Here is a 56,651-nt window from a genome sequence, read left to right as displayed (position 1 = left end):
CGTGCGAGCAGATGGTCCCGAGCCGATGGGCGGGGGGAGCGCTTGACTCAGCTTACTGTGCGTGGATCTTGAGATGAGGGTGGGGGCGGGGGGTGGTGACCAGGAGTGAGCGCCGTCTCGTCGGTGCGCACGTCAAGAACGGGATCACCGCAGGCGATCGGGACTTTGTGTCCGATGTGACTTGGGGACCCCTCATTTGAGCCTTTGATCGGGACGAGGTGCGGCCCTGAATGCCTGCCCGATCATCAATTTGAAGGCTCAAATCCCCCAGTGAAATCGGCCACGCGGTCCGGAACCCCACAGCGAGCGGTCACTCAGCACCACAGACCACAAGCAGCGACAAGGGCCTATTGACCTGGGAAAATGAGGCGGGCGCCCTGGACCGTGGCCGATTTTACCCAGGGGATTCGATCCTTACCCTTGTTGATCGGGCAGGTTGCCACCACCTGCCCCTCAGCCCGATCAAAGGGTCAAGTCCAGGGGCCCCAGGTCACATCGGCCACACCCGGCTGGAAGCCGCGGCCACCCCGGAACGTGTCAACGCGACAAATCGCGCAAAGCGGACGCCAGGCCGGCCAGGTGGTCGGTCGCGTCCACCAGGGCGTGCCGGTTGTCCACCGCCGTGCTCGCGGCCAAGGCCCGGCCCGCGGTCGCGACCAGCGCGCAGTACCCGTCCACGCCCTCGTCCAACTGCCCGCGCAGCCGTCGCACGCCCTCGATCAGGGGTGCGCGGTCCAGAGGCGGTGCCGTGTCCCTGGCCCTCTCGACGGCCTGCAACTGAGCCGACACCGCGCGGATCGCCGCCGCGGCCTCCACGCTGGTCGCCCTGGCCTGGTCCACCGACTCCGACGGCACGGAGGTCAGCGACACCGAGTCCAGCTGGCGCAGCAGCTCCTGCAACGTCTCCTCGGCGTCCTCCAGCCGCTGCATGGGCTGCCTGGCCGCCGAGGAGTGCGAGGGCAGCGGCACGCGCGGTGGCGGTGCCGTCAGCGCCAGCTTCTGCTTCGCGGCGGACAGCTGTCGCATCTTGGACCCGGTTCGGAACGCCAGCACGGCGACCACCGCCCCGCCGACGGCCGCCCCGACGCCCACTCCGACCTCGAACACGCCGAGGAACGTGAACAACCCGATGACGCTCAGCACGGCCAGCAGGCTGAACCAGACGGTCATCGCCCGCCCGGCCCGCCGGTGACGGCGGTCGAGCTTGGCCACCGGGTTGTTCCAGGCGTCCAGACGTCGGCGAACCTGGTCCGCGACGGGGCCCTGAAGTTGACCGCCGACCATCTGCGCGATCTCTCCCGCGGTCTTCTTGCGGGGCCCCATCCCGTGGTTCATCTACGCCCCCGGTCAGCCCTGGCTAGCGGGCGGGTTCTGCTGCGGCATCTGCTGGGTCTGCTGCGACTGCTGCACGCGCGCGGCGATCTCCTGCTGGATGCTCGCGGCACTGCCTGCCGACGAACCGCTGGTGACCTCGCCCGCGACCTTGCCGCCGCCCATCGAGGCGCGGATCTGCTCCAGGCGGGACGAGCCCGCCATCTGCGTGGTCGACTGCTGGACCTCCAGCATCCGGCCCTGCACGGAGTTCTGCGCCAGCTCCGCGGACCCGAGGGCGGTGGTGTACCGCTTCTCGATCTTGTCGCGGACCTCTTCGAGGGAGGGGGTGTTGCCCGGTGCGGCGAGCTCGGTCATCTGGCGCAGCGACGAGGAGACCTGCTCCTGCATCTTCGCCTGCTCCAGCTGGCTGAGCAGCTTCGTGCGCTCGGCGAGCTTGGACTGGAGGACCATCGCGTTGCGCTCGACGGCCTGCTTCGCCTGGGCCGCGGCCTGGAGCGACTGGTCGTGCAGCGTCTTCAGGTCCTCGATGCCCTGCTCCGCGGTGACGAGCTGGGTGGCGAACGAGGTGGCCGCGTTCTCGAACTCCCCGGCCTTCTTCTCGTCGCCCTTCGCCCTGGCCTCGTCGGCGAGCACCAACGCCTGGCGGGCGGAGGATTGCAGCTTCTCGACCTCGCCGAGCTGGCGGTTGAGCTTCATTTCGAGCTGGCGCTGGTTGCCGATGACCGCGGCCGCCTGCTGGGACAGCGCCTGGTGCTGCCGCTGTGCCTCCTCGATGGCCTGCTGGATCTGCACCTTCGGGTCGGCGTGCTCATCGATCTTCGACGAGAACGCCGCCATGAAGTACTTCCACGCCTTCACGAAAGGGTTGGCCATCTCCTACGCCTGCCTTCTCCGTACTTCCTGGCTCGCGCTCGTGATTGGCAACGACCCGGTGCCGGTGTTGGTTCCATCGTGTCAGTTGTGCCGCGCTGCTTCCACCGACCTGGGGAGATATCCGGGATCACCCTGAGACCGCCCCGCGACTTTCGTCGTCGGCGTGGTCAATCCTGCCCCGTCGCGTGCGGGGATGGTCGGCAACCCCCACCCGGCGTGGCCAACTCGTTGTATGCGACAGCGCCGAGACGGGGTGTCCCCCGCTCGGCGCTGTGATCGCGTGTGTGGATCAGGCCGCCACCACGGCACCGCGTGGTGGACTGATCGAGGTGGACAGCCTGTGGCTGAGAACGGGCTGCAGCCGCAGGTCGGACAGGTCGTTTCCGACCACCGCCGGCACCAGGGTGCCGGGGTCGAGACTCGGTTCCAGCCCCGCCTTGGCGGGTTCGGGACGCTTCGTGAGCGCCGCCGGGCTGGTGACCGGCTCCAGGGCGCCCATGTCGCTGGCGACCCGGTTCAGTAGTTCGGACAGGGGCAGGTCCAACGCCTCGCAGATCGCCGCCAGCAGTTCGCTGGACGCCTCCTTGCGGCCACGCTCCACCTCGGACAGGTACCCCAAGCTGACACGGGCGGTCCTGGAGACCTCGCGCAGCGTGCGGCGTTGGGTGGTGCGGGCATGGCGGAGCCGATCACCGATCGCCTCGCGTAGCAGCACGGTCATCGCGCGCCTCCTTCCGGCCGGCCGTGCCCCCACGTTACCGATACACCCGGACAACGGGCAGTTACTTCGGGACACGTCCGCCAAGGGCGAACGAGCGGCGAGGCCGTCGAGTTCCCGGCCCGTTCACCGTTCGGCAACGGAATCCACCGGGCACGTCACCCGGAAGCGCTGGTCAGCCGGTTCAGCAGGAGGGTGAGCACGCCGTCGACGGACGCGGAGCGCACTTCGTGACGATCGCCACCCAGAGTCATCGTCTCCACCGAGGTCCCGGTCGCGTCCGACACGGCGACGTGCACGGTGCCCGGTTCGACGCCGTCCTGCGGGTCCGGTCCGGCCACACCGGTCAGTCCGAGGCCCCAGGTGGCCCCGCAGCGCGTCCGGGCGCCCTCGGCGAGTTGACGGGCCACCTCGGGGTGCACGGCGCCGTGGTCGGCCAGCAGGGCCTCGTCCACGCCCGCGAGCGCGTGCTTGAGGTCGGTCGCGTAGACGACGAGGCCGCCGCGCACGACGGCGCTGGAGCCCGGCACGGACGTCAGGGCGGCCGTCACGAGACCGGCGGTCAACGACTCGGCCGTCGCCACGGTCTCGCCGCGGGCGCGCAGCAGCGCGACGACGGCGGCCGGGTCGGTCACGCGCCCGCCACGGCGCGGCGCCCTCGGGCGCGCAGCCGCACGGCGCGGATGACGTAGTCGACGCCCGTCACGACGGTCAGGACCACCGCGGCGCCCATGAGCACCTCGGCCACCGGGACCAGCAGCGAGGGCAGCGGCAGCACGTAGAGGCCGATGGCGAGGACCTGCACGAGCGTCTTGGCCTTGCCGCCCCGGCTGGCCGGGATCACGCCGTGCCGGATCACCCAGAACCGCAGCAGCGTCACGCCGACCTCGCGGACGGCGATGACCACGGTCACCCACCACGGCAGTTCGCCGAGCAGGCTCAACCCGACCAGCGCGGCGCCCGTGAGGGCCTTGTCCGCGATCGGGTCCGCGATCTTGCCGAAGTCCGTGATCAGGCCGTGCTTGCGGGCCAGGTTGCCGTCCACGTGGTCGGTGAACGACGCGACGGCGAACACCGCGAACGCGGCCAGCCGCCACGTGGTCTGCTGGCCGTCCGCGGCGAACAGGGCCGCCAGGAACACCGGCACCAGCACGAGCCGGGACATCGTGAGGATGTTCGCGATGTTCAGCAGCGGGACCGGTGTCGCTGTGGGCGGGTCCCCGCCCACGTCCGTCACCGGGGACCGCCCCTCGGCAGGACCTCGATCGGGGTGCAGACCAGGTCGACGCCCTCGGAGGAGTCGACGACGCAGCGCACGAGGTCGCCGACCTTGAGGCCCTCGGCGTCCACGACCACGCACTCGCCGTCGACCTCGGGGGCCTGGTGGGCGGCGCGGCCGACGCAGTCGGACTCGTCGTCCTCCTCGTGCTCGACCAGGACGACCACCTCCTGCCCGACCCTGTCCTCGGCGCGCTGGGAGGTCAGCTCCTCGACCAGCGCGGTCAGCCGGGTCACGCGGGCGGTGATGGTGTCCTGGTCCAGCTTGTCCGGCAGGTCCTCGGCCTCGGTGCCGTCCTCGTCGGAGTAGCCGAAGACGCCGACGGCGTCGAGCATGCCCTCGGTGAGGAAGCGCTCCAGCTCGGCCACGTCCTCCTCGGTCTCACCGGGGAAGCCGACGATCACGTTGCTGCGGATGCCCGCCTCGGGCGCCAGCTCGCGGATCTGCCTGATCAGGCCGAGGAACGAGTCCGTGGAGCCGAACCGGCGCATCCGGCGCAGCACCGACTCGCTGGAGTGCTGGAACGACATGTCGAAGTACTGGGCGACGCCCGGCGTGGTCGCGATGGCCTTGACCAGGCCCGGCTTCGTCTCGGCGGGCTGGAGGTAGGACACGCGGACGCGGTCGACGCCCTCGATCTCGGCGAGCCGGGGCAGCAGCAGGTCCAGCGCGCTGCCCCCGCCCAGGTCGCGCGGCAGGTCCTTGCCGTAGGACGTCGAGTTCTCGCTCACCAGGAACAGCTCGCGCACGCCCTGCTCGGCCAGCCAGCGGGCCTCGGCCACGACCTCGTCGGGGTGGCGCGACACGAACGAGCCCCGGAACGACGGGATGGCGCAGAACGAGCAGCGGCGGTCGCAGCCGGACGCGATCTTCAGCGGCGCCACGGGAGCGGTGTCCAGGCGCTTGCGCATGACCTTCGTGGGGCCCCAGCCGTGGCCGGGCACCTGCACGTCGTCCTTGGTGACCGCGGCGGGCCGCTGCACGGGCGTGAGCGGCAGCAGCGTGCGGCGGTCGACCGGCTTGTGCGACTCGATCGAGCGGCCCGCGGCCACGTCGTCCAGCCGCGCGGCGAGGTCCGCGTAGTGGTCGAAGCCGAGCACCGCGTCGGCCTCGGGCAGGCTCGACGCCAGCTCCGCGCCGTACCGCTCGGCCATGCAGCCGACCGCGACGACCTTCGCGCCGCTGTCCGACGCCGCCAGCAGCGTGTCGATGGAGTCCTTCTTCGCGGACTCGACGAAACCGCAGGTGTTGACCACCACGACGTCGGCGGCGCCGTCGTCGGTGTCGACCAGTTCCCACCCGCCGCTCGTCAGCCGCCCGGCGAGCTCCTCCGAGTCGACCTCGTTGCGGGCGCACCCGAGAGTGAGCATGGCTACGCGCTTGGACGTGGTGGGAGTGGACACGCGCCCAGGGTAACCGGCCAGGGCTCGTTGACTGGAATTCACTCCCTCCACGCCAGTGGGACACGTGACACCGGCGAAGTTCGGGCGCGGCACTAAATTCAGCGGTCGTGAGCGGTGGCGTAGTCGTGCGAAGGGCCCGCACCAGCGATGTGCGGGCGATGAAGGCGCTGGTCGACCAGTACGTCGGCAAGGTCCTGCTGGAGAAACCCCTGGTCACCCTGTACGAGGACGTGCAGGAGTTCTGGGTGGCCGAGGTCGACGGGGTCGTCAGGGGCTGCGGCGCGCTGCACGTGCTGTGGGAGGACCTGGCCGAGATCAGGACGGTCGCGGTCGACCCGGCGGCGCTCGGCAGGGGCCTGGGTCACCGGATCGTGGCGCAGCTCGTGACCGTCGCGCGGGAGCTGGAGCTGTCGCGGATCTTCGTGCTGACCTTCGAGACGGAGTTCTTCGGCAAGCACGGCTTCGTCGAGATCGACGGGACGCCGGTGTCGCCGGAGGTGTACGAGGAGATCCGGCGCTCGGTGGACGAGGGCGTCGCCGAGTTCCTCGACCTGTCCTACGTGAAGCCGAACACGCTGGGGAACTCGCGGATGCTGCTCCACCTCGACCGTTCTAACGAACACTAGAAGAGTCTTGACTGTGCGAGTGCCACGCACCCAGGATGGCTGACGTGTCCCCACCCAGCGGCGAGCAGTTGACGGTCGACGAACTCGCCGCGCGGGCGGGGCTGCCGAGCAGCACGATCCGCATGTACCAGACCAAGGGCGTGCTGCACCCGCCGCGCAGGCAGGGTCGCGTCGCGCACTACGACGCGTCGCACCTGGAACGCCTCACGCTCGTGCAGCGGCTCCAGGCCAGGGGCTTCTCGCTGCCCGCCATCGCGGAACTCGTGGCGGCGCGGGAGAAGGGCGCGAGCGTCGCCGCCGTCCTCGGCGTCGGCGACGCGGAGGGCCCCGACGACTGGGTGCGCATCCGCGTCCGGGACATCAGCAGGCTCGTCCCCACCGGCAGCCTCCGGCCGCGGCTGCTGCGCCGCGCGCTGCAACTGGGTCTCGTCCGGTGGCGCCACGGCTGGCCGCACTGCCGCCGCTGGGCGCTCGACGCGGGCAACCGGTTGACGGGCCTCGGGCTGCCGAGCGACGACGTGCTGGACAAGTTCACCGTCCTGCGCGACGAGACGGACCGGATCGCCGGCGAGTTCGTCGAGATCTTCGAGCGCAGGCTCTGGCCGCACCTGGCCGCCACCACCGGCGAGGAGGACCAGCTCGACCGCGTCCGCGCCCTGCTCGTGGAACTGACCTACACGGCCGAAACCGTCGTCATCGGCACGCTGCGGGAGTCCATCCGCGATTCCGCCGAGGAGTTCGCCCGCAGGCACGGCCTCCTCCCCGGAGAGGGTTTCCAGCCCGCGTGGGCGGACGAGGCGGTCCCGATCGCCGAGCGGCTGGTCGACCCCGAACCTCGCGAGGAGATCCCCGACGAGCCGGAGATCCGCCGGTTCCTGGACCGGGGCGACGACCACGACGAGACGATCTCGTAGCTCCTCCGAACGGCGTCGCGCGGTGATCTTCAATTCGTTTTCCCGAACCCCCGCGGGGCGCCGCACAATGCGGTCGCGGGTCAAGAACTTTTACCCCTGGGGCAAGGCTCTCGACGATTCACCCATTGTTGTCGATTTTTACGCCGTATAGGGGTGACATAGGTGCCACGAGTAGATGTATGAACCACATCACAACTACTCACGAGGGGGCACAACTTGCTCGCGAATTCCCTGCGCCGCATGTCCCGCACCACCGTCGCCGCGTTCGTCGCCGTGCTGGCGCTGGTGCTCGGGGCCGGTACGGCCCAAGCCATCGACGCCCCGGCGGTCACGGACAACTACCTGTTCAGCAAGACGCTGGCGCAGTTCAGCGCGCTCAAGGCCCAGCGGCCCAACGCGGACCAGCTCGACTGGTCGGACGACGGCTGTTCGTGGTCGCCGGACAACCCGTTCGGCTTCAAGTTCCTGCCCGCGTGCCACCGCCACGACTTCGGCTACCGCAACTACAAGCGGCAGAACCGGTTCAACGAGACGAGCCGGTTGAGGATCGACAACAACTTCAAGTCCGACATGTACTTCCAGTGCGCGGGCAACTGGGCGTGCAACCGCACGGCCGACCTGTACTACGCGGCCGTCCGCGAGTTCGGCGCGAGTTCGGTGAGCACCGCCGACGCGGTCGCCAAGTTCAACGTCCAGGCGAAGGCCGCGGCGTACGCGAAGTAGTCCGGCCGTCGGGGCGGGCCTTCTCCCGGCCCGCCCCGGCACCGGTCAGTCGTCGTCGGGCTCCGGCCCGCCACCACCGCGCATCAGGTACAGCACGGAGTCCAGCTCGTCCGGCTTGATCAGCACCTCGCGGGCCTTCGAGCCCTCCGACGGGCCGACCACGCCGCGCGTCTCCAGCAGGTCCATCAGCCTGCCCGCCTTGGCGAAGCCGACGCGCAGCTTGCGCTGGAGCATCGACGTCGACCCGAACTGGGACGTGACGATCAGCTCGGTGGCCTGCACCAGCAGGTCGAGGTCGTCGCCGATGTCGGCGTCGATCTCCTTCTTCTCCCCCGCCTTCGCCGCCGTGACGCCGTCCGTGTACTCCGGCTGCGCCTGGTTCTTGACGAAGTCGACGATCTCGGTGATCTCCTCGTCGCCGACGAACGCGCCCTGCACGCGCACCGACTTCGAGGCGCCCATCGGCAGGTACAGCGCGTCGCCCATGCCGATCAGCTTCTCCGCGCCTGGCTGGTCGAGGATGACCCGCGAGTCGGTCAGCGACGACGTGGCGAACGCCAGCCGCGACGGCACGTTGGTCTTGATCAGGCCGGTCACCACGTCCACCGACGGCCGCTGCGTCGCCAGCACCAGGTGGATGCCCGCGGCGCGGGCCTTCTGGGTGATGCGGACGATCGCGTCCTCGACGTCGCGCGGGGCCGTCATCATCAGGTCGGCCAGCTCGTCGACGATCGCCATGATGTAGGGGTACGGCCGGTACTCGCGCTCGCTGCCGGGCGGCGCGGTGATCTCGCCGGACTTCACCTTCCGGTTGAAGTCGTCGATGTGCCGCACCCGGTTGACCTGCATGTCCTGGTAGCGCTGCTCCATCTCCTCCACCAGCCAGGCCAGCGCGGCGGCGGCCTTCTTCGGCTGGGTGATGATGGGCGTGATCAGGTGCGGGATGCCCTCGTACGGCGTCAGCTCGACCATCTTCGGGTCGATCAGGATCATCCGGACCTCGTCCGGGGTGGCCCGCGCCAGCAGCGACACGAGCATCGAGTTCACGAAGCTCGACTTGCCGGAACCGGTCGAACCGGCCACCAGGAGGTGGGGCATCTTCGTGAGGTTCGCCGTGACGAAGTTGCCCTCGATGTCCTTGCCCAGCCCGATGAGCATCGGGTGGTTGTCGCTGATCGTGGACGGCGCGCGCAGGACGTCACCGAGCCGCACCATCTCGCGGTCGCTGTTGGGCACCTCGATGCCGACGGCGGACTTGCCGGGGATCGGCGCGAGCAGCCGCACGTTGTCCGTCGCGACGGCGTACGCGATGTTCTTGGTCAGCGCGGTGATCTTCTCGACCTTCACGCCGGGCCCGAGCTCCACCTCGTAGCGCGTGACGGTCGGGCCGCGGGTGAAACCGGTGACCTGGGCGTCGATCGAGAACTGGTCGAGGACGCCGGAGATGGCCTCGATCATCAGGTCGTTGGCCTTGCTGCGGGTCTTCGGCGCGTCGCCGTCCTTCAGGACCGTCGGCGGCGGCAGCTTGTAGTCGCCCTCGACGGCCCGCGAGACGAGCGGCTCCTTGCTCGGCCTCTCGACGGCCTCGGCCGCCACCGCCGCGGGCACCTTCTCCCTCGGCCTGCGGCGCGGCGGCGGGACGGGGGTCTCGTCCTCCTCCTCGTCCAGCGGCAGCTCGGGCTGGACGGTGTCCTTGGCCGCGGCCTGGCGGCGGTTGCGCGACGGCCTGCGCAGCTTGACCGTCTTGCCCTCCTCCGGGAGGTCGTCGAGGTCCTCGTCGGCGTCGAAGTCCTCGACGTCGCCGGGCTTGAGCGCCTCCAGCACCTGGCGCACGGACCTGCCGGTGAACACGAGCACGCCGTAGAGGCCGACCAGGATCAGCAGCGGTGCCGCGACCCACGTGGTGAGGCCCTGGGCCAGGAACCCGCCGGAGAGGTAGCCGAGCGCGCCACCGGCCGTGCGGCGGGCGACCGGCTCGGCCGGGAGACCGCCCAGCATGTGCAGCAGGCCGAGCACGGCGACGCCGACGAGCAGGCCGCCGACCACCAGGCGCGGCCGGGTGTCCGGGTTCGGCTCGGTGCGCATGAGGATGACGCCGACCGCCAGCAGCACGGCGGGCAGCACGATGGCCGCGTTGCCGACGGAGCTGCGCACGGCCACGTCGACCCACGCGCCGACCGGGCCGCCCGACCGCCACCACACGCCCGCGGCGGTGATCACGGCCAGCGAGATGAGCAGCAGCCCCAACCCGTCACGGCGGTGCGCCGGGTCGAGGTCCTTGGTGCGGCCGACAGCGCGGACCGCGCCGCCGACGCCGCGGCCCAGCAGACCCCAAGCCCTTCCGACGGTCGCGCCGCCGGACGACCTGCGCGCGGGCGCCTTGCGGGCGGGCGCCTTCCGCGCCGGAGCCTTGGCCCGTGTCCCGGACGTGCTGGACCGGGGCTTCGACCCGGTCTTGCCGCGTGTCGTGCCCTTGCGCGAGGTCCCCGTTCGGCCCGCCATAGCGTCCTACCGTATTCCTTTTCGTCACTCCGGTCATTCCAGTCACACCGGCACCAGAGAGATCACCGGCGGCCGCACACCCGAGCGGGCATGAGAAGGTCCAGCCTCATGGTTGCCCGGAACGCCCAGAGCGAACCTCCGACACGCCGTAATCTGCCCGCCGTGTCCACCCCTCTTCTGTGGCGTGTGCTGATCGCGGTCGACCGCGTCGTCATCGGCGTGACCGGACGGCTCCACGTCACCGGCGACATCCCCGCGTCCCTGCGCGGTCGCCCCCTGCTGCTGGCCTCCAACCACATCGGCAACCTCGACCCGCTCGTGCTGGTCGCCGCGTGCCGCCGGATCCGCGTCGCGCCGAGGTTCATGCTGGCGGGGGGCCTGCTCGACGCCCCCGTCATCGGTCCGCTGCTCAAGGCGTCCGGTCACCTGCGGGTCGACCGGCGCTCGGCGAACGTCGGCGAGGCCATGCAGCGCAGCGTCGACGCGCTGCGCGAGGGCGGCGACCCGATCGCCGTCTACCCCGAGGGCCGCATCAGCCTCGACCCCGGCCTGTGGCCAGAACGCGCCAAGACCGGTGTGGCGCGGATCGCCCTGACGAGCGGCGCGGTCGTCGTGCCGATCAGCCAGTGGGGCGCGCACGAGGCCATGTACTGGGGCAACCTGCACCCGGAGGGCTGGCGCGACCTCCTGCCCTACGCGACCTCGTGGTGGCGCTCGATCCGCACCCGGCCCGCGCTGAAGGTCCACTTCGGCGCCCCGGTCGACCTGTCGGACCTGTCGGCGGGCCGGGCGGGCGACGCGCGGCGGGCCCACGAGCGGATCATGCGCGCCATCACGGCGGGCCTGGTGCCGCTGCGAGCTGACGAGCCGGACCTGCCGAGGTTCCAGGACCCGACCAGGCCGACGACGGGCAGCAGCCCGTGGCGCCCTGTCGACGACGCGGGGCACGGCTTGTCGGACAGCGGCTGACCGGGAAACCGCGTCACGCCGGGAATCGGGGTGACGCACGTCGGCGCGTGGAGGCCCTGGGGCTCCACGCGCCGACGGCGACTAGCTGTGCACCAGTTCGCGTTCCGGCTCGTCCGCCTCGGCGGGCTTGCGGCGGAAGCGCTCCTTGGTGTTCTCCACCACGGTGTAGAGCGTCGGCACCAGGACGAGGGTCAGCAGGGTCGAGCTGACCAGGCCGCCGATGACGACGATGGCGAGCGGCTGCGAGATGAACCCGCCGCTGCCGGTGATGCCCAGCGCCATGGGGGCCAGGGCGAAGATGGTCGCCGCGGCGGTCATCAGGATCGGGCGGAGCCTGCGCCTGCCGCCCTCGACCACCGCCTCCTGGATGCCCATCCCCTGTGCCCGGTACTGGTTGATCAGGTCCATCAGCACGATCGCGTTGGTCACGACGATGCCGACGAGCATCAGCACGCCGATCAGCGCGGGGACGCCCAGCGCGGTGTCCGTCGCGAGCAGCAGCGCGATGGCGCCGGTGGCCGCGAACGGGATGGACACCAGCAGGATCAGCGGCTGGACGAGGCTGCGGAACGTGACCACCATGATCAGGAACACGATCGCGATGGCCACGAGCAGCGCGAGGCCGAGGTCGCCGAAGGCCGCCTGCTGGTCCGCGCTGACGCCGCCGATGGAGAACGCGGCGCCCGCGGGCAGGGTGAGGCCGTCGAGCTTCTTCTGGAGCTCCGCCGTGACCGCGCCGATGTTCTGGTCGGTAGCGGTGGCCGACACCGTCGCGCTGCGGTCGCCGTCGACCCGCTTGATCTGCACCGGGCCGTCGACCTGCGTCACCGAGGCGATGTCGCCGAGCCTGAGCCCACCGGCCAGCGGCAGCGCCTTGACCTGCTCCAGGTCCGTCGGAGCGGGGGCGCCGCGCAGCACCACGTCCTGCTGCTCGCCGTCGATCGTGAGCTGCGCGATCGTCGCACCGCGGAACGCCTGCGCGACGAGCTGGCCGACCGCGGCGTCGGTGAGACCGGTCGGGGCCGCCGCCGCGCGGTCGAGCGTGATCTGGACGCGCGGCGCGCTGTCGCCGAGGTCGCTGGTCACGTCGGTGAGGCCCGCCGTGCCCTGCACCGCGTCGCGGACCTGGTCGGACGCCCGGCGCAGCACGTCGGTGTCGGCCGCCGTGACGGACACGGCCACGGTGTTGGCGTTGAACCCGCCGCCACCGCCGCCCGCGCCGACGGTGATGTCACCGGCGTCGGCGAGGGACCTGGTGCGCTCGCGGAGGTCCGCCTCGACGGCGGGCGTGTCGGTGCCCTCCCGCAAGGTGATCGAGAACGACGCGGTGGCCGAGTTCCCTCCGCCGCCGAAGGCCGCGAAGCCCTGCTGCGAGCCGATGGTGACCTGGTAGGTCTCGACGGCTTCGACCTCGCCGAGCACGTCCTCGACCTTCTTGGCCGCCGCGTCGGTGGCCGCGAGGCTGGTGCCGACGGGCATCTCCTGCTTGAGGCTCAGGGTGTTCTGGCCGGAGGAGTCGATGAAGTTGGTCTGGAGCAGCGGAACCAGGCCGAGCGTGCCGACGAACACGACCACGGCGATGAGCACCGTGGTCAGGCGCCTGCGCGTGGCGAACCTCAGGATCGGGACGTAGATCCGCTGGAGGACGTTCTTCCGCTCGCGCTCGGCGGCCTCGGGGCCGTCGTCCTTGCCCGGCTTGAGGAACCAGAACGCCAGCACGGGGATCACGGTCAGCGACACCAGCAGCGAGGCGACCAGCGCGACCGTGACGGTGATGGCGAACGCGGAGAACAGCTGGCCGATCAGACCGCCGACGACGGCGATCGGCAGGAACACCGCGACCGTCGTCAACGTCGACGCGGTCACCGCCCCCGCGACCTCGCGGACGCCGTCGAGCACGGCCCTGCGCTTGTCCTCGCCGTAGGACAGGTGTCGTTTGATGTTCTCCAGCACCACGATCGAGTCGTCGACGACGCGGCCGATGGCGATGGTCAGGCCGCCGAGCGTGAGGACGTTCAGCGAGTAGTCGCCGATCCACAGGGCGATCAGCGCGACCAGCACGGACAGCGGGATGGAGACCGCCGTGACGAGCGTGGAGCGGACGGAGAACAGGAAGACCAGGATCACCAGGACGGCGAACAGCAGTCCCAGCGCGCCCTCGGAGGTGAGGCCCTCGATGGACTTCTCCACGAACGGCGCCTGGTCGAACACGATCGTCAGCGCCGCGCCACCGCCGAGCGCGGAGGCGAGCTGCGGCAGCCTGTCGCGCACCTCGTGGGAGAGCGCGACGGCGTTGCCGTCCGGCGCCAGCGTCATCGAGATGCCGAGGCTGTCCTTGCCGTTGGTGCGGGTGATGGACGTGGCGGGCGCCGGCGTCCGCTCGATCGTCGCGACGTCGCCGAGGCGGGCACCGGACACGCGCAGCTCGCGCACCTGGTCCACAGTGGACAGCTTGCCGCCGACCTGGACGCTCAGGCTCTTGTCGCCCTCGGTCAGCGTGCCCGCCGGGATGGAGACACCGTTGGCGCGCAACGCTTCCGGGATGGCCGTGGGCGCGATCTTCGCCGCCGCCAGCTTGGCCGGGTCCGGGGTGATGGACAGGTTCTGCTTGCGGGCACCGGTCACGGCGGCTTCGCGGACACCGGTCAGCGCCTGGAGTTCCGGGAGGACGGTCTTGGAGACCTCGTCCGCCAGCTCGCGCTGGTCGGTGTCGGCGCTGACCGCGAGGACGACGGCCGGGAGGTTGTCGGTGCTGCCCGCGACGACCTGCGGGTCGACACCTTCGGGGAGCTGGGTGCGGATGCGGGTCAACGCCTGCTGGAGGTCGTTCACCACGTCCGCCACGGGCAGGCCGAAGTCGAACTGCACCTGGACGGTGGCGGCGCCGTCGCGGGACGTGGACGTCACGTCGGTGACGCCCGCCACGCCGCGGACGGCGGTCTCGATCGGCTTCGCGACCTGTTCCTCGACCAGCTCCGGGTTGGCGCCCTGGAAGGGGGCGATGACCACGGCGGCCGGGAACTCCAGCGAGGGCAGCAGTTCCTGCTTGAGGGACGGGATCGCGTAGATCCCGAACGCGGTGGCGATGATCGCCACCAGCGCTACCAGGGCGCGGTTGGCGAGGCTCAGTCTGGCCAACGAGGTCATGCGGCGACTCCAGCTAGACGTTTAGCCTGGGACAGATATTTAGCGCGAGGCGAAATATTATCCGACGTTGGTCGAGCTGTTACCTTCAGGTGGTGCGGGACGCGGCGAAGGCTCAACTGGTTGACCGGGTGGTACTGGCCCAGCAGCGGTTGCAGAGACTCGTCGCCTCTACCCACACGAACCCGTTGTTGCAGGTCAACCTGACCATGCAGCAGTTGAAGGTGCTGTTGATGCTGTCGATGGGCGGGGCTCGGTCGAGCCAGGAACTGGTGCGGGGACTCGGCGTCGGGTCCGCGACGGTGACCGGGTTGGTCGACCGGTTGGTCGCGCAGGGCCTCGTCGGCCGGCGGGAGGATCCGAGCGATCGACGGGTTCGGCTGGTTGAGCCTACCGAGGACGGGCGGGCTCTGGTGGCTCGGTTGGAAGCTGCCGGGACTGAGCACTTCCGGGGGTTGCTGGGGACGTTGGAGGGGGAGGACCTGCTGGCCCTGGAGCGGATCGTGAATCGGCTGGCTGAGGCTGCCGCCGATGAAGCTGCTCGGTGTGGGTGAGGTTGCTTCTGGCGTGCAGGGCTGGGCGGGACCCTTGTTTTGGGTATTCGACTGGGACGGGCCCAAAGGGCAGGAACGGGGCCTCGGGCCCGACCAATTTCAAGGGTCGAATCCCCCGAGCAAAATCGGCCACTGCTTCAGGACACTCGTCCCGCCCAGGTTGGCGAATGGCATCCGTTCAGCCGGAAAATGCCACTGGGGCCACCCTCAGGTGGCCCCAGTTTTGGCTTGTCTTGGTTTGTTTTCTCAGACCGGGATGATCGTGGGGACGATCATCGGCCTGCGCCTGTAGGTTTCCGCTACCCAGCGGCCCACCACGCGGCGCACCGCCTGGGCGATGCGGTGGGTGTCCGTGATGCCTTCCGCCTCTGTCCTCGACAGTTCCATTTCGACCAAGGACACCGCCTGGTCCAGTGCTTTCGGGTCGTCGGAGAAGCCTCGGCCGGAGACGGTGGGAGGGCTTACCGCGCGACCGTTGTTGCTGTCGATCGCGACGCTGATGGAGATGAAGCCGCCCTCGCCCAGGACCAGCCTGTCCGACAACGTCGACTCGCCCACGTCGCCCACCGAGAGGCCGTCGACGTAGACGTGGCCCACCACCACTCGACCCGCCACCGACGCTTTGCCGTCGATGAGGTCCACCACCACGCCGTCCTCGGCGATGACCACGTGTTCCGGGTCCACGCCGGTGCTGACGGCCAGTGCCGCGTTGGCGCGGAGGTGGCGCCATTCGCCGTGGACCGGCATGACGTTGCTCGGGCGGACCGCGTTGTAGAGGAACAGCAGTTCGCCCGCGGGCGAGTGGCCGGAGACGTGGACCTTGGCGTTGCCCTGGTGCACGACCGTGGCACCGAGCCTGGCCAGGCCGTTGACGACTCCGAAAACGGCGTTCTCGTTGCCGGGGATGAGGGAGCTGGCCAGGACGATGGTGTCGCCCGCCTGGATGGAGATCTGGCGGTGCTCGCCCCTGGCCATCCTCGACAGCGCCGACAGGGGCTCGCCCTGGGAGCCGGTGGAGACGAAGAGGACCTCGTTCTCCGGGAGGCGCATGGCCTCGTCCAGGTCGACGAAGAGGCCGTTGGGGACCTTGAGCAGGCCCAGCTCCGCCGCGATGCCCATGTTGCGGACCATCGAGCGGCCCACCAGGGCGACGCGGCGGCCGTGGGCGACCGCCACGTCCAGGACCTGCTGGACGCGGTGCACGTGGCTGGCGAAGCAGGCGACTATGACGCGCTGGCTCGCCTTGCGGATGACGTTGTCGAGGACCGGGCCGATCTCCCGTTCCGGGACCACGAAGCCGGGGACCTCGGCGTTCGTGGAGTCCACCAGGAACAGGTCGACGCCCTCGTCGCCCAGGCGGGAGAAGCCCGCGAGGTCGGTGAGCCTGCCGTCGAGCGGGAGCTGGTCGAGCTTGATGTCGCCGGTGTGCAGGACCAGGCCTGCCGGGGTGCGGATGGCCACTGCCAGTGCGTCCGGGATGGAGTGGTTGACAGCGAAGAACTCCAGGTCGAACGGGCCGTAGGAGCGGAGTTCGCCCTCCTTGACCTCGACGACCTTGGGGACCTGGCGGTGTTCGCGGCACTTGGCGGTGAGCAGCGCGAGGGTGAAGCGGGAGCCGACGACCGGGAGGTCGGGGCGGAGCTTCAGCAGGAACGGGACCGCGCCGATGTGGTCCTCGTGACCGTGGGTGAGGACGAGGGCGTCGATGTCCTCCAGGCGGTCCTCGATGGCGCGGAAGTCCGGGAGGATCAGGTCGACGCCCGGCTGGTCGTCCTCCGGGAAGAGCACGCCGCAGTCCACGATGAGCAGCCGTCCGGCGTGCTCGAACACGGTCATGTTGCGGCCGACCTCGCCGATGCCACCGAGGGCGACGATGCGGAGACCGCCCTCGGGCAGCACGGGCGGAGGCTGGGTGGGAACGTTCATGCAGAAACCCCAAGGGAAATGGCGGCGGCTGCGAGGTCGGCGGAGATGGAACCGATCTCGTCCGGCGTGGATGGCACCAACGGCAGCCTCGGGTCGCCCACGTCGACACCGCGCAGCCGCAGCCCCGCCTTCGCGTAGGTGACCCCCGGCATCCGGGTGAAGGGCTGGAGCAACGGCAGCAGGCCGTGGCTGATCGCCCGCGCTCCCGCCACGTCGCCCGCTTCGAAGGCGTCGATCATCGTGCGAATGCGGTCAGCGGCGAGGTGGCCGATCACGCTCACCACCCCGACGGCACCGACCGAGAGCCACGGCAGGTTCAACGGGTCGTCACCGGAGTAGTACGCCAGGTCGGTCGTGGCCATCACGCGCTGGCCAGCGTGCAGGTCGCCCTTGGCGTCCTTCACGGCGACGATGCGCGGGTGCTGCGCCAGTTCCTGGAGGGTGGCGACCTCGATGGGCACGATGGAGCGCGGCGGGATGTCGTACAGCATCACGGGCATGTCGACGGCGTCCGCGACCGCGGAGAAGTGCGCGACGAGGCCGCGCTGCGTGGGCCGCGAGTAGTACGGCGTGACCACGAGGAGGCCGTGCGCACCAGCGGCCTCGGCCCGCTGGGCCGCCAGGACGCTGTGCGCGGTGTCGTACGAGCCTGCTCCGCTGACGACGGTCGCGCGGTCACCCACGGCGTCGACGACGGCGCGGATCAGGTCCGTCTTCTCGCCCTCGTTGGTCGTGGGGCTCTCGCCCGTGGTGCCGTTGATCACGAGACCGTCGTTGCCCAGCTCGACCAGGTATTTGGCGAGCTGCTGCGCCTTGTCCAGGTCCACCGCCCCGTGGGCGTCGAACGGTGTGACCATGGCGGTGAGCACGCGGCCGAAAGGGCGGCCGGGTGAGGCGGTCGGGCATCCGGTCATGGGGCAAACGCTACCTCCAGTGCGCCCGCCCGTAACCACCGAGGTGGACGGTGGTGGTCGCCCCACGTGACCGACTTCACGCGGAGCGTTCGCCTCACATGCCCGTGTCGAGCCCCCGCACCGCCGCCACGGCCGCCTCGTCGCCGTCGAACTCGACCCGAACGGCCTTGCGACCCGACGCGAGCAGCACCAGTTCACCGGGCTCGCCGGTCACCACGACGGGCGTCGGGCCCTGCTTGAGGGTGACCGAGTCCCCGTTCGGGCGGCGGAACACGAGCCCGACGGGGCTGCTCCGGTAGGCGAACTTGCCGGTGAACCTGAGCATCTTCCACAACGCGGCGTCGCGGATCGGGTCGGGCGACCTCGGCTCCCACCCCTCGCGGGCGCGGCGGACGTCCTCGTGGTGGATGAAGTACTCCCCCGCGTTGACCAGCTCGTCGGCCAGCTTGTACGGCGAGAAGACCGGCGGTCCGGTGCGGACCAGGTCGACCAGCTCCGGCCACGGCTTCGCGGCGTAGCCGTCCTGCACCTTCCGCGTGTAGCCGGAGAGCGGCTTCAGGGCGATGCCGGGCGCGGCGTCCAGCCGCCGTTCGCGGATGACCAGGTGGGCGGCCAGGTCCTTCGTCGTCCACGGCGAGCACAGCGTCGGCGCCTCCGGCCCCACCTGCTCGAACAGATCGCTCAACTGCTTGCGCTCATCGCGTGCGAGACCCATGGGGGTGAACGCTACTCCTGGGTACCGATCAGGATTCCTCGACGACGATCGACTTGTCGATCTTGGCGCCGTCCGACCGCCACGCCAGGCAGAACACCTTGCGGTCGCCGGTGCCCCTGTCGGGGTCCCACGCCTTCGCGGTCGGCACGAGCGCGCCGAACTTGAGGTCGGACTTGTCGGTGTAGGAGACCCGGCCCGAGTTGAAGAACATCGCGCAGTAGTTCTCCGCGTACCCGCCCAGCGCCTCGACGCCGGGGTAGGTCAGGTCCTTCTTGGCGCCGAGCGTCTCGGAGTCGGCGAAGACCTGGATGTTGTGCGACGACGTGCACTCGACCTGGCTGCCGCTCTTGAACTGGGCGTCCTTCGCGAACCTGCCGTCCGAGCAGTACTTGTCGTACAGCTCGAACACCGGGATGTCGCCGGTCTCGCCGTAGGTCAGCGTCGGCTCGGCGGCACCGCCGCCCGCGGCCGTGGTGGTGAAGAACTTGTGCGTGTAGACGCCCCCGGTGAACACGGCGGCCGCGGCGACGGAGGCGGCGGCGATGAGCGCGACCTTGTGGGCGGTGCTCTTCCCCGGCGCGGCGCCCGGCGAGTTCGGGTAGTGCGCGGTCGTCGCCTGGGTGGGTGTGAAGCCGTGCGGCGGTGTCGGGTTGGCGGCGTGCCGTTCGAGCATGGCGCGCGCCTGCGGGCCGTTGAGGCGGGCGTTCGGGTCGCCCATCAGCAAGCCGGTGATGACGGCGGCCAGCACACCGTGCGCCCTGGTCAGGCGGGGTGTCTCGTTCATGATGGCGTGCAGCGTGGACGCCGTGGAGGCCCGCTCGTACGGGCTGACGCCCTCGATGGCGTAGCAGAGGGTCGCGCCGAGGGCCCACAGGTCGGAGGCGGGTGAGGCCTCGTTGCCGTGGATGCGCTCGGGCGCCATGTACGCGGGGGAGCCGATGAGGCTGCCGCTGGTGGTCAGGCGCGGGTCGTCCACGGCCTGGGCGATGCCGAAGTCCGTCAGCTTCACCCGGCCGTCGGGGCGGACCATGATGTTGCCGGGCTTCACGTCGCGGTGCACGATGCCCGCCGCGTGCGCCGCCTCCAGCGCGGACAGCAGCTGCTGCGCCATCGACGACACGCGCTCGGGCGGCATCGGGCCCTGCCGGTTGATGAGGGTCGACAGCGTCGCCGCCTCGACCAGCTCCATCACGATGTAGGTCATCCGGTTCTCGACGACCACGTCGAACACCGTCACCACGGCCGGGTCGTTCAGCCTGCCCGCCGCGCGCGCCTCGCGGAGCACGCGCTCCTCCAGGACGTGGCGCTCCTCGGTGGGCACGCCGTCGGGGAGGTGCAGTTCCTTGATGGCGACGTGCCTGCCGATGACGTTGTCCTGCGCCCGCCACACGACGCCCATGCCGCCGCGGCCCAGCTCCACGAGCAGGGTGTACCTACCCGCGATGACCCTGGGCTGCGCGGACACGCCTTGCTGTGGGTTCACCGACGCGACTCCTCAACCGAACGGACCAGCCGGACCCTAGCTGAGACCGTCCGGAGGGCCGCCGGGTTTCACGGATTCGTGATTTGTTGCTTCTATCGGCCGCGGCGGCTCCCGCGTTGCTCAGACCCCGACGACGTCGTGGCCCGCTTCGCTGAGGGCGAGCGCCGCCCGCTCCAGGTTCTCGCCCTTCACCAGCAGGTGGTCGGTGTCGTAGGTGGACAGCGCGAACAGGCTCACGCCCGCCGCCGCCAGCTCGCCGGACAGCGCGGCCATGATGCCGGTCAGCGTGAACTCCAGCGGTCCGCGGACCGTCAGCAGCCGCCAGCCGTGGTCGTCGGTGTCGGACACGGGCACGACCTCCGTCGGGCACACGATCGACAGCTCGTCCGGCGTCCGCGTGACCGACACCAGACCGGGCGCGTCCAGGAGGCCGGCGGGCACGGGTGCGTCCGGCGCCAGTCGGGCGACGCTGTAGTCACCCGGCCGGACGTCGACGACCAACCGCCTCACCGCGGCCCTCAGCCTTCGCTGACGAGCGGGCTGGACGCGACCTCGCTGCCGTCGGGCAGCGACGAGATGACGAAGTCGGCGAACGCGTTCGGCGCGGCCTTCTGGAGCTGGCGCAGGCACTCCACGGCCAGGTCGCGGATCTCCACGTCGGCGTGCTCCGAGGCCCGCATCGCGATGAAGTGCCGCCACGCCCGGTAGTTGCCGGTGACGACGATCCGGGTCTCGGTCGCGTTGGGGAGCACCGAACGGGCGGCCTGGCGGGCCTGCTTGCGGCGCAGGGTCGCGCTCGGCACGTCGGCGAACTTCTCCTCCAGGCCCTTGAGGAGGTCGTTGTACGCGGACACGCTGGCCTCGGCCGCGGCCAGGAAGCGGGCGTGCAGCTCGGGGTCGTTCGCGATGGCCTCGGGCTCGACCATGGCGGCGTCGCGCTCGGGCACGTAGCGCTGCGAGAGCTGCGAGTACGAGAAGTGGCGGTGCCTGATCAGCTCGTGGGTGAGCGACCGGGAGATTCCGGAGATGTAGAAGCTGACCGTGCCGTGCTCCAGCACCGACAGGTGGCCGACCTCGAGGATGTGCCGGAGGTAGCCCTCGTTCGTGGCCGTCGCCGGGTTCGGCTTCTTCCACGACTGGTAGCACGCGCGACCCGCGAACTCGGCCAGCGCCTCACCACCGTCGGTGTCCGTGGACCAGGGGACATCCGCGGGTGGGATGAACTCCGTCTTCGCGATCAACTGCACCTTCGGCGACACCGTCTCGGTCACGACAACGGACCCTCTCTCCAGCTTCGATTACGCCGGGAAGCCTAGCCGCGCGACTGCCCGCGTTCGACCACGGGAAGTGACACCGGAGGCGACATCACGGATGACATCACAACTCCTTGACTGACATCACCAATGACGTCATAGTGGTGTCATGGATCTCTCGCCGTACATCGCATCGCTGCGCGAGGACCTCGCGACCGCCGCGTCCGCCGGGGACGACAACACCCGACGCACGGCCGCCGCGCTGTCCGGCGCGCTGGAGCCAGCCGCGCGGCTGGCCATCATGAACGCACTGTCCGACCTCGCCGCCGAGGTCACGGCCTCGCTGGACGACCGCGTGGTCGAGGTCCGGCTGGACGGCCGGGACGTGCAGGTCGTCGTGACCGGCGGCTCCGACGACTCCTCCCAGGAGGACGAACCGCGGCAGCAGGAAGTTCCGCCGCGCGGCTTCGGTGACGCCACGGGTGACATCAGCCGCATCACGCTGCGCCTGCTGGACGAGCTGAAGTCGAAGGCCGAGCAGGCCGCGTCGACCCAGGGTGTCTCGCTCAACACGTTCGTGTCGCAGGCGGTGGCAGGCGCGCTGAACTCGTCGCGCGGCGGCCACGGCCGCAAGGGCCAGTGGGGCCAGGGCGGCCCGTGGGGCGGCCACCAGGAATCGACCAAGGACCGCGAGGACAAGGGCGGCGGCGGCAAGTCGCAGGTCCGCGGCTGGGTACAGGGCTGAAGGGGAGATCGGTGGTCATGACCGAGTCAGATGTGGTGCGGCAGCAGAGTTTCGACGTGGACGGCGTGGTGGAGATCGACATCGCGCTGATCTCCGGCCGCGTGCAGGTGCACCTGGTGGACGAGCCGGGCGTGCACGTGGAGGTCCGCTACGACCCGTCCGCTGGCGAGTCCTGGACGGCGGGCCTGGGCGGCCTGCTGAGCTGGGTCAACGACCAGTTCGGCGGGGGCAGCCAGAAGCCGCCGCCGGTGGGCCCGGCCGAGGCGGTCCGCGACGCGCGGATCGACCTCGTGGGCCAGCGCTTGAAGGTGCAGTCCTCGAAGGCGCTGCCGCTGCGAGCGGTTCCGCTGTCGGTGGTCGTGCGCGCCCCGTCCGGCTCGCACGTGACGAGCAAGACCGGCTCGGCCGACGTGGCCGTCACCGGCGCCGCGGGCAGGCTGGACATCACCACGGGCACCGGCGACATCAACGCCGACCGCGCCGACGCGGCGGCCGAGGTCAACTCCGGCTCCGGCGACCTGCGCCTCGGCCCCATGCTGGCAGGTCTGCGGGCCAAGACCGGCAGCGGCGACGTGGAGGTGTCGTCGATCGGCGGCAACACGATCCTCTACACGGGCACCGGCGACGTCTGGCTGGGCGCGGTCCAGCACGACGTGCAGATCCGCACGGGCAGCGGCGACGTCACCGTCGCCGACGCGGCGTCGGGCCGCATCACCCTGGCCACCGGCTCGGGCGCCATCCGCATCGGCGTCCGCGCGGGCGTCAAGGCCCAGGTGGACCTCTCCTCCCGCTCGGGCAAGGCCCGAAGCGACCTCGACGTCTCGACCCAGGCTCCAGCGGAGGAGCCCAGCCTGTTCGTGACGGGCAGGACGGGCAGCGGCGACGCGCTGATCACCACGGCCAGCACCTGACCACACCCCGAGAAGCCAACGGCGTGCGCACCCCCGATGCGCACGCCGTTCCTTCATGAGGGCACAAAGCCCTGCACAGCAGCACAAGTCCTCACGCCGCACGACGAGAGCCGCCCTCAAGGGAAGCACTCAACCCGCCCCCGCGGGCTCCCGAGCACACCCTCCCCACCCGACCCGACCATCACCAACCCCAACGACACCAACGAATCCCCGCCAGCCAACCCTCACCCCACCGGCAGCACCACCAAATCCCCACCCACCGGCAGCACCACCAGACCCCCACCGGCACACCGACCTCACCGCACGACGGCGGCCAGCGCACCCGCCAGATCCCCCCGAGGCATCACCTCGACCCCCTCCAAACCCAGCCACTCGGCCATGTGCCTCAACTCCGCGGCCAGTTCCACCGCCACCCGCCCGCTCTCCCGGCCGGGCTCCGCGAACGCCCCCTGCACCCGCAGCACCCCCACCCCCCGGTCGGCCTTCAGGTCCACCCTGGCCACCAGCTCACCGTCCAACAGGAACGGGAACACGTAGTACCCGTGCACCCGCTTCTCCTCGGGCACGTAGATCTCGATGCGGTACCTGAACCCGAAGATCCGCTCCGTCCGGGCCCTCTCCCAGATCAGCGGGTCGAACGGGCACAGCAGCGCCCGCCCCGACACCTTCCTCGGCACCTTCGCCTCGACGTGCCGGTACGCCGGAGCCGCCCACCCCTCCACCGCGACGGGTTCGAGCACACCGGACTCCACGAGTTCGACCACCGCCCGCTGGCTGGCGCGCGGCGCCAACCGGTAGTAGTCCCGCAGGTCCGGTTCGGTCGCCACGCCCAGCGCCACGGCGGACCGCGTGACCAACCGCCGCGCCCCCTCGGCCGCGTCGACGCGCTGGGCCAGCACGGAGGCCGGGATCACCCGCTCCGGCAGGTCGTAGAGCCGCTCGAAGCTCTTGCGGGTCCCGGTCGTCAGCTCCCCCAGCCCGAACAGGTACTCGCACAGCTGCTTGACCTCCGACCGCCCCCACCACGGGCCGGTGGACCGGGGCCCCTCGCCGAGCAGCTCCCGCTCGATGGCACCGGCGCCGATCGGCCCCCGCTCCTTCACCACCCTCATGATCCCGTCGACCAGGCCGGGCGCCCGCTCGGCGATGGGGCGGTAGTTGGCCCACCACCCTGCGCGCTTCGCGCCGGAGTGCAGCAGCGGCCAGTCCTCCACCGGGATCAGGCTCGCCTCGTGCGCCCAGTACTCCACCAGCATCCGGGGCTTGCGCGCCGAGTGCGACCAGGCGGCGTCGTCGACCAGCTCCGGCGCGTACGACCCGAGCCTGCTGAACAGCGGCATGTAGTGCGCGCGCACGGCGACGTTCACCGAGTCGAGCTGGAGCAGCTGGACCCGCGACAGCACGCGGGACAGGTGCCGCCTCCCGGGTGGTGAGGCGGGCCGGGGGTCGGTGAACCCCTGCGCCCCCAAGGCGATCCGACGGGCCACGTCCGCTCTCATCGTCTGCACGGTCGAGATGCTCCCACCGACCACCGACAAGAACCGACGGAGGTCGGCGGGGCCTCGGTGAACCGGGTGGAGGTGCCGGTGCGGCTCGCGGGCCGAACCGCGTCAGGTCGCGATCGGTTGGCCGCGGGCAGGCACCGGTCGGCCGGACGGGGTCACCGGACGAGCCGGTGGTCGTCGACGCCCACCTCGGCGGGGCGACGTCCGGTCCGCTCCGCGTTCACCACCAGCACCACGGCGACCACGACCAGCGCGCCGCCGAGGAACTGGACCGCGCCGAAGTGCTCGCCCGCGACGACCACCCCGAGCACCACCGCGATCACCGGGTTCACGTAGGCGTAGGTCGCGACCGTCGACAGCGGCAGCCCGCCCAGCACGTAGACGTAGGAGCTGAACGCGAGCAGCGACCCGAACACGACCAGGTACCCCCAGGCCAGCCACGACGAGGTGGTGACCGAGCCGAAGTCGACCCGCTCCCCCGCCACGAGCCCGACCGCGGTCATCACCGCGCCGCCCACCAGCATCTCCACGGCGGACAGCGCGAACGGGTTGGCCGGGGTCGGCAGCCTGCCGCTCAGGAACGACCCGACCGACCAGCCGAGCGACGCGAGCAGCACCAGCCACGGGCCCCACCAGGCCGACCCGTGCGTGCCGCCGTCGGAGCGGCCGAGCAGGACCAGCACCGACAGACCGACCAGTCCCAGGCCGACGCCGAGGAACGTGACCGGTGGCGGCCGTTCGCCGAACGCCCTCCGCAGCACCACGACGTAGAGCGGGACGGACGCGATGAGCAGCGCGGCCAGCCCGGACGACACCTGCTGCTCGGCGACCACGACCAGGCCGTTGCCCCACGCGGGCAGCAGGAAGCCCAGCAGCGCGGCGGTGCCGAACTGGGCCCGCGTCATCCGCAGCGCCCCTCGGGACACCACGGCCACGACGGCCGCCAGCACGGCTCCGGCCAGCAGGAAGCGGACGCCGCCGGACAGCAGCGGCGGCAGGGACTCGATGGTCAGCCGGATCGCGAGGTAGGTGGAACCCCACACCACGTACACGACCCCCAGCGCGGCGTACTTCACCCGCTCACCGTGCCACGCGGCACCGGAGCGGACCCGCGGGCACCCCGCCCACTAGGTTTCCCCCATGGCCGAAGCCGCGGTGCGCCCCGCACAGCCCGACGACGTCGCGGTGATCACCCGCATCCACTTCGACACCTGGCGCACGGCCTACGAGGGCCTGCTGCCGCCGGAGGTGTTCGAGCACTTCGACTTCCCCGAGGCGGAACGGGCCTGGGCGGACGCCGTCGAGCACGCGCACGTGTTCCTCGCGACCGAGGGCGAGTGGGTCGTCGGGTTCGTCGTCGCGGGCTCCGCGCCGGACCAGGAGGTCCAGAACGCCGACGGTTCGCTGCCCGCCGACGCGGAGACGACCGCGCTGGTCAGCAGCCTGCTGGTCGAGCCGAGGTGGGGTCGGCGAGGGCACGGCGGGCGGCTCGTCGCCACGGCCGCGCACGCGCTGCGCGACCAGGGCGCGACCCGCGCGGTGGTGTGGGTGCCGGAGGCGGACGCGGCCTCGACGTCGTTCTACACGCGCATCGGCTGGGCTCCGGACGGCACCGTGCGCACGCTGGACGCCGGTGGGCGTCCGCTGCGCGAAATCCGGATGACAGGGGGCCTGGCCCTACTGCTGAGCCACTGATCTGCCGCTACCCTCGACCGAGTGGTCCTAGCCTGGTTGTGCCTCACGTTCGGTGTCGCGGTGGGATCGGCGATCCTCCCCGTCATCAGCATCGAACTGTTCGTGATCGGCCTGGTGACCCAGCAGCCCCACATCTCGTGCTGGTGGATCGGCCTCGCGGTGGGGGTCGGTCAGGTGCTCGGCAAGCTGGTGTACTTCCTCGCCGCGCGCGGGTCGCTGCACCTGCCCGCGTTCCTGCGGCGCGGGGAGAGGGCCGAGCGGCCCGCGTCGGAGTTCAGGCTCCGCTGGAAGGCTCGGCTGGAGGTCGTGCGGGTCCGCTGCCACCGGCACCCGCACTGGATGTTCGGCACGCACGCCGTCAGCTCCGTCGTCGGCCTGCCGCCGTTCATGTTCACCACCGTGCTGGCGGGTCTGGCAGGCATGTCGACGGCGCTGTTCGTGACGACCGGCGCGCTGGGCCGCTTCGCCAGGTTCACGGTCCTGGCGGCCTCCCCCGCGATGATGGCGGGCTGGCTGCACTGACTCGGACCTGCGGCCAACATGGTCCGAAATGTACTTCCTTGGGGCGGAATCCCTTGCCTGGTAGGCCCTTCCACCCCGTCGAGGGCACTACCTTCGAGCGTCATGGAGACGGATGACAAGCCTCCCGCGCGCCTCACCACCGCGCGGAGCCGGGAGCTCGGGCAGGAACTGCGCCAGGCGCGCAAGCACGCTGGCTTGGGGGGCACCGCTTTCTGCGAGGAGCTGGAGTGGTCGACCGCGAAGCTGAGCAAGCTGGAGATGGGCTGGCGCGGCACCAGCGACTGGGAGATCGGCACGTTCCTCGGCAAGAGCGGCGCGGACAAGGCGACCCGCGAGCGCATCATGCGGCTCGCGCAGGAACCGGACCTCGGCTACTTCGTGCGGCGCCACGCGGGAGCGACGTCGGACGGCCTGCTGTGCCTGGTGATGCACCAGCGATCGGCGTTGACGCTCACCAGCTACGACACCATGGTGGTCCCCGGCCTCCTCCAGTCCGTGGCGTACGCGAAGGCGCTGCTGGAGACGACGGGCGCGAACGGGTTCGACGACGTGGACGACCTGATGGTGGCGCGGCTCGACCGCCAGGAGCACCTGAGGGCGCGGGAGGACTCCCGGTCCACGTTCTACCTCCACGAGGCGGCGCTCCGGCTCGTCGTGGGCGGCCCGCGGACCATGCACGACCAGATGATGCGGCTCGCGTTCATGTGCGAGTGGCCGCACCTGACCCTGCGCGTCGTCCCGTTCACGGCTCCGGGGCACCCGGCCCTGCGGTACTCCTCGGCGCTGATGACGTTCCCCCGCCACGCGAAACCGCTGGTGTACGCGGAATCCGACCTCACGACGGTGTTCCTGGAGGAGGAGCGCGCCATCGCGTTCTACGAGGAGAAGCAGTCGGTGCTGGACGCGCTCGCGTTGAGCGCGGAGCAGTCGCACGCGGTCTTCCGGCACTGGGCGAACGTGTACGACCTCGCCGACGGCCGGGAAGCCGCGACCTCGAACTGAAGCGGTGTCAGGTCAACACGATCGACGTTCCGAAAGCCGTCGCGATGACCAGGAACGCGACCAGCAGCCGCACTCGGGTACCCACGGTGATGCCCTTCCATCGAAAGCCAACACCGTTACGATACGAACTGTCCACCGGACAAACCAAGTCGCAAAAGAGTGAAGGCCGGATGAACAAGAATTCATCCGGCTTTCAAACACGGGATCTTTCGGGATTTTCCACTCTGCGTGATGGAGCGATATCGCAGCGGGACGACCGCGGCGCGGTGTGACGACCCACAGCCGCTCCGTGACCGGTCAGACGGGGTGCGGCGACACCGCACCCACCTGTCCGCAGCCGACCGGCTCCACCGGACGAGTTCCGAAAAGGGGCGATCGGGACAATTCCACATGAGACGAGTTGCCCGATCAGCCGTAGAGCGAGATCGCTTTGCGCATCGTTTCGCGTGCCCGGCCCCGGTCGCCCGCGAGGTCGTAGGCCTGCGCCAGCCGGAACCACGAGCGCCAGTCGTCCGGCTCGGCCTCGGTCTCCACCCGGCGCTCCTCGAACCACGCGTCGGCCGCGTCCCGGTCGACGCGGCCGGACGGCCTGCGCGGCAACGCGCTCGTGTCCGGCAGCCCGCCCTCGTCGGCGAGCTGCCGGGCCATCTTCTCCGTCTTCAGGCCGAACCGCAGGTTCGTCCAGGCGATCCACGCGCCGACGAGCGGCAGGATCAGCACGCCGATGCCGAGCCCGACGCCCACCGGGTCGCCGGTGCCGATCAGCAGCACGCCCTTGCCGCCGAGCAGGACGAAGTAGACCACCAGCACGGCGGTCAGCAGCAGGGCGACGGACCGGGTCCTCATGCGGTCGTCACAGGTCCATGTACTCGTCGAGCCCCACGGCCAGGCCGGGGTGGTCGTGGATCGACCGCAGGGCCAGCAGGACGCCGGGCATGAACGACTTGCGGTCCAGCGAGTCGTGCCGGAGCGTCAGCGTCTCGCCCTCGGTGCCGAACACGACCTCCTGGTGGGCGATCAGGCCGGAGATGCGCAGCGAGTGCACCCGCACGTCCCCCACGAGGTTCCCGCGGGCCCCGTCGGCCTCCTGGGTCGTGGCGTCCGGCATCGGGGCCATCCCGGCGGCCTGGCGGGCCTGGGTGATGAGCCGGGCCGTGTGCGCGGCGGTGCCCGACGGGGCGTCCGCCTTGCGCGGGTGGTGCAGCTCGACCACCTCGGCCGACTCGTAGTACTTCGCGGCGATCTCGGCGAACCGCATGGACAGCACGGCGCCGATGGCGAAGTTCGGGGCGATGAGCACACCCAGCTCCGGCTTGCCCTCCAGCCACTCCGCGAGCGTCTGGAGCCGCGCCGCGTCGAACCCGGAGGTGCCGACGACGGCGTGGACGTCGTTGTCCACGCAGAAGCGCAGCGTGTCCATGACGACGTCGGGGTGGGTGAAGTCGACGACCACCTCGGCACGGGCGTCGACCAGCGTCGACAGCTCGTCGCCCGCGTCGATCCTGGCGACCAGCTCCATGTCGCCGCTCACCTCGACCGCGGCGCACACCTCGGCGCCGACCCGGCCAAGTGCGCCGATCACGCCGACGCGCAGCGGCCCGTCGGACTCGGAACGCTTCGTCAAGAGATCACCTCGTGTACCTGGGAGGGCAGGTCGTCCGCGTGGTCGAACGGGCCGACCACGGCGGCCGCGACCGGCCGTCGGAGCAGTTCCTTCGCCAGCTGGGCCACGTCGGCGGCCGTCACCTGGTCGATCCTCGCGAGGGTGTCGTCCACCGACAGGTAGTCGCTGTAGTTCAGCTCCCCCTTGCCGATGCGGGACATCCGCGAGCTGGTGTCCTCCAGGCCGAGCACGAGCCCGCCGCGCAGCTGGCCCTTGCCCCTGGCCACCTCCGCGTCCGACAGGCCCTCGTCGGCGACCTGGTGCAGCACCTCGCGGATCACGCCCGCGACGTCGCCGAGCCGGTCCGGCTGGCAGCCCGCGTAGACGGACAGGCTGCCGGTGTCCGCGTAGGAACCGATCGACGAGTACACCTGGTACGCCAGGCCCCGCCGTTCGCGGACCTCCTGGAACAGCCGGGAACTCATGCCGCCGCCGAGCGCCGCGTTGAGCACGTTGAGCGCGAACCGCCGCTCGTCGTGCCGGTCCAGCGCGCGGACGCCCAGCATCAGGTGCGCCTGCTCGGTGTCGTCGGTGTGCAGCACCAGCTTCTTCGCCTGCGCGATGCGCGCCCGCCCCGCGCGCGGTGCGACCGGGCTGCTCTCCCGCCGCAGCCGGTCGCCCAACGCCTTGCGCGCCAAGCGCATCACCTGGTTGTGCTCGACGTTGCCCGCGACCGCGAGCACCATCTTCGGCAGCGTGTAGCGGCGCTTGTAGAACGTGAACAGCGCGTCGCGGCTCATCGCGCCGATGGACTCCTCGGTGCCGAGCACCGGCTTGCCCAGGACGTGACCGCCCATCAGGGCCTCGGAGAACGCGTCGTGCAGCAGGTCCTCCGGGTCGTCGTCGCGCATCGCGATCTCTTCGAGGACGACACCGCGCTCGGTCTCGAAGTCACGTTCCTCGCACAGCGCCTCGAAGACGACGTCGGACACGAGGTCCATCGCCAGCGGCAGGTCCTCGTCGATGACGTGGGCGTAGTAGCAGGTGTGCTCCTTCGCGGTGAACGCGTTGAGCTCACCCCCGACCGCGTCGATCTCCTCGGCGATGGCCGCCGCCGTGCGGTTCGCGGTTCCCTTGAACAGCAGGTGTTCCAGGTAGTGCGCGGCGCCCGCGACCTCGGGGCGCTCGTCGCGCGAGCCGACCTGCACCCACAGGCCGACCGACGCCGAGCGCACCGTGGGGATCTGCTCGGTGATCACGCGCAGGCCCGACGGCAGCACGCTCCGGCGCACCGACGGTTCGAGCTGACGCGTCGTCCCCGGCTTCTGGAGGTGGCCGGGGGTTGCCCGGTTCGACGGACTCAGACGCGGACGGCCGCGAGTGCCAGAAGCACTCGCGGCCGCCGCCATGTCGCTGATCGTCACTGCGCCGCGGACTCCGCGGGCACGGGGGCGTCGGCGCCGTCGGCCGGAGCGGCCTCGGGAGCGGCGGTCTCCTCGGAGACCACGATGAGGCTGATCTTGCCGCGCTGGTCGATGTCGGCGATCTCCACGCGGAGCTTGTCGCCCACCTTGACGACGTCCTCCACCTTGCCGATGCGCTTGCCGCCACCGAGCTTGGAGATGTGGACCAGACCGTCACGACCCGGCAGCAGGGAGACGAACGCGCCGAACGCCGCGGTCTTCACCACGGTGCCCAGGAAGCGCTCGCCGACCTTCGGGAGCTGCGGGTTGGCGATCGCGTTGATCATGTCGATCGCCGCTTCGGCCGAGGGGCCGTCCGCAGCGCCGACGTAGATCGTGCCGTCGTCCTCGATCGAGATGTCGGCACCGGTCTGCTCGGTGATCGAGTTGATCATCTTGCCCTTCGGGCCGATGACCTCGCCGATCTTGTCCGTCGGGATCTTGACCGACGTCACGCGCGGCGAGAACGGGCTCATCTCGTCCGGGGCGTCGATGGCCTCGGCCATGACCTCCAGGATGGTGAGCCGCGCGTCGCGCGCCTGGCCGAGCGCCTTGCGCAGCACCTCGGACGGGATGCCGTCCAGCTTGGTGTCGAGCTGGAGCGCGGTCACGAACTCCTTGGTGCCCGCGACCTTGAAGTCCATGTCGCCGAACGCGTCCTCGGCGCCGAGGATGTCGGTGATGGCGACGTAGCGCGTCTCACCGTCGACCTCGTCGGAGACGAGACCCATCGCGATGCCGGACACCGGCGCCTTGAGGGGCACACCGGCGTTCAGCAGCGACATGGTCGACGCGCAGACCGAGCCCATCGAGGTGGAGCCGTTGGAGCTCAGCGCCTCGGAGACCTGGCGGATCGCGTAGGGGAACTCGTCGCGCTTGGGCAGCACCGGCATCAACGCCCGCTCGGCGAGCGCGCCGTGGCCGATCTCGCGGCGCTTCGGCGACCCGACCCGGCCGGTCTCACCGGTCGAGTAGGGCGGGAAGTTGTAGTGGTGCAGGTAGCGCTTGTGCGTCTCCGGCGTCAGGGAGTCGATCTGCTGCTCCATGCGGAGCATGTTCAGCGTGGTGACACCCAGGATCTGGGTCTCGCCGCGCTCGAACAGCGCCGAACCGTGCGCCCTGGGGATCAGCGCGACCTCGGCACCCAGCGAGCGGATGTCGGTCAGGCCGCGGCCGTCGATGCGCACGTTGTCGCGCAGGATGCGCTGGCGGACCAGCTTCTTGTTCAGCGAGCGGAACGCCGCGCCGATCTCCTTCTCGCGGCCCTCGAACTGCTCCGCGAGCTTCTCCAGCGTGGCGGCCTTGACCTCGTCGATGCGCGACTCGCGGTCGGCCTTGCCCGCCACGGTCAGCGCGGCGGCGAGGTCGCTGGACGCGGCCTCCTCGACGGCGGCGAACGCGTCCGGCTGGTAGGCCGGGTACGTCGGGAACACGCCGGTCTCCTTCGCCGCGACGCGGGCCAGCTCGGCCTGTGCCTCGACGAGGACCTTGATGAACGGCTTCGCGGCTTCGAGACCCGCGGCCACGACCTCCTCGGTGGGGGCGGTCGCGCCCTCGCCGATCAGGTCGATCACGTTGTCGGTGGCCTCGGCCTCGACCATCATGATCGCGACGTCGTCACCGACGACGCGGCCGGCGACGACCATGTCGAACACGGCCTTCTCCAGCTGCTCGTAGGTCGGGAACGCGACCCACTGGCCCTCGATGAGGGCGACGCGGACGCCACCGATCGGGCCGGAGAACGGCAGGCCCGCGAGCTGCGTCGACGCGGACGCGGCGTTGATCGCCACGACGTCGTACAGGTCCTGCGGGTTCAGGCTCATCACCGTGATGACGACCTGGATCTCGTTGCGGAGGCCGTCCACGAAGGACGGACGCAGCGGCCGGTCGATCAGGCGGCAGGTCAGGATCGCGTCGGTCGACGGGCGACCTTCGCGGCGGAAGAACGAGCCGGGGATGCGGCCCGCGGCGTACATGCGCTCCTCGACGTCCACCGTGAGGGGGAAGAAGTCGAAGTGCTCCTTGGGGTGCTTCGACGCCGTCGTGGCCGACATGAGCATCGTCTCGTCGTCCAGGTAGGCGACGACGCTGCCCGCGGCCTGCCGCGCGAAGCGGCCGGTCTCGAAGCGGATGGTGCGGGTGCCGAACTTGCCGTTGTCGATCACGGCGGCGGTCTCGTGGACCTCTACTTCAGTCATGCAGTGAACTCCTCGTTCGTCTTTTGGCCGCAGCGCGCTCGGGCGCGGGATCGCGGTTCGGACGAGGCCGGTCTTCGATCGAAGTCCCCTGGCGTTACGCGAGCGCCCCTTGGCGCTCAGCCCGTCCAGGGAACCACTACCGAGGACCGGCGAACTGGTCGTCCCGTTTCGCGGCGTGCTGGCCCTGTTGGTTCCTCTTTGGATCTACCCGGTCCTGGTTCTCGCCCTGTAGTGGGTTCTACACCGAAACCGGGTCGTACGCCGAGGGGGAGCGACCGAAGCCGGCCACTCCCCCTCGGTGCGTGTCAACGACGCAGACCGAGACGCCCGATGAGCGAGCGGTAGCGGTTGATGTCCACCTTCGCGAGGTAGTTGAGCAGCCGGCGGCGGCGGCCGACCAGCAGCAGCAGCCCGCGACGCGAGTGGTGGTCGTGCTTGTGGGTCCTGAGGTGCCCGGTCAGGTCGCTGATGCGCTTGCTCAGCAGCGCGATCTGGGCCTCGGCGGAGCCGGTGTCCGTGTCGTGGACGCCGTACTCGGTCAGGATGGTCTTCTTCTGGTCAGTGGTCAGTGCCACTAGGTGGGTCTCCTTGTGCGTGTTCGGTTCCGTGCGGCCCCACCAGGGAAACGGATGGGGTTAGTCGGTACTGGCCGCCACGGAACGCAGCCAGACCCAACTGTCGAGGTTACCAGGCGTGTACCCGACCGGAGTGCCCGGCGTGCTCGACCGCACTGCGGCTGCACGGCACGACGTGATCGTGGAACGGAGGGTGACGCCAAGTCCACCCGATTCAGCGACCCTTGCCGGCTCGCCGGAGCAGTTCGGCCAGCGCGGGGAAGTCCTCGCCGAGCACGTCGGCCGCCTGCGACAGCTCGCGGCGGTCCGCGATGCGGCGCAGGCTCGACAGCACGACGGCCTCGGTGTCCACGCCGTTGACCGGCAGCGAGTCGCGGCTCACGGTCGGCTTGGAGAGCCGCACGTCCTCCAGCGCGCGCTGGAGCGCCTCGGGGGCCCCGGTCGCCACGTCGGGCGTGAGCACCTTGCGTTCGAGCATGATCATCCGGGCCAGCACGGACGGGTTGCCGATCTTGGCCCGCCGCCCGGACATGACCTGGCTGAGCATGGGCGCGCTGATCCCCAGCACGTCGGCGAGCTGGGCCTGCGACACGCGGAAGGCGACCACCAGCCGGCGCACCCGGTCACCCAGGGGCTCCCCGTACCACTCGCGCTGCAACGCGATGTTGCGCTGGACGATCTTGTGGTCCTCCACCTGCCGCGCCTCTCCCCGTCCCAGCGTCCGCATCATTCCCTGCCGGGCATCTTGCCAGGTCTGACCGTGCCGCAAGTGCGCTTTCAGGCTTGTGCCCCGCCCAGGCCGAGCAGCGCCCCCACCTTGTCCACGTCGCGGTGCATCTCCACCACGAGCGCCTCACCGCTGTCGAACGTCAACTGGCCGCGGACCCTGCTGACGAAGTCGAGCGCCACGCGCTGGCCGTAGAAGTCCTCCTGGACGTCGAGCACGAACGCCTCCACGCGCCGTTCCCGCCCGGAGAACGTGGGGTTCGTGCCGACCGACACGGCGGCCGGGAGCTTGCGGCCGTCGGAGTGGATGAACCAGCAGGCGTAGACCCCGTCGGCCGGCACGGCGGCGAACCTGGTCATGGACAGGTTGGCGGTGGGGAAGCCCAGTTCACGACCCCTGCCGTCACCCCTCACCACGATGCCGTCGAGCCGGTGGGGCCGTCCGAGCGCCGCCGCCGCGGCGGCCACGTCGCCCGCGTCGATGCAGGCTCGGATGTAGGTGGAGGAGAAGGTCACCGCGTCGTCGCCCGACTGCGTGTCTGTCACTAGGTCCGCTCCTTCGGTGACGAAACCGAACCGCTGGCCGAGGTGGCGCAGGAGGTCGACGTTGCCAGCGGCCTTCTGCCCGAACGTGAAGTTCTCGCCCACGACCACGGCCGCCACGTGGAGCTGGTCCACCAGGACCTCGTGGACGAACTCGTTGGCGGGCATCCTGGAGAGCTCCACCGTGAAGGGGAGGACGCAGAACACGTCCACGCCGAGCTGTTCGACCAGCTCGGCGCGCCTGCGGAGGGTGGTGAGCTGCGCGGGGTGGCTGCCGGGGCGGACGACCTCGGACGGGTGGGGGTCGAAGGTCATCAGGACGCTGGGGACGCCCCGCTGGTGCGCGAGTTCGACGGCTCGGGCGATGAGCGCCTGGTGCCCCTCGTGGACCCCGTCGAAGACGCCGATGGTGACGACGCAGCGGCCCCAGCCGCCCGGTAGGTGATCTAGTCCTCGCCAGCGTTGCACGGGTGGGAGCGTACGGCGCGAGGTGGGTGGGGGTCGGGTGTGGGGTTGGGTGGGTGCCGCCGAGGTGGGAAGACGGTTCGCCGTAGGTGGTCGGCCGTGCGGCCGATATGACTCGGGGACCCCTCGTTCACCCCTTTGACCGGGACAGGGGGCAGCCTCGAAAACCTGCCCGATCACCAGTTTCAAGGCTCAAATCGCCAGGTAGAGTCAACCGCTGCTCCACCTCCAGCCCATGACCACAAGTCGGTCGACAAGCTCTAGAACTAGGCCCCCACCTGCTCGAACACGCCTGCTCTTTCCGGCAGCACCCAAGCGCGGTCGATTTCCCCTGGGGGATCTGCCCCGTGAAATTTGTCGGCTCAGGGCTTCCCACCTGCCCTTTTCGGCCCGACGAAGGGGCAAATCGAGGGGGCCCGGGTCACATCGACCGCACCCACGACGACCAAGCCCCCGACACCCGGACGTCACTCCGACCGAACATCCCGCCCAGCCTGGATGATCGTGCTCCGATCCCCGGCCGTGGCGGTCTGGGTCACCGACCGGTCGACGTACGACCCACCGATCGTCCCGACCTGCACCACGTGCCCGACCGACCCGAGCACGCTGTTCCGCACCCCGTCGGACTCGGTCCCGGCCTCGACGGCGGCGGGCGCCGACCGGACCTTCATCGCCACCCCGACCCCCACCCCGGTGAGCGCCACGACACCCACCCAGGCCCAGGGTTCCGTCATCAGGTCCGTGGCCACGTTGACGAGCACACCCGTCGCCGACGTCACCACTCCGGCCGCGGTCGGCCACACCCACCTCGCCATGAGGACCAACGGTAGCTACCCGGCGGGGGAGAGGACTACCACCGACCTGGCGACACCGCCCTCGTCCTTCGCCAGCGCCACGACGTGGCCGTCGGGCCCGAAAACACCGTAGGTGCCGTCGAACCCCCCTGCCGGGAGCCGCTGGCCGTGCGACAGGGCGACCACCTCGGCCGGTTCGATCTCCCGGCGCGGGAACGCGGTGGCGACCGCCGAGTCCAGGTCCAGGGACAGACCGGGGTCGGTCTCCAGCTTCTCCAGCGTCCTGGCCACCCTCAGGTCGAACGGGCCCACGCGGGTGCGGCGGAGCGCCGCGAGGTGGCCGCCGACACCGAGGTCCGCGCCCAGGTCGCGGGCCAGCGCCCGGACGTAGGTCCCGGAGGAGCACTCGACCATGACGTCCAGCTCGGTCGTGGTGCCCTCGCGGCGGATGGACAGGATGTCGAAGCGGTGGACGGTGACCGGGCGCGGGGGCAGGTCGACCTGTTCGCCGTCGCGGACCCTGGCGTAGGCGCGCTTGCCGTCGACCTTGACCGCGCTGACGGCGCTGGGCACCTGCTGGATCGGGCCGGTCAGCTTCGCGACGCCCGCGCGGACGGCGTCCTCCGACACGGTCGAGGCGTCCACTGTGGACAGCACCTCGCCCTCGGCGTCGTCGGTGGTGGTCGACGAGCCGAGGCTGATCGTGGACAGGTAGGCCTTGCTGTCCAGGGCGAGGTGGCCGAGGAGCTTGGTGGCGCGCTCGATGCCGAGCACGAGGACACCGGTGGCCATCGGGTCCAGCGTGCCCGCGTGGCCGACCTTGCGGGTGCCGAGGATCCGGCGGACGCGCGCGACCACGTCGTGGGAGGTCATGCCGTCCGGCTTGTCGATGACGACCAGACCGGGCGGGACGGAGGGGCGGGACTGGCGAGGAGTTGCGGACACGAGCGAGGATCTTAGGCTGCGGTGTAGGCGTCCCAACGCCTGCGCCGCAACTGGACCGGTACGTCCTCGCCCCTGGCCTCCGCCTCGAAGACCGCCGTGCGCGCTCGACGCCACCAGACGGCCGTGCGCCACACCCCGACGACCAGCACCACCGCGAGCGCCAGGAAGGCGATCCGGTAGGCCTGGGCGGGCGGCAGCCAGTCGAACAGGTCGAGCAGCACACCGACGGCGAGCGCGGACGCGGTGACCGCCGCGAAGCCTCCGACGTTGACGACACCCGTGGCCGTGCTGACCCGGTGCATCGGGTTGTAGTCGCGGGCGAGCGCGAACGCGATGCCGGAGATCGGGCCGCCGAGCGACAGCACCAGGAACGCCGCCGGCACGACCGGCGCGGGCACGACGCCGCCCGGCCAGGCCAGCAGCACCGTCCAGACGACCAGCGCCGCCGCGAGGAACCAGCCCGCGATCGGCATGCGCAGTTCCGGCTTGCGGGCGATGACCGAACCGAGCACCGGACCCGCCGCGATGGCGCCGATGACGAGCAGGCCGAGGGTGGAACTGGCCGCGGAGCGCGACATCCCCTGCGCCTCCACGAGGTACGGGAATCCCCACAGCAGGCCGAGCACGGCGGGCGTGGACATCGTGGAGAAGTGCGTCCAGAAGCCGAGGCGGGTGCCGGGGACGCGCCACGCGTGGACGACCTTGCGCAGCACGGTGCCGAGCGGTTCCGGTTGCAGCACCGGGACGACGACGCCCGCCGGGACGTCGCGCAGCCGCCAGAACGCCACCGCGGCGTACGCGGCGGTCACCAGGCCGGCGACGAGGAACGTCCACGTCCAGCCCGCGCCGCCGAGGAGCAGGGTGAGCGGGACGGTGGCCGCGAGGTTGCCCGCGCCGCCGAGCGCGGCGGAGATCGAGACGATCACCGGGAAGCGCCGGGCCGGGAAGTGGGCGGCGGCCAGGCGCAGCAGGCTGACCCACGTCATGGCGTCGCCGACGCCGAGGACGGCGCGCGAGGCGAGGCCGAGCGGGTAGGAGTCCGCGATGGCGAACAGGACCTGGCCGGTGCCCATCAGGAGGGCGGCGGCGGTGAGGACGCGGCGCGGGCCGAAGCGGTCCACGAGGAGGCCGGTGGGGATCTGCATCAGGGCGTAGAGCCCGATCTGGAGCACCGTGAAGGTGCCCAGTGCGGCGGGGCCGACCCCGAACCGCTCGCTCGCTTCCAGGCCCGCGACGCCGAGCGACGTGCGGTGGAACAGTGCGGCGACGTAGACGACGATGGCGGTGGTCCAGATCAGCCACGCTTGCTTCGTGGCGCGATCGACCGGCAAGGCACGCTCCTCGGGTAGTGGGTTCACCCAGTACATCGAAAACACTTGCCTGCTGGTAACGATTCCGGGTCGTGCCGTCCGACACATCCCACCTATCGGACGGCGCCCACCACCGACCAGTGCTCGGACCTGGTCCGCACGACCAGCGTGACCAGGCGCAGCAGCATGAACAGCGACAGGCCGGTCCAGATCCCCACCAGGCCCCAGCCGAACGCGAGCGACGCCCAGATCATCGGCAGGAAGCCGATCCCCGCCGACAGCAGCGTCGCCGTGCGCAGGAACGCGGCGTCGCCCGCGCCGAGCAGGACGCCGTCCAGCGCGAACACCACACCCGCGACGGGTTGCAGGGCCACGAAGAACCACCAGGCGTGCGGGATCTCGGCGAGGACGCCCGCGTCGGTGGTGAAGACCTTCGGCAGCACGCCCGCCAGCGCGGCGAAGACGACGCCGAGACCGATGCCGAAGACGAGCCCGTAACCGGTGATCTGCCAGGCGAACCGGCGCGCCTTGACCCGCTCCCCCGCGCCGAGCGCGGCGCCGACGATGGACTGGGCGGCGATGGCGAGCGAGTCCAGCACCAGCGCGAGGAACATCCACAGCTGGAGGACGACCTGGTGCGCGCCGACGGCGGCGATGGACGTGCGGGCGGCCACCGAGGCGGCGGACACGAAGCAGGCCTGGAAGGCGAGGCTGCGGACGATCAGGTCGCGGCCGAGGCCGAGCTGGGCGCGCATGAGGGCCGGGACCGGTCGCAGCGCCACGTCCTCGGCGAACAGGGCGCGGAAGAACAGGCACGCCGACACGACCTGGGCGACGACGTTCGCGATGGCCGACCCCTCCAGGCCCAGACCGGCCGGGTAGACGAGCAGCGGGCACAGGACCGCGGACAGGCCGTTGCCGAGCAGCACGTACCGCAGCGGGCGGGCGGTCTCCTGCACGCCGCGCATCCAGCCGTTGCCCGCCAGCGTGACGAGGATGAACGGGGCGCCGAAGAGGGCGATCCTGATCCAGCTCACGGCCGCCGAGGCGATCTCGCCGTCGCCCGCCAGCAGCCGGGCCAGCGGGGCGGCGAAGAGCTGCCCCAGGCCGATCAGCAGGACGCCGACGCCCAGCGCCAGCCAGGTGGCCTGGACACCCTCCGCGACGGCCTCCTGGCGGCGACCGGCGCCGTGCAGGCGGGCGGCGCGGGACGTGGTGCCGTAGGCGAGGAACGTGAGCTGGGCGGCCACCTGGGACAGAAGCACCCCGCCCAGCGCCAGGCCCGCGAGCGGCAGGGCGCCGAGGTGGCCCACCACCGCGGTGTCCACGAGCACGTAGAGGGGTTCGGCGGCGAGGACTCCGAGCGCGGGCACGGCGAGGCCCAGCACCCGCCGCGGCGGGACGCGGTCGTCGGTCACGAGCGGGCGAGGGCTTCCACGAGGTCGGTCAGCACCTGCTCGGCCGGGCCCTTGGCGGTGAAGCCCGCGGCGTGGCGGTGGCCGCCGCCACCGAGCAGCTGGGCGACCTCACGCACGTCGACCTCGCTCACCGAGCGCAGCGACACCGACCAGGTGGACGGGCGGAGCTCCTTCAGCACGGCCGCGACCTCCGCCTCCTGGGCGGTGCGGATGAGGTCCACGACGCTCTCCACCTCCTCCGGGCGCAGCCCCTCGGAGTCCTCCAGCGTGACGACCGCGTGCACCAGGCCGAGACCGCCCGCCGCCTCCCGGTCCAGGGTGGCGCGGCTCAGGACGGAGGCGAGCATGTTCAGGTAGCCGAACGGGTGGCTGTCCATCAGCGGCCGGGCGACGGCCTCGGCGTCCACGCCCGCGTCGATCAGGCGGGCGGCCACGAGGTGGGTGGCGGCGCTGGCGTGGCGGAAGGACCGGGTGTCGGTGACCAGGCCCGCGTAGACGCAGCGGGCGATCGGCTCGTCGACCTCGACGCCCATGACGTCCAGGAGCCGCAGCACGACCAGCGCGGTCGCCTCGGCGCGGTCGTCCACGACGTTCACCGTGCCGAAGCCGGGGTTGGAGACGTGGTGGTCCAGGACCACGACCTCGCCGCCCGCCTCGATCGTGGCGGCCACGCGGTTGCCCAGCGGTCCGAGCCTGCCGACGCTGCCCGCGTCCAGCGCCACCAGCACGGGCGGCGCGGCGGGGATGTCGCCCGCGGGCACCAGCAGGCCCGCGACGTCCAGCCCCCGCAGGGTCTCCGGGACGTCGGCGGGTGCCCCGAAGGAGACGCGGACCGCGACGCCGCGGCGGTGCAGGGCCAACCCGAGCGCGAGCGCGCTGCCGAGCGCGTCGGCGTCGGGGTTGACGTGGGCGAGCAGCGTGACGTCGGTGGCGGTCGCGAGCACGGCGGCGGCCGCGGCCAGCTCGGCGGTCAGGTCTTGGGGCACTGCGACACGTTAACTCCGCCGAGCGGATCGGTGCTGCTGAAAATTGTGCAGGTGGTCACTCCAACCACGAACGGGCCGACCCCCGGAGGGATCGGCCCGTTCGTCGGACGGTCAGCTCTTCGACGGGTCGTCGCCGTCCTCGTCGTCGTCGGCGTCCTCGCGAGGCGCCTTGTACGGGTCCGCCTCGCCCGCGGGCTCGGCGCCGATGGCGATCTTGGCGACCTTCTCGTCGCGGTGACGAGCCCTGGCCAGCAGCTCCTCCATCCGCCGCGCCTCGTCCGGCACGGTGTCCGTCATGAACGCCAGCGTGGGCGTGAACCGCACACCGGTCTGCGCCCCGACCATGCTCCGCAGCACGCCCTTGGCGCTCTCCAGCGCCATGGCCGCACCCGCGTAGTCCGGCTCGGAGTCGAGCTTCTCGCCGAGGACGGTGTAGTAGACGACGGCGTCGTGCAGGTCACCCGTCACCTTGGTGTCGGTGATGGTCACCCTGGCGAGCCGCGGGTCCTTGACCTCGTGTTCGATCGCCGACGCGACGATCTGCGAGATCCGCTTGGCGAGCTTGCGAGCCCGTGCCTGATCGGCCACGGTGTTCTCCTCTTTTACTCGTCCTCCGGACCAAGCAGGCGATGCCTGGCGGAGAGCAGTTCGACTTCGGGTCGACCGGCCACCAGGCGTTCGCAGGAGGCCAGCAGATCCCTGACATGGTCGGCGTCCGCGGCAACGGCCGCCACCCCGATCAACGCGCGGCGGTGCAGGTCGAGATGACCCGCCTCGGCCGCGGAAACCTCGAATTTGCGCCGCAGCTCCGCCACGACGGGGCGGACCACGGAACGCTTTTCCTTCAACGAGTGGACGTCGCCGAGCAACAGGTCCAACTCGAGCGAACCGACGAACACAGGCATCACCGTGGGGTGCAGCGGTAGCGGGCAAAGGTGCGGGGCCGCCCGGAAGGACGGCCCCGCACCTGCACCCTCGACTATCAGGCGCGGGGCTTCTCGCGCATCTCGAAGGTCTCGACGACGTCGCCGACCTTCAAGTCGCTGTAGTTGCCCAGCGTCAGACCACACTCGAAGCCCTCGCGGACCTCGGTCGCGTCGTCCTTGAACCGCCGCAGCGAGCTGATCGGCAGGTTCTCCTGGATGACGTTGTTGTCGCGCAGCAGGCGGGCCCGCGCGTTGCGGCGGATCTCGCCCGACAGCACCATACAACCGGCGATCGTGCCGACCTTGGAGGACTTGAACACGTCGCGGATCTCCGCGCGGCCAAGCTGGACCTCTTCGTACTCCGGCTTGAGCATGCCCTTGAGGGCCGCTTCGATCTCGTCGATCGCCTGGTAGATCACCGTGTAGTAGCGGACGTCGATGCCCTCGCGGTTGGCCAGCTCGGTGGCCTTGCCCTCCGCACGGACGTTGAAGCCCAACACGATGACGTTGTCGGCGATGGCGAGGTTGATGTCGCCCTCGGTCACGCCACCGACACCGCGGTGGATGACCCGCAGCTCGACGTCGTCGCCCACCTCGATCTTCATGAGCGCGTCCTCGAGTGCCTCGACGGTACCCGAGTTGTCGCCCTTGATGATCAGGTTGAGCTGGTTCGTCTCCTTCAGAGCCGCGTCCAGGTCCTCCAGGCTGACCCGCTTGCGCTTGGAGGCGTTCATGGCGTTGCGCTGACGTGCCTGGCGGCGCTCGGCGATCTGGCGGGCGACCCGGTCCTCGTCCACGACGAGGAACGTGTCACCGGCGCCGGGCACCGAGGTGAGGCCGATGACCTGCACCGGACGGGACGGGGTCGCCTCGATGACGTCCACGTTGTGCTCGTCGACCATCCGACGGACACGGCCGTAGGCGCCACCGGCGACGATCGAGTCGCCGACGCGGAGCGTGCCGCGCTGGACCAGGACGGTCGCCACCGGGCCACGGCCGCGGTCGAGGTGCGCCTCGATGGCGACGCCCTGCGCTTCCATGTTCGGGTTGGCCCGCAGGTCGAGCGAGGCGTCGGCGGTCAACAGGATGGCCTCCAGGAGGCCGTCGATGTTGATGCCCTGCTTCGCCGAGATGTCGACGAACATGGTGTCGCCACCGTATTCCTCGGCCACCAGGTTGTACTCGGTGAGCTGCTGCCGGATCTTGTCCGGGTTCGCGCCCTCCTTGTCGATCTTGTTCACCGCGACCACGATCGGCGCGTTCGCCGCCTGGGCGTGGTTGATCGCCTCGACCGTCTGCGGCATGACGCCGTCGTCGGCCGCGACCACGATCACCGCGATGTCCGTGGACGTCGCGCCACGGGCACGCATGGCGGTGAACGCCTCGTGACCGGGGGTGTCGATGAAGGTGATCAGGCGTTCGTTGCCCTCGAGCTCGGTCCGCACCTGGTACGCGCCGATGTGCTGCGTGATGCCACCGGCTTCGCCCTCGTGCACCTTCGTCTTGCGGATGGTGTCGAGGAGGCGCGTCTTGCCGTGGTCGACGTGACCCATGACGGTGACGACCGGCGGTCGGATGACCAGGTCCTCCTCGCCACCGGCGTCGTCGCCGTAGGTGATGTCGAACGTGCCGAGCAGGTCGCGGTCCTCTTCCTCGGGGGAGACGACCTGGACCTGGTAGTTCATCTCGGAGCCGAGCAGCTCCAGGATCTCGTCCGACACGGACTGCGTGGCCGTGACCATCTCACCGAGGTGGAACAGCACCTGCACCAGCGAGGCCGGGTTGGCGTTGATCTTGTCGGCGAAGTCGGTCAGCGAAGCGCCGCGCGGGAGGCGGACGACCTCGCCGGAACCCTTCGGCAGGCGAACGCCGCCGACCGAGGGGGCCTGCATGTTGTCCATGTACTCCTGGCGCTTCTGGCGCTTGGACTTGCGTCCACGACGCGCAGGGCCACCGGGACGGCCGAAGGCACCAGCGGTGCCACCACGACCGGCGCCACCACCACCGGGACGACCGCGGAAACCGCCGCCACCACCGGCCGGGGCACCGCCGCCACCACCGGGGCGGAAGCCGCCACCAGCGCCACCGCCGCCGCCACCAGCGCCGCCGGGACGGAAGCCACCGCCACCGCCACCGCCGCCACCGGGACGGAAGCCGCCACCGGCACCGCCGCCGCCACCGGGACGACCGCCACCGCCACCGCCACCACCGGGACGGCCACCGCCGCCACCGGGGCCGGGACGACCGCCGCCGCCACCGGGACGGGGAGCGGGCGCCGGGCGACCGGGCATCATGCCGGGGTTCGGGCGAGGAGGCATCGAGCCGGGGTTCGGACGCGGGCCGCCGGAACCGGCGGAACCGCCGGGACGGGGACCGGCCGGACGGCTGTCACCGGGCTTGGACGACGGACGGCGGTCGCCGCCGTCGCGCTCACCCTGGTTGCCGCCGCCGCCACCGGGCTGGCCGCCACCGGGCTGGCCACCGGGACGCGGGCCGGACGGACGCGGCGCGGGAGCGCCACCGCCGACACCGAAGGGGTTGTTGCCGGGCCGCGGCGGACGGGGTCCGGCGGGCTTCGGCGACTGCGGCTTCGGCGGAACCACGGACGGGCTCTGCTGGGCCGCGGGCTGTGCGGGCTGCTGCGGCTGCGGCGCGACGCGCGGCCCCGGACGGGGACCGGCGGGGCGCTGCGGCTGCGAGGTCGGCGCGGGCGCCGACGGGGCGGCGGCCGCCGCGGGGGCGACCGGGGCCTGGGGCTGCGCGACCTTGGGCGCGGGGGCCACCGGAGCGGGCGCGGGGGCAGCGGCAGCGGGCTGCTGCTGCGGCGCGGGCTTCGGGGCGGGCGGCTTCGGGCCGGGCATCGGGCCGGGACGGCCGGGGACCGGACCGGGGCGACCGGTCACGGCGGGCTTGGGTTCGGACCTGGTCTCAGGTGCCGACGACTGGACGGACGGGGCCGGTGCGGGGGCAGACGGCTTCGGCGGGCCGGGACGGCCTGCCGGCTTCGGCTTCGCATCGGTCTTCGAGTAGGCGTCCCTCAGACGGCGGGCCACCGGGGCCTCGACCGTGGAGGACGCGGACTTCACGTACTCGCCCTGGTCGGCGAGCTTCGTGAGTACTTCCTTGCTGGTGACGCCGAGCTCTTTCGCGAGCTCGTGCACACGGGCCTTCCCTGCCACTGCACTCCTCTGGTGATGAGGCCGGCGGCAGTCCCGTCGACCTCGTCTTAACGTCGCGCGTTCATGTCTTCAGCTTCACGGCTGACTCATGACGGGTCGACCTGCTTCCCTACTCCTGCTGGTCGCGGGGCGATCCCGCGACCGTCTTCACATGCTGCTCGACGTGATCACGCACGTGATCGACGGCGAGCGGCCCCTGGACCCGCAGGGCCCTGGGGAACGCTCGTCGCCGTTCGGCGTTCGTGAGGCAATCGAGATCAAGGTGCAACCAAGCGCCCCGACCCGGCAACCGGCGGCGGGTGTCCGGAACAAGAGTCCCGTCCGCCACCACCACGCGCAGCAGCTCGGAGGGCGACGTCCGAGCGCGGCATCCAATGCACGTACGAGCTGGGCCGATGTGCGTTGCTACCGATCCCCGACGGTCAACCACTGAGTAGTCTATCCCCTGCTGCTCATTCAACCGAACCGGATGCGGTCGCCCCGGCCGGTGCGGCACCCGCCGCTTCCGCATCACTGCGGATGTCGATGCGCCATCCGGTCAGCCGCGCGGCGAGCCGGGCGTTCTGACCCTCCTTGCCGATGGCGAGCGACAACTGGAAGTCCGGCACCACGACGCGCGCCGTCTTGGCGCGTTCGTCGAGCACCGTGACAGACACAACCTTGGCCGGTGACAAGGCATTCCCGACGAACGTGGCCGGGTCGTCGGAGTGGTCGATGATGTCGATCTTCTCACCGGCCAGCTCGCTCATGACGTTGCGGACGCGCGCCCCCATGGGCCCGATGCAGGCGCCCTTGGCGTTGACACCGGACACGGTCGACTTCACCGCGATCTTCGAACGGTGACCCGCCTCACGTGCCACCGCGGGGATCTCCACGGTGCCGTCCGCGATCTCCGGGACCTCCAGCGCGAAGAGCCTGCGCACGAGGTTCGGGTGCGTCCGGGACAGGGTGATCTGCGGGCCGCGCGCGCCGCGCGAGACGCCGACGACGTAGCACTTGAGCCGCGAGCCGTGCTCGTAGGTCTCGCCGGACACCTGCTCGGCCGGGGGCAGCACGCCCTCGGTGTCGCCCACCTGGACGACGACCATCCCGCGGGCGTTGGCCCGCGCGTCGCGCTGGACGACGCCGCCGATGATCTCGCCCTCCTTCGCGGAGAACTCGCCGAAGGTGCGCTCGTGCTCGGCGTCGCGCAGGCGCTGGAGGATGACCTGCCGGGCCGTGGTCGCGGCGATCCGGCCGAAGCCCTCGGGGGTGTCGTCCCACTCCTCGGCGACGGTGCCGTCGGGAGCGAGGTCCTGGGCCAGCACGCGGACGGCGCCGGTCTTCTTGTCGATCTCCACGCGCGAGTGGGCGTGGTGGCCCTCGGTGTGCTTGTAGGCCGTCAGGAGCGCGGTCTCGATGGCTTCCAGCACGACCTCGAAGGGGATGTCCTTGTCCCGTTCGATCGCGCGGAGAGCAGCGATGTCGACGTTCACCTCGACTCCTCCTTCGATTCGTTGTTGTCGTCGTGCTGCCCCGGTTCGAGGAGGGACAGCTCCGCGACGGGGGCGGGCTTGAACTCGATCTCCACGACGGCGCGCTCGATCGTGCTGTACTCGACCCGGCGCAGCTCGCCCTTGACCAGCAGCACGACACCGGTGTCGTCGGACTGCCCGACGCGGCCGAACCACTCGACCGAATCGGGCTGCTTGACCTTGACGAGCCGGAGCTTCGCGCGCCGCCAGTGGCGCGGCTTCGTCAGCGGGCGGTCGGCGCCTGGCGACGTGACTTCGAGCGTGTACGGACCTGCCATCAGGTGGTCGACTTCGTCGAGGGCGGCGGCGACGGCGCGGCTGGCCTGGGCCACCTCGTCCAGTCCGATGCCGTGCTCGGCGTCAACGACCACCTTGACCAGCCTGCGACGCCCAGCCTGATGCACGTCGAGCAGTTCGAGGTCGAAGCCGATGGCCCCGACCGCCTCCTGCACGACGGGTTCTAGCTGCGCGGCGAGGTCTCCGCGCGGCGGGCTGGACATTTGGTTACTCCCACAAGTCTCAGGTGCAGTACACGGGCATGGGAACCCCGGCCGACGCTGCACTCGCCGGTCGTGGTCGCCCAGACTATCTCGTTCGGAGACCTTCCACGGCCACCGTCGATCACGGGCGGCTCTGGCAGGATCGGTACACGTGATCGCCGAATCCCGTGGTCCGCTGCTCAGCCGACGCCGGGTGCTGCTCGCCGCAGCGTCCGCGCCGTTGGCAGTCGCGTGCACCACACCGCCGCCCGCCCCACCGCCACCCGACCCGCTGGCCGACCTGGTGGTTCAAGCACGCGCGGACGCGGCGCTGGCGACCGCCGCGGGGGCGACCGAGGTGGCCGAGGCCCGCACCGAGCACGCGAGGCTGCTCCAGGCCGAGGTGGACCGCGCGCGGCCGAGCGGGCCGTCGTCGTCCCCAGCTCCCTCCAGCACGTCCGCCGCTCCCCCGCCGTCGAGCGGCACGCCGGAGCAGGTCGTCGAGGCGCTGCGGGCCGCTCAGCAGGCGGGCGCGGAGCTGGTGGCGACCGCGCCCCCGTACCGGGCGGGTCTGCTCGGTTCCGTCGTCGCGGGCTGCGCCAGCCTGGTGGAGGTCCTGTCATGACCCAGCCGTCGTCCGCCATCGCCCCGGCGAGCGGCAAGCCGACCGGGGACGCCGTGCAGGCCGTGCAGGACGCGCTGGCGGCGGAGCACGCCGCCGTGTGGACCCACGGTCTGGTCAGCGCGTTCGTCGAGGAGGCGCAGCAGGTCGCGGAGGGCGCGAACGCCCACCGGGCCCGCCGCGACGCGACCGAGCGGCTGCTGCGGGACGTGTCGGCCCAGCCGGTGCCGCCCGCGCCCGCCTACCTGCCGCCCGCGCCGGTGACCGACGCGCCGTCGTCGATCGCGGCGCTGGTCGCGGTGGAGGTCGACGCGTGCGTCGCGTGGCGCGGGGTGCTGGAGCGGACCGAGGACCCCGACCTGCGGCGCACCGCGCTGGACGCGCTCACCGCGAGCGCCGTGCGGGCCACCCGCTGGCGCAAGACGGGCGGTCTGCTGCCCGCGGCGCTGGTCCTGCCCGGCACCGCGGTCGGCTAGCCCGCCAGGTCGGCGGCCAGGCGGAAGGCGTCCGCGCTGATCCGCTTCATGAGCTTGTTGTGCTCGGCCTCGTCCGGCCCGTGCTTGACGGTGTCGGACTCGACGATGACGACCTCGCGGTCCTGGAGCTTCGAGGCGAAGCCGCCGGACGCGAGGGTCTTCAGCTCGGGGACCTTCGCGACGCCCTCGCGGACGAGGTCGTTCACGTTGCCGGTGCCGTCGGCGCTGGTCAGCTCCTTGAACTTGGCCGCGTCCTGCGCGTTGCGCAGGGTCACGACGGACACCGAGGTGTAGGCGGTGCGGCCGTCGTCCAGCGTGGTCGTGTAGAGCTGGCGGACCAGCTTCTCGCACGGGTTCGCGGTCAGGAAGTCCTTGGTCGGGCCGTAGGCGTGCTCGGCGCACCCGGTGACCTTGAGCGGCACCGGGACCTGCTCGGACTTGGTGAACCGGAACTCGCCCTCGGGCGCGGTGGACGTGGTCGCGGCGGGTGTCGTCCTGTTGTCGCCGGTCATGGAGTCGATCAGCAGCCACACCAGCGCGGCCACCAGCGCGACGGCGACGAGGCCGAGCGCCTTGAACGGCAGGTTGCGCTGCGCGGGGGGACGCGGTGGCGGGGGTGGGGGCTGGTGGCCGATGACGTTGGTCGCCATCAACGAGTCCAGCTTGCCGATCTCCGAACGCCACAGCGGCGCGGTCTCCGACGCCCCCGGAGGGTGAATCCGGGGTAGCTGCTGCGTCACCTCTTCGGGTGACTCCTTGGGGGCCGACACAGGACGAAACGGTAACCGACGGCGGTCACCTGAGCGCTTTGAGCACGAGGTCGACGTCGTCGCGGGTGGTGTAGAGGTGGCACGCGAGCCGGACCTTCCCGGCCCGGACGCTGGCCTTCACACCCGCTTCCACCAGGCGTTCCTCCGCGCCTGGGCGATCAACGGTGACGATCGCCGAGTTCGAGGGGGGCAGGCCGAGACCGGCGAGGAGTTCATTCGCGATCCCGATGTCGTGGTCGCGCACGGCCGCCAGGTCCAGTGACGCCAGCCACGGCAGGGCGACGGCCGCACCGACGTGCGCCAGCCAGACGGGTGATGTGTCGAGCGCTCGCGCGGAGGACGCCAGGCGGAGCGGGAGGTCGTAGGTCGTCGCCCACCGGTCCTCCCCCGCGTACCAGTTCGCCGTGATCGGGACGGCCGACGCGAGCGCCTCCGGCCGTCCGGCCAGCCACGCCGACCCGCGCGGCGACAGCAGCCACTTGTAGCCCGCGGCGACCACCCAGTGCGCCCACCCGACGTCCAGCGGGAGCCAGCCGAGGGCCTGCGTCGCGTCCAGCAGCACCGGGACGCCCGCGGCGCGGAGCCCGTCGAGGTCGGCGACGCGCCCGTCGGCGGACTGCACGACGCTGACCGCCACCAGGTCGTACCCGCTCGCGGCGTCCACCAGCTCGTCCGGCCCGACCTCGGTGACGGCGTGCCCGGCGGCGGCGAAGGGGAACGTCAGGCTGGTGAACTCGCCGCGCACGGTGAGCACCCGCGAGCCCTTCGGCAGGCTCGCCGCCACGATCGCCACGAGCTGCGACACCGAGGCGCCGATGGCCACCTGCTCGGTCGGCATCCCCACCAGCCGCCCGAACGCCTCGCGCCCGGCGGCCACGGCGGCGTCGAACAGCGGCGGCTGGTCGAGGCCGCCCGCCCACCGCCGCACCGCGTCGCCCACCGCGTCGGCCACCGCCCTGGGCGGGACGCCGATGCTCGCGGTGTTGAGGTACCCGAGAGGGACGTCGAACTCCCCGCCGAAAGCGCTGCGCACGACCCCGACGGTACCCACGCCGCTCACGACATCCGCAGCACGTTCCGCGTGACCCGCCCGGCCTCGTCCGAGCAGAGGAACGCGATCACGTCCGCCACCTCGCCCGCCTCGGCGACGCTGAAGCGGGCCCGCACCTCGTCGTTGACCCAGCCGGTGTCGGTGACGGGCGGGTGCACGACGTTGGACGTGATGCCGTGGTCCCGCAGCTCGGCGGCGGCGGACATGGCGTAGTTCTCCAGCGCCGCCTTGGCCGCGCCGTAGGACACCTCGCCGGGGAAGCCCCGCGGGCTCCCGGACGTGAGGCTGACGATCCGGCCCCAGTTGCCGCCGCGGGCGACGTGCCGCCGGGCGAACTCGGCGATCAGCAGGGCCGCGGCGCGGGCGTCGACGGCGAACTGCGCGTCGAACGTGCTCGCGGTGACGGGGTGCTGGACGCGGCCGAACTGGTCGGTGTCGTCGGTGAGGAACGTGTCCTGCACCCAGCCCGAGGCGTTGTTCACCAGCACGTCGACGGGCCCGAAGACCCGCTCGGCCTCGTCGAACAGCTCGGCGGCGGTCTCGGGCCTGGCCAGGTCGGCCTCCACGGCGTGCGCGCGGCCGCCCAGCGCGGTGATCGCCTCGACGACCTCGTCGGCCCCGGAGCCGCGGCTGGTGAAGTAGGCCTCGGGGATGCTCGGGTCGGGTTCCGGGTCGAGGCGCAGGAACGCGACCAGGACGTTCACCCCCCGGCCTGCCAGCGCCTTCGCGGTGGCGGCTCCGATTCCCTGGTTCGCGCCGGTGACGACGGCGGTGTGGATCACGTGGGCGATCGTGCCCCACCGATGTGCCGCGCGCACCCGAATTGCCTACCGTGGTCGGGGTGCGCAGCGAAGAGATCGAGATCAGGACCGGGTCTGACGAGGTCGTGCACGACCTGACCTCGGCGGCCGAGCGGTTCCTGGCCGACGTGGACGGCGACGGCCTGCTGCACGTGTGGGTGCCGCACGCGACCGCGGGCCTCGCGGTGCTGGAGACCGGGGCGGGCAGCGACGACGACCTGCTGGCGGCGCTGCGGGAGCTGCTGCCCGCCGACGGCCGCTGGCGGCACCGGCACGGCACCCCCGGCCACGGCCGCGACCACGTGCTGCCCGCGCTCGTGCCGCCGTACGCGACGATCCCCGTGCTCGGCGGGGTGCTGGTGCTCGGCACGTGGCAGTCCATCTGCCTGGTCGACACCAACGTGGACAACCCCGTCCGCAAGGTCAGGTTCAGCTTCCTGGCCGGGTAGGGCCGCCGTTCGGAGAATTCCGTGGCCGTCGGTGCCGCAAGGTAGGTTCGGTCCGTGACGCATCCAGGGGACGGGCAGGGCGGTTGGGGAGGCCAGCAGGGCGGCTGGGGGCAGCCCCAGTACCCGCCCACCGGCGGTTTCCCCGCGCAGCAGTCGCAGTACGGCGGTCTCGGGGTGTTCTCCGGCGGTCCGCCCGAGCAGCCGAAGCGCCCCCGCTGGCCGATCATCGCCGCCGTCGTCGTCCTCGTGCTGGCCGCGGGCGGACTGACGACGTACTTCGTGACCCGCGGGTCGGACGACCGGGCCGTGACCACGTCGTCCACCGGGAGCGCCCCGTCGACGTCGTCGAGCGCGCCCACGTCGTCCTCCAAGGCCGCCGCGAAGTGCGAGCCGCACGCCGACGGGTGGACCTGCGTGGCCGTGCCCGCGCTGGCCTACAGCTACGACATCCCGAAGGCGTGGAAGTCCACGAAGGCCACCGGCTCGATCGAGGGCCTGCCGGACGTGAAGCTGACCGGCGTCTCGACCTACGGCGACTACGAGTGCGGCGGCAAGACCTACAACCGGGGCAACACCGGTGGCGTCGTGCTGCCCCAGACCGACGCGGGCGCGACGGCGAAGGACGTCGCCGCGAAGCTGAGCGCCCAGTACTACCAGTCCGGCGCCGCCACGGTCGCGGTGAGCGAGCCGCGCCCGGTGACCGTCCCGAACACGAAGGTGACGGGCGTCCTGGTCGACTCGGTGATCACCACGACCGGCAACGAGTGCCTGGCGTCGAAGGGCGCGATCAAGGTGCTCGTGTTGCAGGGCAACAAGAACCTGCACCTGTTCATGGCGAACGGCGACCTGGAGGGCGGTCCGTCGAGCGCGCCCGCGCCGCTCACCGACGCCGACCTCCAGGCCATGGTCGACTCCGTCAAGCCGTTGGAGGGCTGAGCGTGAAGACGCTGGTGCTGTGGGACATCGACCAGACCCTCATCGACGCCAAGGGCCTCGGCCACAGCTGGTACCAGGTCGCGCTGCACGCCGCGACCGGCCTCGAACTGCGCCACGTGCCGAGCTTCCCCGGCCGCACCGAGATGGCGATCTCGCGCGAACTCCTGACGCTGCACGACCTCGACCCCACGGACGAGCTGATCGCCGTGCTGCACAGGGAGCTCATCGCCGTGGCGGAGCGCGAACACCCGCTCCTCGCGACCCGCGGCCGGGCGCTCGCGGGTGCGGCGGAGGTGCTGGAGGCGTTGGCGCGCAGGGCCGACGTGGTGCAGAGCGTCGTCACCGGCAACCTGGTGGAGATCGCCAGGCACAAGCTCGCGGCGTACGGCCTCGACTCGCACGTCGACTTCGACATCGGCGGCTACGGCTCGGTCTCCGACCAGCGGCCCGCGCTGGTCGTGGAGGCCATCCGGCTGGCGACCGAGAAGCACGGCCACGACTTCCCCGTCGACTCGGTCGTCGTCCTCGGCGACACCCCGCACGACATCACCGCCGCGCTGCACCACGGGGCGGTCGCGATCGGCGTGGCCACCGGCCGCTTCACCGCCGCCGAACTGGAGGAGGCGGGCGCGCGGGCCGTGCTCGCCGACCTGTCCGACACCGAGGCCGTGCTGGCGGCCGTCCTGCCGTCGTGACGCAGCCGAACCGCGAGTTCCTGCGCACCACGTTCGGCGAGGACCCGGAGCGCTACGACCGCGTCCGCCCCACCTACCCGCCCGCCCTGTTCACCGACCTCGCCCCCGGCGGGCGCGTGCTGGAGATCGGCCCCGGCACCGCCCAGGCCACCCTCCCCCTAGCCCTGCTGGGCTGCGAGGTCACCGCGGTGGAGCTGAGCCCCGCCCTGGCCGCCGTGGCCGCCCGCAACCTGTCCGACTTCCCCGCCGCGGAGGTGGTCGTCGCGGCCTTCGAGGACTGGCCCCTGCCCGCCCGGCCCTTCGACCTCGTCCTGTCGGCGACGGCGTTCCACTGGCTCGACCCGGCCGTCCGCACCGCGAAGGCCGCCGACGCCCTCCGCCTGGGCGGCAGGCTGGCGATCATCTCGACCCACCACGTGCGGGGCGGCACCGAGGCGTTCTTCGCGGACGCCCAGCGCTGCTACGAGCGCTTCGACCCGGACACCCCGCCGAACCTGCGGTTGCGGGAGGCGGCCGACATCCCCAGGGACACGGCGGAGTTCGACGAGGCCCCCCGCTTCGGGCCGGTGTCGTTCCACGACCACACGTGGGAGCGGACCTACACCAGGGCCGACTACCTCGACCTGCTGCTGACCTACTCGAACCACCGCGCCCTGCGCCCCGACCTCCGGGCGGGGCTGCTGGCGTGCATCGGTGGCCTGGTCGACGGCTACGGCGGCAGCATCACCAAGCGCTACCTGACCCGGTTGGCCGTGGCGCGGCGCACGACCTGACAGGAGGTTCCCGATGGGTCCGTTCGACGTGCCGCTGGACGACGAGCGCACACAGCTCGACGCGTTCGTCGAGGAGTACCGCCGGGCCGTCGAGGCGACCCTCGACGGCCTCACCGAGGAGCAGGCCCGCCGAGGGCTCGTCCCGTCGGCGACGACGCTGCTCGGGCTGCTCAAGCACGTCACGTGGATGCAGCGGGTGTGGTTCGAGGAGTGCGTCGGCGGCACGTCCCGCCGGGAACTCGGCCTGGTGCGGGACCCGGACGAGTCCTTCCGGCTCTCCGCCGACGACACGATCGCCTCGGTCACGGCGGCCCACCGGGAGGCGTGCGCCACGGCCAGGACCACGGTCGCGGACCTGCCGCTGGACACCGTCGTGACCGGCCACCGGTCCGGGCCGCGCACGCTCCGCTGGGTGTACCTCCAGGTGCTGCGCGAGCTGGCCCACCACTGCGGGCACGCCGACGTCCTGCGCGAGCAGGTGCTCGCCGGTTGATCGAACCCGCCCCGCCCGCGAACGGGCGGGGCGAGCCGGACGATCAGCCGCGCGCCAGCTCCACGAGGTGCTGCACGACGGCGTCGACGGCGACGTCGGTGCGGTCGCCCGACCGGCGGTCCTTGACCTCGACGACCCCGTCCGCCAGGCCTCGCCCGACGACCAGGATCGTCGGCACGCCGATCAGCTCGGCGTCCTTGAACTTCACGCCGGGGCTCACCTTGGGACGGTCGTCCAGCAGCACGTCGAGGCCTGCGGCGTGCAGTTGCCGCGCCAGCTCCTCGCCACCGGCGAGCAGCGCCTCGTCCTTGCCCGCGACGACGAGGTGCACGTCGGCGGGGGCGACGTTGCGGGGCCAGATGATGCCCTTGTCGTCGTAGCTCTGCTCCACGATGGCCGCGACCAGCCGCGAGACGCCGATGCCGTAGGACCCCATGGTGATCCGGATCGGCTTGTTGTTCGCGTCGAGCGCGTCGAGCCCGAACGCGTCCGCGTACTTGCGGCCGAGCTGGAAGATGTGGCCGATCTCGATGCCGCGCGCGGCCTCCAGCACGCCGTGGCCGTCGGGCGAGGGGTCGCCCGCGCGGACCTCGGCGACGTCGATGACGCCGTCGGCGGTGAAGTCGCGGCCCGCGACGAGGTCGACCACGTGGTGGTCGGCCTTGTCCGCACCCGTCACCCAGGCCGTGCCGCGCACGACGCGCGGGTCGACCAGGAAGCGGACGCCGTTCGCGAGCAGCGCGCCCGGCCCGATGTAGCCCTTGACCAGGAACCCGTTGCGGGTGAAGTCGACGTCTTCGAGCAGCGCCACCTCGGCGGGCTCCAGCGCGGCTTCGAGGCGCTTGAGGTCGACCTCGCGGTCGCCGGGCAGGCCGATCGCGAGCAGAGACCAGTCCTTCTCGCCCGGCTTGCGGGTCTTCACGAGCACGTTCTTCAACGTGTCCGCGGCCGTGAACGTGCGACCGAGGTCGGCGGCGTTCAGGTGGTCGACCAGGGTCTGGATGGTCGGCGTGTTCGGCGTGTGGTGCACCTGCGCGCCGGGCTTGTCCTCAATGGACTGCTCGGGCGGCGCGGGGGTCGTGACGGCCTCGACGTTCGCGGCGTAGCCGGACTCCGTGCTGCGCACGAACGTGTCCTCGCCGGTCTCCGCGACCGCGAGGAACTCCTCGGACGCCGAGCCGCCCATCGCGCCGGACGTCGCCGACACGATGACGTACTCCATGCCGAGGCGTTCGAAGATCCTGATGTACGCGTCGCGGTGCGCCTGGTACGACGCCGACAGGCCCTCGTCGGTGAGGTCGAACGAGTACGAGTCCTTCATCAGGAACTCGCGACCGCGCAGGATGCCCGCGCGGGGGCGCGCCTCGTCCCGGTACTTCGTCTGGATCTGGTAGAGCGTGACCGGGTAGTCCTTGTACGAGTTGTACTCGCCCTTCACGGTGAGGGCGAACAGCTCCTCGTGCGTGGGCCCGAGCAGGTAGTCGGCGCCCTTGCGGTCCTTGAGGCGGAACAGGTTCGGCCCGTACTCGGTCCACCGGTTCGTCGCCTCGTAGGGCTCCTTCGGCAGCAGCGCGGGGAACTGGATCTCCTGCGCGCCGAAGGCGTCCATCTCCTCGCGCACGACGTTCTCGATGTTGCGCAGCACGCGCAGACCCAGCGGCAGCCAGGTGTACCCGCCCGGTGCGACGCGGCGGACGTAGCCGGCGCGGACCAGCAGCTTGTGGCTGGGTACTTCGGCGTCAGCCGGATCCTCGCGCAGGGTGCGGAGGAACAGCGACGACATCCTGGTGATCACGATGGGTACTCCTCGTGGAGAACGGTGTCCGAACAGAGTAGTGAAGACCGTTGCCCCAGTTCCAACGGGTAACGCGTTGGGCCCCCGTCGGGCCCCGCGGTTCGCACTGGTCGTGGGCCGCGCGACGAAAAATGTCGGACCCCGCGCCTACCGTCTCGGGCATGACGCTCACCATCGGCATGGTCACGATCGACACCAGCGACCCGCACAAGCTCGCGGAGTTCTGGACCAAGGCGCTCCGCACCACGGTCCAGCACGACTGGGGCGAGTTCCTCGTCCTCGCGCCCGCCTCGGAGGGCGCGGTCCAGCTCGGCCTGCAACGGGTCGACACCGTCGCGCCCGGCAAGAACCGGGTCCACTTCGACATGCACGTCGAAGACCGCCCGGCCGAGGTGCTCCGGCTGGTCGAGCTGGGTGCCTCGGAGGTCGCCGAGCACACCGTTCCGGGGCTCACCTGGACGGTGCTGGCCGACCCGGACGGCAACCAGTTCTGCGTCGGCCAGCCCGGTTGACGCCACCGACGGGTAACCGCTGCCCCTCGACGCGTGGAGTTTCCGGCCGAGGCCGCACGCCGTGAGCGCGCCGCCGTCCTGGCCACCGTCGAGGGGGTGACGGACGCGGAGTTCGACTCCGCGCCGACGCTGTGCGCGGGCCGGGCGCCCGGGGACGTGCCGGCCCACGTCATCGGCACCGACCGGGCCACCTACCGGGAGGGAGTGGTCATCAGCCTGCAACTGAACCGGAGAGTCCCGCACCGCCGCCTGGTGCCCGAGGCGGGGAGGGCGTCCGGGCGGGGTCCTGCGGTGAGCGGACCCCGTGAGGCGCTCGGGTGTGGCTGGCGAGCCGGGACGGGGTAGCGGCTGCTGGTGTTCGGCCGGTAGGCGACCCGCTGGTGGGTGGGTCTGACGGGCCGGGCCAGCCGAGTCGGGTCGGGCTGGGCCAGATCGGGCCAGGCC

General features: G+C 71.2%; 57 protein-coding genes. 19 read left to right on the top strand and 38 right to left on the bottom strand.

The features are described from left to right. Positions 1–537 precede the first annotated feature (537 nt). The 6 genes from pspM to rimO all read right to left on the bottom strand — a co-directional run bounded on the left by pspM (position 538) and on the right by rimO (position 5,575). Positions 538–1,335 carry a phage shock envelope stress response protein PspM gene (gene pspM, locus AC156L_RS21015; RefSeq protein ID WP_330875902.1) on the bottom strand — a complete coding sequence of 266 codons (798 nt, stop codon included), beginning with the start codon at positions 1,333–1,335 and terminating at the stop codon, positions 538–540. A gap of 12 nt (positions 1,336–1,347) precedes the next feature. After that, positions 1,348–2,208, bottom strand: coding sequence for a PspA/IM30 family protein (locus tag AC156L_RS21010; protein ID WP_330875903.1), 861 nt, complete (start codon positions 2,206–2,208; stop codon positions 1,348–1,350). Between the two features lie 289 nt (positions 2,209–2,497). Continuing rightward, the gene (locus AC156L_RS21005) at positions 2,498–2,929 is read right to left on the bottom strand and encodes a helix-turn-helix domain-containing protein (protein WP_330875904.1); all 432 of its coding nucleotides are present in this window, start codon (positions 2,927–2,929) and stop codon (positions 2,498–2,500) included. 155 nt (positions 2,930–3,084) lie between these two features. Continuing rightward, a complete protein-coding gene (locus AC156L_RS21000) occupies positions 3,085–3,561 on the bottom strand; it encodes a CinA family protein (RefSeq protein ID WP_330875905.1) in 477 nt (158 codons plus the stop codon). Next, positions 3,558–4,091 carry a CDP-diacylglycerol--glycerol-3-phosphate 3-phosphatidyltransferase gene (gene pgsA, locus AC156L_RS20995; RefSeq protein WP_330875960.1) on the bottom strand — a complete coding sequence of 178 codons (534 nt, stop codon included), beginning with the start codon at positions 4,089–4,091 and terminating at the stop codon, positions 3,558–3,560. The genes AC156L_RS21000 and pgsA overlap by 4 nt, the downstream gene beginning before the upstream one ends. A gap of 68 nt (positions 4,092–4,159) precedes the next feature. Beyond that, positions 4,160–5,575, bottom strand: coding sequence for a 30S ribosomal protein S12 methylthiotransferase RimO (rimO, locus tag AC156L_RS20990; protein WP_414719874.1), 1,416 nt, complete (start codon positions 5,573–5,575; stop codon positions 4,160–4,162). Positions 5,576–5,715: 140 nt separating this feature from the next. Between rimO and AC156L_RS20985 the strand changes: the two genes are divergently transcribed. The 3 genes from AC156L_RS20985 to AC156L_RS20975 all read left to right on the top strand — a co-directional run bounded on the left by AC156L_RS20985 (position 5,716) and on the right by AC156L_RS20975 (position 7,871). Next, complete coding sequence (locus AC156L_RS20985; RefSeq protein ID WP_330875907.1) at positions 5,716–6,234, top strand: amino-acid N-acetyltransferase; 519 nt, start codon at positions 5,716–5,718, stop codon at positions 6,232–6,234. A gap of 35 nt (positions 6,235–6,269) precedes the next feature. Next, positions 6,270–7,148: a MerR family transcriptional regulator gene (locus AC156L_RS20980; RefSeq protein ID WP_330875908.1), complete on the top strand. Its 879-nt coding sequence runs from the start codon at positions 6,270–6,272 to the stop codon at positions 7,146–7,148. A 240-nt stretch (positions 7,149–7,388) separates the two neighbouring features. Next, complete coding sequence (locus AC156L_RS20975) at positions 7,389–7,871, top strand: phospholipase (protein ID WP_330875909.1); 483 nt, start codon at positions 7,389–7,391, stop codon at positions 7,869–7,871. Positions 7,872–7,916: 45 nt separating this feature from the next. On the opposite strand, the gene AC156L_RS20970 is transcribed toward AC156L_RS20975, so the two are convergent. After that, positions 7,917–10,373: an FtsK/SpoIIIE family DNA translocase gene (locus AC156L_RS20970; RefSeq protein WP_330875910.1), complete on the bottom strand. Its 2,457-nt coding sequence runs from the start codon at positions 10,371–10,373 to the stop codon at positions 7,917–7,919. Between the two features lie 108 nt (positions 10,374–10,481). Between AC156L_RS20970 and AC156L_RS20965 the strand changes: the two genes are divergently transcribed. Next, positions 10,482–11,342 (top strand): lysophospholipid acyltransferase family protein, encoded by an 861-nt coding sequence (locus AC156L_RS20965; protein ID WP_414719870.1) that lies wholly within the window; start codon positions 10,482–10,484, stop codon positions 11,340–11,342. 81 nt (positions 11,343–11,423) lie between these two features. On the opposite strand, the gene AC156L_RS20960 is transcribed toward AC156L_RS20965, so the two are convergent. Continuing rightward, on the bottom strand, positions 11,424–14,489 hold the full coding sequence (locus AC156L_RS20960) for an efflux RND transporter permease subunit (protein WP_330875913.1): 3,066 nt from the start codon (positions 14,487–14,489) through the stop codon (positions 11,424–11,426). Between the two features lie 92 nt (positions 14,490–14,581). On the opposite strand from AC156L_RS20960, the gene AC156L_RS20955 reads away from it, so the two are divergent. After that, entirely contained in the window at positions 14,582–15,040 is a 459-nt protein-coding gene (locus tag AC156L_RS20955; RefSeq protein ID WP_330875914.1) for a MarR family winged helix-turn-helix transcriptional regulator, read from the top strand. Between the two features lie 246 nt (positions 15,041–15,286). Here AC156L_RS20955 and AC156L_RS20950 read toward each other — a convergent pair whose 3' ends face one another. The 6 genes from AC156L_RS20950 to thyX all read right to left on the bottom strand — a co-directional run bounded on the left by AC156L_RS20950 (position 15,287) and on the right by thyX (position 21,349). Further along, the gene (locus AC156L_RS20950) at positions 15,287–16,966 is read right to left on the bottom strand and encodes a ribonuclease J (protein ID WP_330875915.1); all 1,680 of its coding nucleotides are present in this window, start codon (positions 16,964–16,966) and stop codon (positions 15,287–15,289) included. Beyond that, positions 16,963–17,880: a 4-hydroxy-tetrahydrodipicolinate synthase gene (gene dapA, locus AC156L_RS20945; protein ID WP_330875916.1), complete on the bottom strand. Its 918-nt coding sequence runs from the start codon at positions 17,878–17,880 to the stop codon at positions 16,963–16,965. The genes AC156L_RS20950 and dapA overlap by 4 nt, the downstream gene beginning before the upstream one ends. A 94-nt stretch (positions 17,881–17,974) precedes the next feature. Beyond that, positions 17,975–18,595: a TIGR03085 family metal-binding protein gene (locus tag AC156L_RS20940; RefSeq protein ID WP_330875917.1), complete on the bottom strand. Its 621-nt coding sequence runs from the start codon at positions 18,593–18,595 to the stop codon at positions 17,975–17,977. Positions 18,596–18,623: 28 nt separating this feature from the next. Continuing rightward, positions 18,624–20,078 (bottom strand): serine/threonine-protein kinase, encoded by a 1,455-nt coding sequence (locus tag AC156L_RS20935; RefSeq protein ID WP_330875918.1) that lies wholly within the window; start codon positions 20,076–20,078, stop codon positions 18,624–18,626. A 120-nt stretch (positions 20,079–20,198) separates the two neighbouring features. Next, entirely contained in the window at positions 20,199–20,588 is a 390-nt protein-coding gene (locus tag AC156L_RS20930) for an ACT domain-containing protein (RefSeq protein WP_330875919.1), read from the bottom strand. Between the two features lie 8 nt (positions 20,589–20,596). After that, positions 20,597–21,349: an FAD-dependent thymidylate synthase gene (gene thyX, locus AC156L_RS20925; RefSeq protein ID WP_330875920.1), complete on the bottom strand. Its 753-nt coding sequence runs from the start codon at positions 21,347–21,349 to the stop codon at positions 20,597–20,599. A gap of 151 nt (positions 21,350–21,500) precedes the next feature. Between thyX and AC156L_RS20920 the strand changes: the two genes are divergently transcribed. Together AC156L_RS20920 and AC156L_RS20915 are read left to right on the top strand one after the other, a co-directional pair. Next, positions 21,501–22,076 carry a toxin-antitoxin system HicB family antitoxin gene (locus AC156L_RS20920; RefSeq protein ID WP_330875921.1) on the top strand — a complete coding sequence of 192 codons (576 nt, stop codon included), beginning with the start codon at positions 21,501–21,503 and terminating at the stop codon, positions 22,074–22,076. Positions 22,077–22,093: 17 nt separating this feature from the next. After that, positions 22,094–22,987: a DUF4097 family beta strand repeat-containing protein gene (locus AC156L_RS20915; RefSeq protein WP_330875922.1), complete on the top strand. Its 894-nt coding sequence runs from the start codon at positions 22,094–22,096 to the stop codon at positions 22,985–22,987. A gap of 296 nt (positions 22,988–23,283) precedes the next feature. Here the strand turns inward: AC156L_RS20915 and AC156L_RS20910 are convergent, their stop codons facing one another. Next, positions 23,284–24,486 (bottom strand): winged helix-turn-helix domain-containing protein, encoded by a 1,203-nt coding sequence (locus AC156L_RS20910; protein ID WP_330875923.1) that lies wholly within the window; start codon positions 24,484–24,486, stop codon positions 23,284–23,286. 161 nt (positions 24,487–24,647) lie between these two features. Then, on the bottom strand, positions 24,648–25,568 hold the full coding sequence (locus AC156L_RS20905; RefSeq protein WP_330875924.1) for an EamA family transporter: 921 nt from the start codon (positions 25,566–25,568) through the stop codon (positions 24,648–24,650). A 64-nt stretch (positions 25,569–25,632) separates the two neighbouring features. On the opposite strand from AC156L_RS20905, the gene AC156L_RS20900 reads away from it, so the two are divergent. From AC156L_RS20900 to AC156L_RS20890, 3 genes are all read left to right on the top strand, one after another. Then, complete coding sequence (locus AC156L_RS20900; protein ID WP_330875925.1) at positions 25,633–26,187, top strand: GNAT family N-acetyltransferase; 555 nt, start codon at positions 25,633–25,635, stop codon at positions 26,185–26,187. A 21-nt stretch (positions 26,188–26,208) separates the two neighbouring features. Beyond that, positions 26,209–26,709: a hypothetical protein gene (locus AC156L_RS20895; RefSeq protein WP_330875926.1), complete on the top strand. Its 501-nt coding sequence runs from the start codon at positions 26,209–26,211 to the stop codon at positions 26,707–26,709. A 102-nt stretch (positions 26,710–26,811) separates the two neighbouring features. Beyond that, positions 26,812–27,711 carry a helix-turn-helix domain-containing protein gene (locus AC156L_RS20890; protein WP_330875927.1) on the top strand — a complete coding sequence of 300 codons (900 nt, stop codon included), beginning with the start codon at positions 26,812–26,814 and terminating at the stop codon, positions 27,709–27,711. 408 nt (positions 27,712–28,119) lie between these two features. Here AC156L_RS20890 and AC156L_RS20885 read toward each other — a convergent pair whose 3' ends face one another. From AC156L_RS20885 to rimP, 18 genes are all read right to left on the bottom strand, one after another. Next, on the bottom strand, positions 28,120–28,557 hold the full coding sequence (locus AC156L_RS20885) for a tetratricopeptide repeat protein (protein ID WP_330875928.1): 438 nt from the start codon (positions 28,555–28,557) through the stop codon (positions 28,120–28,122). Positions 28,558–28,564: 7 nt separating this feature from the next. Next, positions 28,565–29,335, bottom strand: a complete 771-nt coding sequence (dapB, locus tag AC156L_RS20880; protein WP_330875929.1) for a 4-hydroxy-tetrahydrodipicolinate reductase — start codon at positions 29,333–29,335, stop codon at positions 28,565–28,567. Further along, a complete protein-coding gene (locus AC156L_RS20875) occupies positions 29,332–30,723 on the bottom strand; it encodes a M16 family metallopeptidase (RefSeq protein WP_330875961.1) in 1,392 nt (463 codons plus the stop codon). The genes dapB and AC156L_RS20875 overlap by 4 nt, the downstream gene beginning before the upstream one ends. Before the next feature lie 11 nt (positions 30,724–30,734). Further along, complete coding sequence (locus tag AC156L_RS20870; RefSeq protein WP_330875930.1) at positions 30,735–32,975, bottom strand: polyribonucleotide nucleotidyltransferase; 2,241 nt, start codon at positions 32,973–32,975, stop codon at positions 30,735–30,737. A 305-nt stretch (positions 32,976–33,280) separates the two neighbouring features. After that, positions 33,281–33,550, bottom strand: a complete 270-nt coding sequence (gene rpsO / locus AC156L_RS20865) for a 30S ribosomal protein S15 (protein ID WP_106187937.1) — start codon at positions 33,548–33,550, stop codon at positions 33,281–33,283. A 214-nt stretch (positions 33,551–33,764) separates the two neighbouring features. Next, entirely contained in the window at positions 33,765–34,244 is a 480-nt protein-coding gene (locus tag AC156L_RS20860; protein WP_330875962.1) for a helix-turn-helix transcriptional regulator, read from the bottom strand. A gap of 83 nt (positions 34,245–34,327) precedes the next feature. Further along, positions 34,328–35,287, bottom strand: coding sequence for a bifunctional riboflavin kinase/FAD synthetase (locus tag AC156L_RS20855; protein ID WP_330875931.1), 960 nt, complete (start codon positions 35,285–35,287; stop codon positions 34,328–34,330). A 464-nt stretch (positions 35,288–35,751) separates the two neighbouring features. Then, positions 35,752–36,099 (bottom strand): hypothetical protein, encoded by a 348-nt coding sequence (locus AC156L_RS20850; RefSeq protein WP_330875932.1) that lies wholly within the window; start codon positions 36,097–36,099, stop codon positions 35,752–35,754. 15 nt (positions 36,100–36,114) lie between these two features. Continuing rightward, the gene (gene truB / locus AC156L_RS20845) at positions 36,115–37,023 is read right to left on the bottom strand and encodes a tRNA pseudouridine(55) synthase TruB (protein WP_330875933.1); all 909 of its coding nucleotides are present in this window, start codon (positions 37,021–37,023) and stop codon (positions 36,115–36,117) included. A gap of 11 nt (positions 37,024–37,034) precedes the next feature. Next, positions 37,035–38,390 carry an MFS transporter gene (locus AC156L_RS20840; RefSeq protein ID WP_330875934.1) on the bottom strand — a complete coding sequence of 452 codons (1,356 nt, stop codon included), beginning with the start codon at positions 38,388–38,390 and terminating at the stop codon, positions 37,035–37,037. Positions 38,391–38,446: 56 nt separating this feature from the next. After that, positions 38,447–39,751 carry an MATE family efflux transporter gene (locus tag AC156L_RS20835; RefSeq protein WP_330875935.1) on the bottom strand — a complete coding sequence of 435 codons (1,305 nt, stop codon included), beginning with the start codon at positions 39,749–39,751 and terminating at the stop codon, positions 38,447–38,449. Continuing rightward, complete coding sequence (locus AC156L_RS20830; protein ID WP_330875936.1) at positions 39,748–40,737, bottom strand: DHH family phosphoesterase; 990 nt, start codon at positions 40,735–40,737, stop codon at positions 39,748–39,750. Before AC156L_RS20830 ends, AC156L_RS20835 begins: the two co-directional genes overlap by 4 nt. A gap of 111 nt (positions 40,738–40,848) precedes the next feature. Continuing rightward, on the bottom strand, positions 40,849–41,325 hold the full coding sequence (gene rbfA / locus AC156L_RS20825; RefSeq protein WP_330875937.1) for a 30S ribosome-binding factor RbfA: 477 nt from the start codon (positions 41,323–41,325) through the stop codon (positions 40,849–40,851). Between the two features lie 14 nt (positions 41,326–41,339). Further along, positions 41,340–41,636: a DUF503 domain-containing protein gene (locus AC156L_RS20820; protein WP_330875963.1), complete on the bottom strand. Its 297-nt coding sequence runs from the start codon at positions 41,634–41,636 to the stop codon at positions 41,340–41,342. Between the two features lie 83 nt (positions 41,637–41,719). Further along, positions 41,720–44,842, bottom strand: coding sequence for a translation initiation factor IF-2 (gene infB, locus AC156L_RS20815; protein WP_330875938.1), 3,123 nt, complete (start codon positions 44,840–44,842; stop codon positions 41,720–41,722). Between the two features lie 109 nt (positions 44,843–44,951). Beyond that, positions 44,952–45,353, bottom strand: a complete 402-nt coding sequence (locus AC156L_RS20810) for a YlxR family protein (RefSeq protein ID WP_330875939.1) — start codon at positions 45,351–45,353, stop codon at positions 44,952–44,954. Further along, a complete protein-coding gene (nusA, locus tag AC156L_RS20805) occupies positions 45,295–46,317 on the bottom strand; it encodes a transcription termination factor NusA (protein WP_330875940.1) in 1,023 nt (340 codons plus the stop codon). Before nusA ends, AC156L_RS20810 begins: the two co-directional genes overlap by 59 nt. Further along, on the bottom strand, positions 46,314–46,856 hold the full coding sequence (gene rimP, locus AC156L_RS20800; RefSeq protein ID WP_330875941.1) for a ribosome maturation factor RimP: 543 nt from the start codon (positions 46,854–46,856) through the stop codon (positions 46,314–46,316). Before rimP ends, nusA begins: the two co-directional genes overlap by 4 nt. A gap of 151 nt (positions 46,857–47,007) precedes the next feature. Here rimP and AC156L_RS20795 point away from each other — a divergent pair, with 151 nt between their 5' ends. Together AC156L_RS20795 and AC156L_RS20790 are read left to right on the top strand one after the other, a co-directional pair. Continuing rightward, a complete protein-coding gene (locus tag AC156L_RS20795; protein ID WP_330875942.1) occupies positions 47,008–47,460 on the top strand; it encodes a hypothetical protein in 453 nt (150 codons plus the stop codon). Further along, positions 47,457–47,933, top strand: a complete 477-nt coding sequence (locus AC156L_RS20790; protein ID WP_330875943.1) for a ferritin-like domain-containing protein — start codon at positions 47,457–47,459, stop codon at positions 47,931–47,933. Before AC156L_RS20795 ends, AC156L_RS20790 begins: the two co-directional genes overlap by 4 nt. On the opposite strand, the gene AC156L_RS20785 is transcribed toward AC156L_RS20790, so the two are convergent. From AC156L_RS20785 to AC156L_RS20775, 3 genes are read right to left on the bottom strand one after another with little or no spacing between them, the layout of a single operon-like run. After that, complete coding sequence (locus tag AC156L_RS20785; protein ID WP_330875944.1) at positions 47,930–48,673, bottom strand: hypothetical protein; 744 nt, start codon at positions 48,671–48,673, stop codon at positions 47,930–47,932. The two genes, AC156L_RS20790 and AC156L_RS20785, sit on opposite strands and share 4 nt — an antisense overlap. Before the next feature lie 55 nt (positions 48,674–48,728). Further along, the gene (locus AC156L_RS20780) at positions 48,729–49,736 is read right to left on the bottom strand and encodes an aminotransferase class V-fold PLP-dependent enzyme (RefSeq protein WP_330875945.1); all 1,008 of its coding nucleotides are present in this window, start codon (positions 49,734–49,736) and stop codon (positions 48,729–48,731) included. 23 nt (positions 49,737–49,759) lie between these two features. Next, positions 49,760–50,536, bottom strand: coding sequence for an SDR family NAD(P)-dependent oxidoreductase (locus tag AC156L_RS20775; RefSeq protein WP_330875946.1), 777 nt, complete (start codon positions 50,534–50,536; stop codon positions 49,760–49,762). A 59-nt stretch (positions 50,537–50,595) separates the two neighbouring features. Between AC156L_RS20775 and AC156L_RS20770 the strand changes: the two genes are divergently transcribed. From AC156L_RS20770 to AC156L_RS20750, 5 genes are read left to right on the top strand one after another with little or no spacing between them, the layout of a single operon-like run. After that, positions 50,596–51,003 carry a YjbQ family protein gene (locus AC156L_RS20770; protein ID WP_330875947.1) on the top strand — a complete coding sequence of 136 codons (408 nt, stop codon included), beginning with the start codon at positions 50,596–50,598 and terminating at the stop codon, positions 51,001–51,003. A gap of 54 nt (positions 51,004–51,057) precedes the next feature. Beyond that, a complete protein-coding gene (locus AC156L_RS20765) occupies positions 51,058–51,939 on the top strand; it encodes a DUF8017 domain-containing protein (RefSeq protein ID WP_330875948.1) in 882 nt (293 codons plus the stop codon). A 2-nt stretch (positions 51,940–51,941) separates the two neighbouring features. Continuing rightward, positions 51,942–52,634: an HAD family hydrolase gene (locus tag AC156L_RS20760; RefSeq protein WP_330875949.1), complete on the top strand. Its 693-nt coding sequence runs from the start codon at positions 51,942–51,944 to the stop codon at positions 52,632–52,634. After that, on the top strand, positions 52,631–53,407 hold the full coding sequence (locus AC156L_RS20755; RefSeq protein WP_330875950.1) for a class I SAM-dependent methyltransferase: 777 nt from the start codon (positions 52,631–52,633) through the stop codon (positions 53,405–53,407). Before AC156L_RS20760 ends, AC156L_RS20755 begins: the two co-directional genes overlap by 4 nt. 13 nt (positions 53,408–53,420) lie before the next feature. After that, positions 53,421–53,900 (top strand): DinB family protein, encoded by a 480-nt coding sequence (locus AC156L_RS20750; protein ID WP_330875951.1) that lies wholly within the window; start codon positions 53,421–53,423, stop codon positions 53,898–53,900. A gap of 43 nt (positions 53,901–53,943) precedes the next feature. On the opposite strand, the gene AC156L_RS20745 is transcribed toward AC156L_RS20750, so the two are convergent. Further along, positions 53,944–55,695, bottom strand: coding sequence for a proline--tRNA ligase (locus AC156L_RS20745; RefSeq protein ID WP_330875952.1), 1,752 nt, complete (start codon positions 55,693–55,695; stop codon positions 53,944–53,946). 161 nt (positions 55,696–55,856) lie between these two features. Between AC156L_RS20745 and AC156L_RS20740 the strand changes: the two genes are divergently transcribed. Then, complete coding sequence (locus tag AC156L_RS20740) at positions 55,857–56,207, top strand: VOC family protein (RefSeq protein WP_330875953.1); 351 nt, start codon at positions 55,857–55,859, stop codon at positions 56,205–56,207. A gap of 33 nt (positions 56,208–56,240) precedes the next feature. Then, positions 56,241–56,552, top strand: coding sequence for a hypothetical protein (locus AC156L_RS20735; RefSeq protein WP_330875954.1), 312 nt, complete (start codon positions 56,241–56,243; stop codon positions 56,550–56,552). Positions 56,553–56,651 lie beyond the last annotated feature (99 nt).

The organism is Umezawaea sp., from assembly GCF_057122925.1.
Note: the sequence above shows the minus strand (reverse complement) of the source record. Positions and strands in the feature narration are given on the sequence as shown.

Bases quoted from the DNA above. Each gene is read 5' to 3' on its own strand.
- AC156L_RS20970 (WP_330875910.1), bottom strand. From the start codon at position 10,373: ATGGCGGGCCGAACGGGGACCTCGCGCAAGGGCACGACACGCGGCAAG.
- AC156L_RS20810 (WP_330875939.1), bottom strand. From the start codon at position 45,353: ATGCGGAAGCGGCGGGTGCCGCACCGGCCGGGGCGACCGCATCCGGTT.
- AC156L_RS20910 (WP_330875923.1), bottom strand. From the start codon at position 24,486: ATGAGAGCGGACGTGGCCCGTCGGATCGCCTTGGGGGCGCAGGGGTTC.
- AC156L_RS20975 (WP_330875909.1), top strand. From the start codon at position 7,389: ATGTCCCGCACCACCGTCGCCGCGTTCGTCGCCGTGCTGGCGCTGGTG.
- dapA (WP_330875916.1), bottom strand. From the start codon at position 17,880: ATGACCGGATGCCCGACCGCCTCACCCGGCCGCCCTTTCGGCCGCGTG.
- AC156L_RS20890 (WP_330875927.1), top strand. From the start codon at position 26,812: ATGGAGACGGATGACAAGCCTCCCGCGCGCCTCACCACCGCGCGGAGC.
- rimO (WP_414719874.1), bottom strand. From the start codon at position 5,575: ATGCTCACTCTCGGGTGCGCCCGCAACGAGGTCGACTCGGAGGAGCTC.
- AC156L_RS21005 (WP_330875904.1), bottom strand. From the start codon at position 2,929: ATGACCGTGCTGCTACGCGAGGCGATCGGTGATCGGCTCCGCCATGCC.
- AC156L_RS20870 (WP_330875930.1), bottom strand. From the start codon at position 32,975: ATGACTGAAGTAGAGGTCCACGAGACCGCCGCCGTGATCGACAACGGC.
- pspM (WP_330875902.1), bottom strand. From the start codon at position 1,335: ATGAACCACGGGATGGGGCCCCGCAAGAAGACCGCGGGAGAGATCGCG.
- AC156L_RS20920 (WP_330875921.1), top strand. From the start codon at position 21,501: ATGGATCTCTCGCCGTACATCGCATCGCTGCGCGAGGACCTCGCGACC.
- AC156L_RS20885 (WP_330875928.1), bottom strand. From the start codon at position 28,557: ATGAGGACCCGGTCCGTCGCCCTGCTGCTGACCGCCGTGCTGGTGGTC.
- AC156L_RS20740 (WP_330875953.1), top strand. From the start codon at position 55,857: ATGACGCTCACCATCGGCATGGTCACGATCGACACCAGCGACCCGCAC.
- rimP (WP_330875941.1), bottom strand. From the start codon at position 46,856: ATGTCCAGCCCGCCGCGCGGAGACCTCGCCGCGCAGCTAGAACCCGTC.
- AC156L_RS20875 (WP_330875961.1), bottom strand. From the start codon at position 30,723: ATGGCGGCGGCCGCGAGTGCTTCTGGCACTCGCGGCCGTCCGCGTCTG.
- AC156L_RS20750 (WP_330875951.1), top strand. From the start codon at position 53,421: ATGGGTCCGTTCGACGTGCCGCTGGACGACGAGCGCACACAGCTCGAC.
- AC156L_RS20940 (WP_330875917.1), bottom strand. From the start codon at position 18,595: ATGGGTCTCGCACGCGATGAGCGCAAGCAGTTGAGCGATCTGTTCGAG.
- AC156L_RS20980 (WP_330875908.1), top strand. From the start codon at position 6,270: ATGGCTGACGTGTCCCCACCCAGCGGCGAGCAGTTGACGGTCGACGAA.
- AC156L_RS20950 (WP_330875915.1), bottom strand. From the start codon at position 16,966: ATGAACGTTCCCACCCAGCCTCCGCCCGTGCTGCCCGAGGGCGGTCTC.
- AC156L_RS20840 (WP_330875934.1), bottom strand. From the start codon at position 38,390: ATGTACTGGGTGAACCCACTACCCGAGGAGCGTGCCTTGCCGGTCGAT.
- AC156L_RS20965 (WP_414719870.1), top strand. From the start codon at position 10,482: ATGGTTGCCCGGAACGCCCAGAGCGAACCTCCGACACGCCGTAATCTG.
- AC156L_RS20900 (WP_330875925.1), top strand. From the start codon at position 25,633: ATGGCCGAAGCCGCGGTGCGCCCCGCACAGCCCGACGACGTCGCGGTG.
- AC156L_RS20915 (WP_330875922.1), top strand. From the start codon at position 22,094: ATGACCGAGTCAGATGTGGTGCGGCAGCAGAGTTTCGACGTGGACGGC.
- AC156L_RS20960 (WP_330875913.1), bottom strand. From the start codon at position 14,489: ATGACCTCGTTGGCCAGACTGAGCCTCGCCAACCGCGCCCTGGTAGCG.
- pgsA (WP_330875960.1), bottom strand. From the start codon at position 4,091: ATGTCCCGGCTCGTGCTGGTGCCGGTGTTCCTGGCGGCCCTGTTCGCC.
- AC156L_RS21010 (WP_330875903.1), bottom strand. From the start codon at position 2,208: ATGGCCAACCCTTTCGTGAAGGCGTGGAAGTACTTCATGGCGGCGTTC.
- AC156L_RS20850 (WP_330875932.1), bottom strand. From the start codon at position 36,099: ATGGCGAGGTGGGTGTGGCCGACCGCGGCCGGAGTGGTGACGTCGGCG.
- AC156L_RS20790 (WP_330875943.1), top strand. From the start codon at position 47,457: ATGACCCAGCCGTCGTCCGCCATCGCCCCGGCGAGCGGCAAGCCGACC.